54 protein-coding genes (1 of these 54 only partly in view) are annotated in these 57671 nt (G+C 57.1%); 29 read left to right on the forward strand and 25 right to left on the reverse strand.

Features of this window, described 5'->3' with window-relative positions:
- The 7 genes from VNZ60_RS21565 to VNZ60_RS21595 all read right to left on the reverse strand — a co-directional run.
- A protein-coding gene (locus tag VNZ60_RS21565) for a TonB-dependent receptor (RefSeq protein WP_325662841.1) crosses the window boundary here: on the reverse strand, positions 1-2289 show its 5' portion. It extends 216 nt beyond the left edge of the window; only the first 2289 of its 2505 coding nucleotides appear in the window; it begins with the start codon at positions 2287-2289; its stop codon lies off the left edge, out of view.
- An 81-nt stretch (positions 2290-2370) separates the two neighbouring features.
- Entirely contained in the window at positions 2371-3084 is a 714-nt protein-coding gene (locus VNZ60_RS21570) for a TonB family protein (RefSeq protein ID WP_325662843.1), read from the reverse strand.
- Positions 3085-3087: 3 nt separating this feature from the next.
- Complete coding sequence (locus tag VNZ60_RS21575) at positions 3088-3501, reverse strand: ExbD/TolR family protein (RefSeq protein WP_325662845.1); 414 nt, start codon at positions 3499-3501, stop codon at positions 3088-3090.
- Between the two features lie 26 nt (positions 3502-3527).
- The gene (locus tag VNZ60_RS21580; RefSeq protein WP_325663029.1) at positions 3528-4802 is read right to left on the reverse strand and encodes an NCS2 family permease; all 1275 of its coding nucleotides are present in this window, start codon (positions 4800-4802) and stop codon (positions 3528-3530) included.
- Between the two features lie 111 nt (positions 4803-4913).
- Entirely contained in the window at positions 4914-5570 is a 657-nt protein-coding gene (locus tag VNZ60_RS21585) for a hypothetical protein (protein ID WP_325662847.1), read from the reverse strand.
- A 91-nt stretch (positions 5571-5661) separates the two neighbouring features.
- Positions 5662-6615, reverse strand: a complete 954-nt coding sequence (locus tag VNZ60_RS21590) for a carbohydrate kinase family protein (RefSeq protein WP_325662849.1) — start codon at positions 6613-6615, stop codon at positions 5662-5664.
- Positions 6612-7739, reverse strand: a complete 1128-nt coding sequence (locus tag VNZ60_RS21595) for a nucleoside hydrolase (RefSeq protein ID WP_325662851.1) — start codon at positions 7737-7739, stop codon at positions 6612-6614. The genes VNZ60_RS21590 and VNZ60_RS21595 overlap by 4 nt, the downstream gene beginning before the upstream one ends.
- Before the next feature lie 252 nt (positions 7740-7991).
- Between VNZ60_RS21595 and VNZ60_RS21600 the strand changes: the two genes are divergently transcribed.
- From VNZ60_RS21600 to VNZ60_RS21610, 3 genes are all read left to right on the forward strand, one after another.
- Positions 7992-8222: a hypothetical protein gene (locus VNZ60_RS21600; protein WP_325662853.1), complete on the forward strand. Its 231-nt coding sequence runs from the start codon at positions 7992-7994 to the stop codon at positions 8220-8222.
- 83 nt (positions 8223-8305) lie between these two features.
- Positions 8306-9055: a GntR family transcriptional regulator gene (locus VNZ60_RS21605; RefSeq protein WP_325662855.1), complete on the forward strand. Its 750-nt coding sequence runs from the start codon at positions 8306-8308 to the stop codon at positions 9053-9055.
- A gap of 166 nt (positions 9056-9221) precedes the next feature.
- Positions 9222-10613, forward strand: coding sequence for a metallophosphoesterase family protein (locus VNZ60_RS21610; protein WP_325662857.1), 1392 nt, complete (start codon positions 9222-9224; stop codon positions 10611-10613).
- Between the two features lie 126 nt (positions 10614-10739).
- On the opposite strand, the gene VNZ60_RS21615 is transcribed toward VNZ60_RS21610, so the two are convergent.
- On the reverse strand, positions 10740-11564 hold the full coding sequence (locus VNZ60_RS21615) for a hypothetical protein (protein ID WP_325662859.1): 825 nt from the start codon (positions 11562-11564) through the stop codon (positions 10740-10742).
- A 423-nt stretch (positions 11565-11987) separates the two neighbouring features.
- Here VNZ60_RS21615 and VNZ60_RS21620 point away from each other — a divergent pair, with 423 nt between their 5' ends.
- The gene (locus VNZ60_RS21620) at positions 11988-12830 is read left to right on the forward strand and encodes a hypothetical protein (protein WP_325662860.1); all 843 of its coding nucleotides are present in this window, start codon (positions 11988-11990) and stop codon (positions 12828-12830) included.
- 390 nt (positions 12831-13220) lie between these two features.
- Here VNZ60_RS21620 and sctC read toward each other — a convergent pair whose 3' ends face one another.
- The 10 genes from sctC to VNZ60_RS21670 form a co-directional block, all read right to left on the reverse strand.
- A complete protein-coding gene (gene sctC / locus VNZ60_RS21625) occupies positions 13221-15098 on the reverse strand; it encodes a type III secretion system outer membrane ring subunit SctC (RefSeq protein ID WP_325662862.1) in 1878 nt (625 codons plus the stop codon).
- Positions 15099-15145: 47 nt separating this feature from the next.
- The gene (locus VNZ60_RS21630; protein WP_325662864.1) at positions 15146-16606 is read right to left on the reverse strand and encodes a helix-turn-helix transcriptional regulator; all 1461 of its coding nucleotides are present in this window, start codon (positions 16604-16606) and stop codon (positions 15146-15148) included.
- A 144-nt stretch (positions 16607-16750) separates the two neighbouring features.
- A complete protein-coding gene (sctT, locus tag VNZ60_RS21635) occupies positions 16751-17608 on the reverse strand; it encodes a type III secretion system export apparatus subunit SctT (protein WP_325662866.1) in 858 nt (285 codons plus the stop codon).
- Positions 17609-17708: 100 nt separating this feature from the next.
- Complete coding sequence (locus VNZ60_RS21640) at positions 17709-18194, reverse strand: hypothetical protein (protein ID WP_325662868.1); 486 nt, start codon at positions 18192-18194, stop codon at positions 17709-17711.
- 9 nt (positions 18195-18203) lie between these two features.
- Entirely contained in the window at positions 18204-19526 is a 1323-nt protein-coding gene (gene sctN, locus VNZ60_RS21645) for a type III secretion system ATPase SctN (protein ID WP_325662870.1), read from the reverse strand.
- Complete coding sequence (gene sctL / locus VNZ60_RS21650) at positions 19523-20281, reverse strand: type III secretion system stator protein SctL (RefSeq protein WP_325662871.1); 759 nt, start codon at positions 20279-20281, stop codon at positions 19523-19525. The genes sctN and sctL overlap by 4 nt, the downstream gene beginning before the upstream one ends.
- Complete coding sequence (locus VNZ60_RS21655) at positions 20266-20973, reverse strand: type III secretion protein HrpB4 (RefSeq protein ID WP_325662873.1); 708 nt, start codon at positions 20971-20973, stop codon at positions 20266-20268. The genes sctL and VNZ60_RS21655 overlap by 16 nt, the downstream gene beginning before the upstream one ends.
- Positions 20970-21749, reverse strand: a complete 780-nt coding sequence (gene sctJ / locus VNZ60_RS21660; RefSeq protein WP_325662875.1) for a type III secretion system inner membrane ring lipoprotein SctJ — start codon at positions 21747-21749, stop codon at positions 20970-20972. The genes VNZ60_RS21655 and sctJ overlap by 4 nt, the downstream gene beginning before the upstream one ends.
- A gap of 9 nt (positions 21750-21758) precedes the next feature.
- Positions 21759-22184, reverse strand: coding sequence for a hypothetical protein (locus tag VNZ60_RS21665; RefSeq protein WP_325662877.1), 426 nt, complete (start codon positions 22182-22184; stop codon positions 21759-21761).
- A gap of 10 nt (positions 22185-22194) precedes the next feature.
- On the reverse strand, positions 22195-22665 hold the full coding sequence (locus tag VNZ60_RS21670) for an HrpB1 family type III secretion system apparatus protein (RefSeq protein WP_325662879.1): 471 nt from the start codon (positions 22663-22665) through the stop codon (positions 22195-22197).
- A 295-nt stretch (positions 22666-22960) separates the two neighbouring features.
- Between VNZ60_RS21670 and sctU the strand changes: the two genes are divergently transcribed.
- The 17 genes from sctU to VNZ60_RS21755 all read left to right on the forward strand — a co-directional run bounded on the left by sctU (position 22961) and on the right by VNZ60_RS21755 (position 36011).
- Positions 22961-24028, forward strand: a complete 1068-nt coding sequence (sctU, locus tag VNZ60_RS21675) for a type III secretion system export apparatus subunit SctU (protein WP_325662881.1) — start codon at positions 22961-22963, stop codon at positions 24026-24028.
- An 11-nt stretch (positions 24029-24039) separates the two neighbouring features.
- Positions 24040-25962, forward strand: a complete 1923-nt coding sequence (locus VNZ60_RS21680; protein ID WP_414648939.1) for an FHIPEP family type III secretion protein — start codon at positions 24040-24042, stop codon at positions 25960-25962.
- 2 nt (positions 25963-25964) lie between these two features.
- Positions 25965-26585 carry a type III secretion system protein SctP gene (gene sctP, locus VNZ60_RS21685; protein WP_325662883.1) on the forward strand — a complete coding sequence of 207 codons (621 nt, stop codon included), beginning with the start codon at positions 25965-25967 and terminating at the stop codon, positions 26583-26585.
- A gap of 77 nt (positions 26586-26662) precedes the next feature.
- A complete protein-coding gene (gene sctQ, locus VNZ60_RS21690) occupies positions 26663-27742 on the forward strand; it encodes a type III secretion system cytoplasmic ring protein SctQ (RefSeq protein WP_325662885.1) in 1080 nt (359 codons plus the stop codon).
- On the forward strand, positions 27726-28373 hold the full coding sequence (gene sctR, locus VNZ60_RS21695; protein ID WP_092351181.1) for a type III secretion system export apparatus subunit SctR: 648 nt from the start codon (positions 27726-27728) through the stop codon (positions 28371-28373). Before sctQ ends, sctR begins: the two co-directional genes overlap by 17 nt.
- Before the next feature lie 4 nt (positions 28374-28377).
- Positions 28378-28638: a type III secretion system export apparatus subunit SctS gene (sctS, locus tag VNZ60_RS21700; RefSeq protein ID WP_092351180.1), complete on the forward strand. Its 261-nt coding sequence runs from the start codon at positions 28378-28380 to the stop codon at positions 28636-28638.
- Entirely contained in the window at positions 28635-29537 is a 903-nt protein-coding gene (locus VNZ60_RS21705) for a hypothetical protein (RefSeq protein ID WP_325662889.1), read from the forward strand. Before sctS ends, VNZ60_RS21705 begins: the two co-directional genes overlap by 4 nt.
- Before the next feature lie 149 nt (positions 29538-29686).
- Positions 29687-30712 (forward strand): HrpD5 family protein, encoded by a 1026-nt coding sequence (gene hrpD5 / locus VNZ60_RS21710; protein WP_325662891.1) that lies wholly within the window; start codon positions 29687-29689, stop codon positions 30710-30712.
- A gap of 10 nt (positions 30713-30722) precedes the next feature.
- Complete coding sequence (locus tag VNZ60_RS21715; protein ID WP_325662893.1) at positions 30723-30968, forward strand: hypothetical protein; 246 nt, start codon at positions 30723-30725, stop codon at positions 30966-30968.
- Positions 30969-31126: 158 nt separating this feature from the next.
- Entirely contained in the window at positions 31127-31276 is a 150-nt protein-coding gene (locus VNZ60_RS21720) for a hypothetical protein (protein ID WP_325662895.1), read from the forward strand.
- Between the two features lie 83 nt (positions 31277-31359).
- Positions 31360-31509, forward strand: coding sequence for a hypothetical protein (locus VNZ60_RS21725; RefSeq protein ID WP_176992679.1), 150 nt, complete (start codon positions 31360-31362; stop codon positions 31507-31509).
- An 84-nt stretch (positions 31510-31593) separates the two neighbouring features.
- Positions 31594-31743, forward strand: coding sequence for a hypothetical protein (locus VNZ60_RS21730; protein WP_325662895.1), 150 nt, complete (start codon positions 31594-31596; stop codon positions 31741-31743).
- An 86-nt stretch (positions 31744-31829) separates the two neighbouring features.
- Positions 31830-31976, forward strand: coding sequence for a hypothetical protein (locus VNZ60_RS21735; protein ID WP_325662899.1), 147 nt, complete (start codon positions 31830-31832; stop codon positions 31974-31976).
- Positions 31977-32062: 86 nt separating this feature from the next.
- A complete protein-coding gene (locus VNZ60_RS21740; RefSeq protein WP_325662901.1) occupies positions 32063-32209 on the forward strand; it encodes a hypothetical protein in 147 nt (48 codons plus the stop codon).
- Between the two features lie 102 nt (positions 32210-32311).
- A complete protein-coding gene (locus VNZ60_RS21745; RefSeq protein WP_325662903.1) occupies positions 32312-32767 on the forward strand; it encodes a CesT family type III secretion system chaperone in 456 nt (151 codons plus the stop codon).
- Positions 32768-32972: 205 nt separating this feature from the next.
- The gene (locus VNZ60_RS21750; RefSeq protein ID WP_325662905.1) at positions 32973-34364 is read left to right on the forward strand and encodes a hypothetical protein; all 1392 of its coding nucleotides are present in this window, start codon (positions 32973-32975) and stop codon (positions 34362-34364) included.
- Positions 34365-35099: 735 nt separating this feature from the next.
- On the forward strand, positions 35100-36011 hold the full coding sequence (locus VNZ60_RS21755) for a LysR family transcriptional regulator (RefSeq protein ID WP_325662907.1): 912 nt from the start codon (positions 35100-35102) through the stop codon (positions 36009-36011).
- On the opposite strand, the gene VNZ60_RS21760 is transcribed toward VNZ60_RS21755, so the two are convergent.
- On the reverse strand, positions 35968-36234 hold the full coding sequence (locus VNZ60_RS21760; protein WP_325662909.1) for a hypothetical protein: 267 nt from the start codon (positions 36232-36234) through the stop codon (positions 35968-35970). The two genes, VNZ60_RS21755 and VNZ60_RS21760, sit on opposite strands and share 44 nt — an antisense overlap.
- 20 nt (positions 36235-36254) lie before the next feature.
- Between VNZ60_RS21760 and VNZ60_RS21765 the strand changes: the two genes are divergently transcribed.
- The 3 genes from VNZ60_RS21765 (at position 36255) to VNZ60_RS21775 (ending at position 39859) form a co-directional block, all read left to right on the forward strand.
- The gene (locus VNZ60_RS21765; RefSeq protein WP_325662910.1) at positions 36255-37568 is read left to right on the forward strand and encodes an MFS transporter; all 1314 of its coding nucleotides are present in this window, start codon (positions 36255-36257) and stop codon (positions 37566-37568) included.
- A gap of 133 nt (positions 37569-37701) precedes the next feature.
- Positions 37702-38715 carry a M14 family metallopeptidase gene (locus VNZ60_RS21770; protein ID WP_325662911.1) on the forward strand — a complete coding sequence of 338 codons (1014 nt, stop codon included), beginning with the start codon at positions 37702-37704 and terminating at the stop codon, positions 38713-38715.
- Positions 38705-39859 carry an ABC transporter substrate-binding protein gene (locus VNZ60_RS21775; protein WP_325662912.1) on the forward strand — a complete coding sequence of 385 codons (1155 nt, stop codon included), beginning with the start codon at positions 38705-38707 and terminating at the stop codon, positions 39857-39859. Before VNZ60_RS21770 ends, VNZ60_RS21775 begins: the two co-directional genes overlap by 11 nt.
- 25 nt (positions 39860-39884) lie before the next feature.
- On the opposite strand, the gene VNZ60_RS21780 is transcribed toward VNZ60_RS21775, so the two are convergent.
- The 3 genes from VNZ60_RS21780 to VNZ60_RS21790 form a co-directional block, all read right to left on the reverse strand.
- Positions 39885-40319, reverse strand: a complete 435-nt coding sequence (locus VNZ60_RS21780; RefSeq protein ID WP_325662914.1) for a VirK family protein — start codon at positions 40317-40319, stop codon at positions 39885-39887.
- An 81-nt stretch (positions 40320-40400) separates the two neighbouring features.
- Complete coding sequence (locus tag VNZ60_RS21785; RefSeq protein WP_325662916.1) at positions 40401-41531, reverse strand: substrate-binding domain-containing protein; 1131 nt, start codon at positions 41529-41531, stop codon at positions 40401-40403.
- A 131-nt stretch (positions 41532-41662) separates the two neighbouring features.
- Complete coding sequence (locus tag VNZ60_RS21790) at positions 41663-43147, reverse strand: hypothetical protein (protein WP_325662918.1); 1485 nt, start codon at positions 43145-43147, stop codon at positions 41663-41665.
- Between the two features lie 759 nt (positions 43148-43906).
- Here VNZ60_RS21790 and VNZ60_RS21795 point away from each other — a divergent pair.
- Together VNZ60_RS21795 and VNZ60_RS21800 are read left to right on the forward strand one after the other, a co-directional pair.
- On the forward strand, positions 43907-46156 hold the full coding sequence (locus VNZ60_RS21795) for a hypothetical protein (protein WP_325662920.1): 2250 nt from the start codon (positions 43907-43909) through the stop codon (positions 46154-46156).
- A gap of 614 nt (positions 46157-46770) precedes the next feature.
- Entirely contained in the window at positions 46771-47889 is a 1119-nt protein-coding gene (locus VNZ60_RS21800; protein ID WP_325662921.1) for a type III effector, read from the forward strand.
- 295 nt (positions 47890-48184) lie between these two features.
- Here the strand turns inward: VNZ60_RS21800 and VNZ60_RS21805 are convergent, their stop codons facing one another.
- Together VNZ60_RS21805 and VNZ60_RS21810 are read right to left on the reverse strand one after the other, a co-directional pair.
- Positions 48185-51754 (reverse strand): hypothetical protein, encoded by a 3570-nt coding sequence (locus VNZ60_RS21805; RefSeq protein WP_325662923.1) that lies wholly within the window; start codon positions 51752-51754, stop codon positions 48185-48187.
- A 31-nt stretch (positions 51755-51785) separates the two neighbouring features.
- Complete coding sequence (locus VNZ60_RS21810; protein ID WP_325662925.1) at positions 51786-52136, reverse strand: hypothetical protein; 351 nt, start codon at positions 52134-52136, stop codon at positions 51786-51788.
- 288 nt (positions 52137-52424) lie between these two features.
- On the opposite strand from VNZ60_RS21810, the gene VNZ60_RS21815 reads away from it, so the two are divergent.
- A complete protein-coding gene (locus tag VNZ60_RS21815) occupies positions 52425-52760 on the forward strand; it encodes a hypothetical protein (protein WP_325662927.1) in 336 nt (111 codons plus the stop codon).
- Positions 52761-52840: 80 nt separating this feature from the next.
- Here VNZ60_RS21815 and VNZ60_RS21820 read toward each other — a convergent pair whose 3' ends face one another.
- Complete coding sequence (locus tag VNZ60_RS21820) at positions 52841-53542, reverse strand: hypothetical protein (RefSeq protein WP_325662929.1); 702 nt, start codon at positions 53540-53542, stop codon at positions 52841-52843.
- A 367-nt stretch (positions 53543-53909) separates the two neighbouring features.
- Here VNZ60_RS21820 and VNZ60_RS21825 point away from each other — a divergent pair, with 367 nt between their 5' ends.
- Complete coding sequence (locus tag VNZ60_RS21825) at positions 53910-54440, forward strand: TIGR00645 family protein (RefSeq protein WP_325662931.1); 531 nt, start codon at positions 53910-53912, stop codon at positions 54438-54440.
- 310 nt (positions 54441-54750) lie between these two features.
- A complete protein-coding gene (locus VNZ60_RS21830) occupies positions 54751-57669 on the forward strand; it encodes a sensor histidine kinase (RefSeq protein WP_325662933.1) in 2919 nt (972 codons plus the stop codon).
- Positions 57670-57671 lie beyond the last annotated feature (2 nt).

Raw genomic sequence — 57671 nt, forward strand, 5'->3', positions numbered from 1 at the left:
CGTCTTCATGAAAGCAGTTGGTGCAAAGCGATAACCGGCGCCGATATCGAATAAGGTATAGCCGCCGACCTGATCGTCATTGACCAGCGAGGTATAGCGGGCGCCGACATAGCGCCCCTGGATCGACGAATAAAACGATCCGTAGCTGTACTGCAGGGACAGCGACGCCAGCCATTTCGGCGTATCCGGCATTTGTTTTCCCGAGGTCGGCAACGCGGCCGAACCGCCGTTGGTGGTTTTGGCGAAGACCTTGTCTTCCAGCATGGTCGACTCCGTGCGCGTCAGCGAACTGTATACGTTCCAGTTGCTGTTCACCTTGTAACCTGCTTCCAGTTCAAGCCCGACGGTTCTGGATTTTCCGACGTTGAACTGGGTGCTCAGATTGGTGCTGGGATCGTATTGGCTGGAAAGACGATCTTTAAAATCGACATAGAAGGCGGAACCGGAGAACGTCAGTTGCTCCCCGGCGAAGCGGTAGCCTAGATCGAAGTTGTTGGATTTTTCAGGTTTGACGTTGACCGCCAGGATGTTGACCGGAATCAGATTGCCCGCTGCATCTTTGGCTACCATGACGCCGTTGACGATCGAGGTTGAATAATTCTTGCCGGTCAATTGAGCCAATCCCGTGTTCGCACTATTTTCAGGAGCGCGGGCGTTCTGGCCGGCGTTAAAAAACGCCGATTGCTTATCCGTGAACTGATAGCGCAGGCCGAGGTTGGCCAGGTTATCCGAGAAATCCTGATGCTCGCTGTAGTTCACGCCATTGGCATTGACGCCCGAACCGCTGGCATAGTTGTTAAAGTCACGCGCTACGGTCTGACGCTTCAAGCCTAGCAATACATTTAATTTATCGTTGAGCAGGCCGAAGCTATCCTGCAGGAACAAGGTATGTGCATCGACCTTGGTGTTCCAGTTTCTTGAGGCGTTATATGGCGTGCCGTCCTGATATTGCAAATAGGCAGAGCTGTTCCTGAGCCAGTAGTCGGCGGAATTGCCACTATTGTCAATTGCGACCACCGGGCTGTATTGCTTGGAAGTGCCTCGGTCAAACCAGATACCGCCACTCACATTGTGGATGCCGAGCTGGTAGTTGGCCTTGGCGGTAATGCCCCTGCGCTCGGTCTGGCTGACGTTGCTGCCATACATGGCAACCGTGTCGCGGGTGTCGCCGTCGCCATTGGCGTCGCGGATACCTCCATGCAGTGCGGTGCTTGCCTTGGACTCTGTCACGGTAGTCAACTGGTTGCCGCCAGTGCCGTAACCGTAAATGTAGTAAGGATTCACATCGATGCTCGCCTTGGGAGAAATCTGCCAGTGATTCTGCAGTGCTATCTGGTAATTCTCGAACGGGTTGTTGTTGAAACCGGCGTACTGCGCACCGGATGCGCCGAAGATGCCGGCATTCGGCGCATAGGTCGTATCGTTTTGGGTGGTTCCGGCCACCGCAGGCTGATGTACCGGCGCACGGGTGCCGAACTCGAGGTCGTAACCGCCGTTGGCAATATCGTTTTTGCTGACGGTGCGATAGTTCGCGTTGTTCATTTTATTGTAGAGGCCGGTAAGCTTCGAAAAGCTGCCGCCATCGAAATTAAACACTGCCTTGGCGTCAAGATGCTCGCGGTCGGCCTTGCCGTCGCCCTTGAATTTATCGGCGCCGGCTTGCGACAGTGAAACAAAGAATTTGGCGCGATCGTTCATGAAGCGTCCTGAATCGAAGCGAACAAACTCTTTGTGATAACTATTGCTGCCCACAGCGAATACGGCCTTGCCGCCAAGCTTGTCTTTCGGATCGCAGGTCGAAATGCCGATATTTCCGCCGCTGGCGCCAACATGCGGCGCGTCGATGTCGGTACTGCCTTGGGTCAGGAAAACTTCGCAGGTGTTTTCCGGATCGGCAAATTCCTGGATATTGATCGTATAGTTGAGCGAATCGTTCAACGGCACACCATCCAGCGTCAGGCCCATCTGGTTACTGTTGAATCCGCGTACCCGCAATGTGCCGCCGAACAAGCCGGTGCCATCCTGGTCGAACGTAGAAACGCCCGGCAGCGCTTCGATCATCTGGAATGCGGTCGAGCTCGGTGTCTTTTTTTCAATCCCCGCCGCTGTCACCGAACTACGCGCTTTCGGCGATTCTTCTTGCTGTATCAAACCGGTGCTGGTGCCGCCGGGAAGGCCCTGCACATTGATTTGTCCCAGATCGGTGGTGTCGGCTGCCTGCGCAGCCGGCATGTTGCTCAAGAAAAGGCCAGACACGATCAGCGCCAGCCGGTTGATTTTGAATTGCATTTAACTTCCCCTTGATTGCGTTCGATGAATTGCTTTGATATTTCGGTCATGCATTGCATTTGCGCACTTGAATTTGCATCGTCAATTAGCCGGCCTGAACTGCAAGTCCACGCTAAAACGATGCGTTTCCTGATCTGCCATGAACTGTTCCGGAAAACCGGGGAACGTCGCTCTGCTGACAGTCTTGCGTGCTGCTTCATCGAGTAATGCCGAGTTCGATGATTGTTCAATGCCGCTATCCGCCAGAGATCCGTCGCGGCGTAGCACGAACCAGATCTTCACCGTCCCTTCGGGCCGCAGCTGGCTCGCCTCGCGACCGCTGGGATAGCGTTTTATCGAATTCAGGTAGCTTCGGATCCGTGCGATGTATTCGCCGTCGAGGTTCGGCTTGGCGGCAGCAACCGGCGCCGGTTCAGACGGTTTTGAGGGTGAGACCGTCTCGGCGGGAGCCGCTGGAGCTTGCAGCACTGGCGCTGGCGTAAGTGTCGCAGCCGGGCTCGCTGGCGCTGGCGGCTGCAGGGTATGCGCTAGTTCCGGCGGGGCTTGCTTTAGCGGCTGTGGCGGCAGGGGTGGCTGCGGCCGTTGCGGCGCCGCCGCCTCCTGTTTCGTTTCCGTTCTGGGCGATACCGGTGCTGGCGCCGGTGCCGGCATCTCGACCAGTTCCAGCTTGACCGGCTCGTCGTAGTTCGGTTTAAGCGGACGCACTGTGCTGATCATCCCGAATAGCAGAAAGACCAGCAGCGAAGCCGAGGGCAAGGCTGCGATCACATTCCGGTTAACATAAAACATGGACATGGCTTACTTCCGTTTTGTCACAAATGAGATCGCTTCAAAACCCTTGCCCTTGAGGGTATCCATCAGATCTATGACATGTTGAAACTCAACCTTTTGATCAGCATTGACCAGCAGCACCAGCTTCTTTTTAGGTTCTTTCGCCTCCATCAATTTCAGGCGTGAAACCAGGTTTTCGGCAGTAACCGCCTGCCCTTCCAGCTGCATTTCGGCGGACGCTGTCAGGGTGATGCGGGCCAGATTCTGGGTCTGCAGATCCTTGGCGGTCGACGACGACGGCAACGCTGTCTTCACGCCCAAGGCTGGGATCACGTTCAAACTCAACAGCACGAAGAACACCAGCAGGAACATCATGACGTCGATCATCGGGATGATCTCGATGCGGGCCTTGCGGTTTTCCGGCTCTTCCCATTTACGCATAGCGGCAACTCTCTTTATTTATCTGATTAATTGATTGAATTTCGTAAAACCAGGTACAGCACGAACACAGCGTCCAGCGCCAGCACGGCCGCCGTCACCTTTTGCGGCCGCCGCAGCGCGGCGGCAATCAGCGTGTACGCAAAGCAGCCAAACGCCATGCCCACCATCAGGTCGGTGGTGAGAACTGTGACCAGCGTCATCAATAGCGGCGGCAGGCTGGCTTCGAGATGCGACAAGTCGATCTCGCGCAATCCTTCCATCATCAGCAATCCGACCAGCACCAGCACCGGGGCCGTGGCTTGCACCGGAACAATCGTGATCAACGGTGCTAAAAATATGCTCAGTGCAAACAGAGCCGCTACCGTTACTCCCGTCAATCCCGTGCGCCCGCCCGCCTCGACGCCGGCGACCGATTCGACATAGGCGGTAACAGTGGAGGTGCCGACCGCCGCGCCGACCACGCTAGCCAGCGCATCCGCTGCAAACGCTGCCCGCGCGTCCGGCAGATTGCCGGATGCGGTCAACAGGTTGGCGCGCCTGCTTACCCCAAACAGGGTTGCGGTGCCGGCAAAAAATTCCGACAGCAGGAAATACAGCGTGACCGGCAACAGCAAATAGAATTTCGATAGAAATTCATGGAAATCGAAAGCGCCAATCAAGTCCGTCTTGAAAGCGGGCATGGCCACCATATGCTCCGGCCACACCGTGAGAACCTTGCCGTCGGCGCCGTGTATGAAAGAGCCGGCTACCGTGATGGCGATAATCGACAACAACAGCGCGCCCGGAATCCGCCGTCCAACCAGCATCGGCGTTGCCACGATGCCACCCAACGCCAGCAAGGCAGCATGGTCGCCGAGATTCCCGAGCCCTGCGATAGAACCGGGAACCGCCACCACCAAGCCTGCGCTTTTCAGTCCCAGATACGCGACAAATGCGCCGATGGAACATTGCATGCCAAGTTTGATCGGCTCTGGAAATGCTGCGATGATGCGTTCGCGCCAGCGCGTTAGCGATAACACCAGGAAGATGATGGCGTTCAAAAACACCATGGTCAGCCCGGTCTGCCACGACACGCCCATCTGCGCCACCAGTATCTGAGCGAATACGATGTTGGTGCCCATGCCGGGCGCCAGCGCAATCGGCAGATTCGCCCACAGAGCCATGATCAGGGTGCCGACCACCGCCGAGACGACGGTGGCCAGCAGCAAACCCTGCTTATCCATGCCTGTCGCGGATAAGATCATCGGATTGACGACGACGATATAACTCATCGCGGCAAAGGTCGTCATACCGGCGACCATTTCACGGCCGGCGGTCGTACCGCGACTATGCAGATGAAAAAATCGATCAAGGAGCCGGTGAATTTTCAAAGGTTTCTCGCTCAGGTGAGGATTGATGGCTTATAGGTCTGCTTATAGGTCAAAGACTTGCCGGCAGATCGCCGCGCATTTTTCAAGATCGAACTGATCGTCGGTACGCACGCCAGATTCCATGTCGATCCAGTACGCGACGCGCGGCGCTAACGGGAAGGCGTCCAGCAGCGCTGCTATGTTGGTGGGGGAAAAGCCGCCCGAATACCCGCATAGCGGATGGTCGGCATCCAGCAGCGGCCACATTTTTGGCTGAACGCCGGTGCCGAAAGACATGTCGTACAGCCAATCCACGCGCGTATCCGAGGGGAAATCGCCCTGGCACTGCAGCGCCGCGCGCATGCCGTAGCGTGCGGCGTAGGTATGGCTGTTGCGTATTTCGATATCGCTGCTGCCGAGGAAGCCATGGTTGATCTGAATCCGCGAAAAACCCGCCAGATCGAGTTCCGGCGATTGCCCCGCCACGATCGCGCGCGCAGCCTGGCCGCATACGTGCGCCGACAGGCGCAGACCGGAACAGCGGATTGCCTGCCGCACAGCGGCAACCGGAAATCGTGGCTGACCTTCGCGCGCGTCATCAAACAAGACTCCCCATTCGACCGGATAACGTGCGGCGAGCGCTTGCATGCCAGGTATCAGGTCGACGCGATCCACTCCTGTGAAAGTAATGAAAGCTGGAGATTTTTTTGTAAACGTCATGAAAATTCCGTTAGTTGGTTAGGTTGAGTAGTTAGTTGAATAATTGAGTTGAATAATTGAGTTGAATAAGGCAGTAGGAGAGCGGGCCGTATCAATAATCGATCGATTGATCAGGGGCAGCCAGCAAGGCTGACACCGCCTCGCTATCGGGAAAGCCGGAGCGCGCCCCGATTGCCGTCACCGAGATGGATGCGGCGGCGCAGGCAAAGCGCGTTGCCTGCATCAGCGAGCGGCCTTCCAGCAGCGCCGCGATAAACGCGCCGTTGAAGCAATCGCCGGCGCCGGTGGTATCGACAACTTGCGCCCGAAAAGCGGATTGCTCGACCGTCTGCTTGCGACTGACCGCTATGGCGCCTGCGGCCCCGCGCGTCACCACGACCAGCTCCGGGCCGCGCTCAAGCAGTGCGCGAACGTTGGCGGCTGTGAGGGGATTTTTTAATATATCGCAGAAGCTCCGCTCGTTCATGAACACCAGATCGGACAAGGCTAGCAGTGCGTCGAGACGAGCTGGCCCATGCACCATCGCTGTTTCAATGTCGATCGAAACCGCCGTGCCTGTGCCATGCGCCCATTTGCTTAGTTCAAAAAATTCTTCGAGATCGTAGGGCATCGCATGCACCACACGGCTATCGACCAGGGCTTGCGATATGGTTTTCGGATCCAGTACCGGGCCCGGCATGGGTTCATACACCACCGCCTTTTCGCCGCATTTATCCAACATGATCAGTGCATTGGCTGAAGCTGTTCCGGGCATGCTGCGCAGATATGCTGTCGATACGCCGACGCGTTGAAATTCGGACCGCAAAAACTCGCCGGCCGCATCATCGCCTGTGCGGCCGTAGCTTGCCGCTGGTATGCACAAGCGGCTGGCTGCGCACGCAACATTGGCGACGGTGCCGCCGGCAAACGAATCGAGCCGTCGTCCCAGGCATTTCTGATCAGCTCTTGGCACTGCGTCGACCGCGATGACCGTATCCAGGTTGGGGTCGCCAAATGCCAGCAATCCAAAGCGGCGCGCTTCGTTGTTTCTCAAGATATCGATCATTGCGCTTGCGCTCTTTCTCTATTCACGGTTTGGGAACGAGTAAGAAGGTCGACCGTCAATTGTTCGAAACGCGGCACATCGATTTCTTGAATCACCAGCACCGGCCGTTCGCCGAGTTGCGGACCTTTGCCCAACGCCCAGCTCAGCGTGTTGCCATACCCGGCAGTAAAACTGGTATCGACGTCGACCAGCATGGTCGAGCTTCTTTTCACGATGCTGGGGTCGATCCACACCATCGCCGCCAATTCATCCCACATTGGAAGCGGCTGTCCATACTGTCTGATATAGCTTGCGAAGGGGGTCTTTCCGTTCGCAATCCGAGCCAATAACTCGGGCCGGAAAAATGTTGCCGTGGTCGGATCAACGGGAATCTGCAACACCTGTTTCCACGGTTCATGCAGCACTATCGAGGCCGCTTCGGGATCCCAGCGCAGATTGAATTCAAGCCGGGTGTTATGCCGATATTCGTCAGCGAATGCGTTAGCGGCAGGCAGCGGGCGGAAACTCCCGCCCATGAAAACGAGTTCCTTGGCGAGCGATGAAAATGAGGAATCAAGGCGAGCCGCCACGGCCAGGTCGGTTAGCGGACCGGCTGCCCAAATCGTCACCTGCCCCGGGAATTCATGCACCTTGCGAATCATGAATGCGACACCGGATTCTGCCGCCGGCTTTATCGTAGCCATTCCTTCAGGCAGTGCGGGAATCACATAAGGATCGGCGTGACGTTTTTTGTCGGTCGGCTCCGACCATGCTCCCTTATATGACAATTCCCCGTACATGCGCTCCCAGCGCTGCGTTTTTTCGGCACTGTTCAGCAACGGAAACACCGTCCCGGCATACACCGGCACCTCGCTACGGCCCGCAATCTCCAATAAACGCAATGTGTGCTGGATGTTTTCGTCGCGCCAGCCATCGCCGCTGCCGACCACGATGCCTAGCACGTCGACGTCTGGCGCCTGCAACAGCATCAATATCGATTGCATATTAGTGCCGCCAGGCCCGTACGCATCCTGGCTGATAATCAGCTTGCGCCTGCCGGTATCGGCGTTCGCAGGCAACGCCAATATCACCATCGCAAGCGACGCCATCAGCCAGAGCAATGCCCGATCCAAAGTTGTTTTCATTTCCGCACTTTCATATATTGACCATCGATGCCAGCAAAGGCCGACTTTCGACACACGGCATCAATCAGCAATATTTATGCCAACGTGGTACGAACCACTTTTTTATATAAATAGCAAATAGTCCAGCATGGCGATATATATAAACGTCATAGGCACAAACAAATCTTACAAGACAAATGTGACAATATCATGACTGGTACGAACCATTGATGACGATTTTTTTACCTGACAAAAAATATTCGTGCATGTGCGATGCATGGCCGCACCATTGCCGTGCAGTGTTATCAAAATAGGGAAAGGAGGAGTTTTCGTTATCGGGTGTTGCTTGATGCACCACCACAGCCAGCTCATGGCTTGCAAGCCATGAGCTGGCTCACATCAGGAAATCTCTGCGGCGAAGCGCTATTTGCAGCGCTCCGGCACAGTTGGCGCGACTACGCGCTTGATGATATATTTTTGAGCAACATGAATATTGCAATCTGAATCGAGGGTGAGCAGATGTCCGGCAGCTTAAAGGAGATTTCGATTGTTGACAATTGGTACGTACCAACTTACCATGAGGCGATATGATGAAAATTGACGATACAACAGCACTAACCGTGCCGCGCTACAAATGGCTTGCCAATATTATTGGCACTACGATCAGCCAGGGCCTGCTCGCTGACAACCAGGCCTTACCTTCCGAGCGCGAACTGGCGGAGCGCTATGAGGTCAGTCGCGACACCGTCCGCAAAGCGGTACGCTATATGGAGGAGCGCGGCATCATATACAGCGGACACGGCCGTGGCACTTTTGTGGCGCCGGCCATCGTGCGTGGTACCACGCGTTTTATTGACAGCTTTTCGCAAGATGCAAATAGCCGGGGCAGCGTCGCCGGCCAGCGCGTTCTGAGCGTAGAGCAGGTTGCGGCATCGATGGCGGTTGCAGGCCTGCTGAACGTGAGGCCGGGCGATCCCTTGATCCGTGTACATCGGATCCGCCTGATGGACAATGTTCCGGTTGGTTTGCACGACGCCTATTTCGTATTGCCGCCGGGAGCAAAAATGACAATCTCCCAGATCGAGCGAGCCGGCTCCTTATACAAGCTACTAACTGAAAAATTCGGCTTTACCCCAGCCGAAGCGGTCGAAAACCTCAGTGCTGGCGCCGCCGAGCAGGAAGATGCGCGTTTATTGGGCATCCAAAAAGGCGATCCTTTGCTTATCTGCGAAAGAGTCACCCTGTCGGATCGTCGCGAGCCTATTGAATATTGCTTAATGAAGTATTTATCGAGCTATCGCTATAAAACGCGCATCGCAAAACGCAGCGGCGATTGATTTTTCACTCACTCATGTTTCGATCAAAAGATGGGGGCTCCGCTTTGTCCCTTGCGTATAAAACATTCCTGACAGCCTCCTTTTACATCCAAACATGTATCCTATGCCGCACGGTAAATTGACAACGGCCGCACGTTCCATCAGACAGTGCGGGTGGCTGGCGGCGATGATCTTGCTGGGAAGCCTGAGCGCTTGCACCAGCATGACCCCGGAGCCGATGATTGCCGACGCGCAGGTCGATGCCGCCTGGGTCATAATCGGCGCCGGCAATCAGGCGATCGCCCGCGCAAACACTAAGTCAGCAGACTGTCCGCTCATCAACATCGACGACAAGCTTACACGCATGACCCTGCGTGCTGCGGCTGGAACTATCCCGTTGCGGCCGACTGCCAGTAATGCAGCCGACTCCAAGCCATCTACCTTCTCGACCAACACCTGTGAAGCCTTGCTGCCGCCAGACGCAAGGCATGTGGCTATCGGCTCCCGTGTATTACCGGCGCCCAAGGCTAATCCGCAACGCATCGTGATATTGGGTGATACCGGTTGCCGCATGAAAAAAACCGACAATCTCTATCAAGGATGCTCAGATCCCGTCGCCTGGCCGTTTCCAACGATCGCAGCAGCCGCCGCCCGCCTGAAGCCGGATCTGGTGTTGCATGTCGGCGATTATCACTATCGCGAAACCCGATGCGCTGCCGGAATTGAGGGCTGCCAGGACAGCCCCTGGGGTTACGGATCGGATACCTGGGATGCCGACTTGCTGCAGCCGGGTGCGCCGTTGCTGGCTGCCGCCCCCTGGATCGCAGTACGCGGCAACCACGAGGAATGCGCAAGAGCCGGTCAAGGATGGTTCCGCTATCTCGACCCCAATCCGTATGAGAAGAAGCGTAGTTGCGACGAACAAGCCAATGACGATGAAGCCAATTACACGGAACCGTACGCCGTAAGTCTCGGCATCGATACGCAATTGATCGTATTCGATTCCGCCAAATCCGGCCAAACCGCCTTGCCTCCTGTCGATCCGCAATATATCAAGTATCGCGCGCAGTTCGAATCGGTTGGCCGCTTCGCCGCCAAGCCAGGAGTGATGAGCATTTTCACCAGTCACCATCCCGTCCTCGGCTTTGTGCAATACAAGGGATCTGCCCCCAGCGGATTTGGGGCGGCATTCCAATCCGTACTGAAATCGCTGTATCCAGGCAGGTATTTTCCACCTGAGGTGCAGATCGCCATTCACGGACATGTGCATGGTTTCCAGGCGATCAATTTCTCCTCTGCGCATCCGGCCACCTTTGTGGCCGGCAACGGCGGCGACCATGCTGACCCCAGCTTTCCCGACCCGTTCCCGGCCAATGCCAGCCCGGCCGTCGGCGTCACGGTCGAAAGCATTATCCACAGCCGGAAATACGGTTTTATGGTGATGGAGAGAGAGGGTTCGAGCTGGGTGTACCAAGCCTATGACCGTGACAGCGTGCTGATGGCGCGCTGTTCAATGGCTGCCAGCGTGGCCGCCAGCGCCAAGATTCACTGCGAAAAGACGGCGGCCCTGGCCCCGTAACAGAACAACGCCCTTGCCCGGTTGCACTTAACAAACGCAGCTAACTGGGGTCAGAGTCAAGTTCCGCGATGAAGCGCTGCGAAAGTTGACTCCGACCCCAGATGACTCTTTCAGTGATATTTCTGCCTAACTTGCCAGCCGGGTACCACTCGACAACGCAAAAAAATCCTCTTTTGCACTATCCAGCGGCGTACCCGGGCCTTCTTCATGAAAGCCGTTGCACCACGCGAAATAGGCCAGTTTCAAGTGCGGCAACAGCGCGGCGCCGGGATTGCGCGCCAACGCTACCGCAGCGAGTATCGCTTTGGCCGGAATGGTCGCGCGGTATGCACCGGCTGCCAATGGCTCAGCAATTTCGGTGCGTTCATGCGGCGGCAGCATGCGTTGCGCGAGTTCGGTAGTTTCGCCGATATTGCGCGGCACCAGCATATCGAGCGGAGCGACTGCGATCAGATAGTTGGCGGTCCGTAGCGCTTGCTTTTCAGCCTCGCTTCGAATACTGGATGAGTTCGGCCTGGCGTCCCGGACAGGCGTCTCAAGTAGGGCTTTCAGAGCTGCCGCACCGGTGACGCTGCCTGCCAGCACACGCGCCAGGTGAAAAGCATCCCCGCTAGCGGCTAACGGCTTGCGCGCCATGATCAGACTATGGAGAGCCTCCAGCGCCGCGGCACAATTGCTGCCGAAAAGCAGATTCAACTTGCGTACGACAAGCTCCAGATGCAGGCCCGATGCGAGACCGTCGGCGACGCCTGCGCTGGACAATTTATCGAGCCGCGCATGCAACAGATCGGCCATCTCGCGCACGCTGCCAAGGCGTGCAATGGCGTCGCCCGGGTTGAACAGCCCAGCGATCGTTGCCTCGATGTCTGTTACGGGCAGGATTGCCGCGATCGGGGCAGTCGTTGCCGTGCCGGCGGAGGAACGGTAGCACGATGGGAAATGCAAGGACATAGCAAGCGCCATAAGAAGTTGAGAGTATGGCTGGCAGCTTGACAGTTGCACCTAGCCGCTCGTCCTGCCGCAGCGAAACTTCGGACCGGTTTCCGAAGTGGTGCGTCGCGCCACCCGGCGCTTCGTCATTGACGACGATTTTAAATGATGCCGTCACCGTGCAACAGCCGGAGTGAAGGCCGCTTCGGATGCACGCCTCTAACTTCGCTGTTACGGACTACTCCGCAACTCCAAATCCCCTAACCTGTGCAAGGTATCACGCAGCCGTGCGACGCCGTGGCGGCACGCATCACCGCAATTTATTCAAATTCTAGCCAAGGAGGTAAGTGCCGCTTTGAAAAAAAGACAGGAAATTATTTAACCGCATCGTTAAATGCAGGGCTACGCCTCGCATTCTGGTAATCAATCTAATGGGGAAACATCATGAGCATTTTTTCAAAAATCAAACACGCCTTTGAGAAGGTCGGGCATGACATCGAAAATGTAGCCAAGGCCGCCATCCACGACGTCGAAGGCGTCGTCAAAACGATGGAAAAAGACGTTGAACACATCTTGCAAGATACGATGAAGATGACTGAAGCGCTGATGGAGGGTCATTTCAAGGAAGCCTTGCAGGACTTCCTGAAGACTACGGATGACGTAGTCAAGGGCGCCGGCGACCTGGTCACGAAGGAAGCCACTCTGGCGATGAGCGCGCTTGGCGATTTACATATATCCAAAGGCTTGGACAAATTCGTCAGCGGCGCTGAAAAAGAGCTCAAGACAGTCACCGACGATGTCGAGAAAGGGATTGACTCGACGGTCAAGACGCTGGCCGACTCCACAGTCGGCATCGCCACCGGTTCGGTACAGATGCTGAAAGATCTTGCCCATGGAAACTTGAAGGCGGCGATGGGCGACATGATGAAGGTGGGTGAAGACCTGGCAACCGTGGCGGCCGATCTGACGCCGGAAGGACTGGCGGTAGACATGGCGAGCCAGGTAATGGTTGCCGCACATATCGGCAACGCCAAGATCGACGACCTGGTGGCCGGCGCAATGCATGGCAATGTAGGCGAGATGGTGAAAGGCGTCGAACAAACCGTCAAAAGTGAAGTGGTTTCGAAGCTTGAAGATTACGCGACGTCAAAACTGGCGTCGAATCCGAAAACTTCGGACGCGATTTCGAATGTCCTACCGTTTGTGGCATTGGCGCCTGATGTCAGCCGTAATCAGAAAAACACGGACAACAACCGCTCCTCGCATCACCAGCATTCATTCGCATGATCGACAATTGATCGATGCAGGCAACGCTGCGTCAAGACTGACTCGGATAAGCCAAAAGCATCCTTCCTGCGAAAGCAAGAAGGATGCTTTTTTTTGAAGCTGCCGGCTATTTCAAGGTCGATTTTTAGAAAATCACCAGCAAAGCCAAACCGAGCTAACTGGGGTCAGAGTGAACTTTCTGCGCGCCCTTTGCAGAAACTTCACTCTGACCCCACTTAGCGGACCACGGAGTACCAGCCTCATCGCTGAAGAGGTACAAGACCACCTGGTGCGCTGGGTCTTTCTCCGAACCCGTCATGTGGGGTCAGCGTCAAGTTTCGCGATGAAGCATTGCGAAAGTTGACGCTGACCCCAGATGACTCTTGCCTCGATAAGTTAAGACCCAGGACGCTAGCGCACCGAACTGGTCGAAACGTTCGCCGCGGACGGGCCTGACACAGCGATGATCCGCGGCGTCAACAGGAACAGCCGTTGGAAACGCTGGCCCTGGTGGTGCTTGAAACGGAACAGGCCGCCAATCAACGGGATTTTCGACAAACCTGGCACAGCAGTTTCTGCATGGTCATCCTGATCGACGGAGTAACCGGCAATCAGCAAACTCTCGCCGTTGTTGATCAGCGCCTGGGTGTCTATGGTACTGTTGTTGACAACCGGCAGCGTCCCAACCTGCTGCGTGCTCAACTGGCCATCCTCGATATGCACATTAAGGTGAATCTGCTCAGTGCTTGAAGTGGGCACGATCATCGGCAATACCCTGAGCGAAACGCCGGCCGATACGCTATACAGGTCCGCAGACTGGTAGCCGGAAACCGGTACATAGAAGGTTTGCTTGTTGTCCATGATTGCTTCGACATTATCCAGCGTCTCAACCTTGGGGCTGGCAGTGACGCGCGCCTGATCGCTTTGCTGGAGTGCGCTGACCCGCCCCAGCAAGTAACGCCCGGCGCCGCCGATCACCGCCGTCAGGACACCGCCTGCCGGCGTGGAGAGTATCGGACCGGTGCTGGTTTGATTCGCCGGATTGCCGAAACCTTGCGGATTGAGAGAGTCAGGATTTCCAGTCTGGGCCAGGGCGCCGTTGCCGGTCTGCACATCCATGTGGCCGGAATGCAGCCGCCAGTCGACACCTAGCTCTTTCAGCGCATTGTCGGTGATCTCGATGATAGTCGCATCTATTTCAAGCACGCCGGGGCGCTGGTCCAGCGATTCGATCAGCGCTTGAAAAGCCGGCATGTTTTCGGCCCGGTCGCGTACGAAAATCGCATTGCTGCGAGGATCGGCTTCAATCACCGGTCCGGCAGACGCCGCGGCTGCTTCGGCGGTGTTGCCGTCGGCGCGGCCAGTCACGGCGCCGGCGGGAAGCGGTGGAACTTCTGCCGCAGACTGGCGCGAACTATCGAGCCCGGGCAAGGTCGGCAGCGGCGGCCGCCCGTTAGCACCGGACGCAAGCGAATTGCCGCCGTTGTTACCGTTATTGCCGGTGCTGCGCAGGCTCTTCATGCGGTAGGTATCGCGCGGCGCCGGAGTGGCGTCGCCGGCTGCTCCCTGGCCGCCGCCGTTCGCCGAGTACAGGCCGCGCAGCAACGAGGCGACCCCGCGCACCGTCACGCCCTGGCCGTCGATTGTGACGGTACGGTCGGTGGCCCAGGCATAGCTCAGAGGAAAACGCTGCACAACAATCTTATCGCTCGGCGCCGAGGTTTGATCAATCAAGCGGGCCACATCGGACACCAGTTCTACGTAGCGCGGCGGCCCGGATGCGATCACCAATCCTGTTTCGCCGTCATAACGGACAGGAAACCGCCGATCCGCTATGCCAAGGCTGCCCAGCACGCGCCGCAGTTCCGCCACATTGCTGTGCTTGAGACTGATGGTTGCGTTACGGGCCTCGTTGGCGCCGGCGATACTGAGCACCGCGCCGTCGTAGTACCAGATGAAGCCGAAAGTATTGGCCATTTTGTCCAGGAACTGTTCTGGAGAACTGTCGAAACGACCTGACACGGAACCGTCGACATGCGAGGAAATCGAGGTCATGATATTTTCGCTGGCGCCAAAGTCGCGCAAGACATCCTTAAGATCCTTATGGTCAGCTACATACTGGAATCTCTGGCTTTTCCAGACCAGCGGCTGAGCGCCGGCGCTGGCCCCCGCCACACATAGAATCACCGGCAATACCCAGGAGATTTGTCGATACAGCGCGCTGCGCTGTCTGCGCAGATATGAAACCGCGCTGTGCGCTTGCCCGCACATCAGAGGAGTGTTTGTCATGAATAGGTATGAGAGAGATAGGCGGTTCGGGAGAACCGCCTCGGGATTCAGCCGTAGATGGTTTCGGATGGCGACTCGTTGAATTGCCGGCGATAGCCCTTGGCCAGCGCGGACCGGCTGCTGACGCCCCAGCGGCTGGCGGTATCGAAAATCGACGCCCCGGCCCAATCGCCGTCAAGCAAATCATTGCGCACGCCATCCAGCCGCAGACTGCGAATCACGTTGCTGGGCGAGACGCCGATCGATCGCTTGAACGCCAGCTGCAAGGCACGCTCGGTGACATCGACATGGGCGGCAACTTCGCGCGTGCTCAGATTTGCCCGGTTCAGGTTATCGACGATGTAGCGGTATGCGCGCCGGTATTTTGCCGGCAGGCGGGCCGAAACATCATCGCTCGCCGCCGTTCCGCTGTGCGTCCCGCCGTGTGCCTTGTCGAGTTGCCGCACCTCGACCGCCTCCAAGCGCAGGCATCGCAACGCTTCGCTTGCATATTTCGAATAGAACTGGAGCGCCTGGGCTGGATTGCCGCGCCGTACTGCGACTTTCGATGAGGCGTACAGAAACTCGACATTCCAACGTCGCGTTCCTGCTTCTCCTTCAGAGCGGTTGATCTTGACCAGGACGCGATCCGCAATGTCGTCGAGTCCGCCAGCCAGCGCCGCGAGTATGACGTCGAGCTTGGCAAGGAAACCCTGGCCGGCGCCGCCGAAGCGTTGCGGTTCGTCAATCGCGAAAAAAAGCCGGTCCGCCGCGCTAGCGTCGCCCTGCACCAGACGATCCAGCAAATTAAGGTATTCCCGGCGCTGCACGAATAACAAGGGCATGGGCGACATTACCGCAGTCTCCTCATGTACATGGCGCATGCGTGCAGCGCGCTCGCCGGCCGACTGCATGCTGGCGCTGCGCGCCGAAGTCCAGAACGCGTGATCGCCCAGGGTCGCGGCGCCGCGGATCTGCAGCTGCACGTCGAACTCTCTTGCCAGCAGCGCCACCAATAATCGCCAGCCAGGCTGACGATGTTCGTCGGCCAGTTCTGCAGCACGCAACAGCGCATCATCGGCCGCAGTCTGGTGGCCGATTTGGTGCTGGACCAGTGCGATCCCCAGCAAACCTTCCAGCACATCGCTGGTGCTGGCGGCCTCGTCGTTGCACATGCGCGTAAAACATTTCGCGCTGGCGCTGTAGCGATCGCGCAGCATCAGCTGCCAGCCGGTATTCCGGCAAGACATGATGCGCAGCCGGTCGCCATTGGCGCCGAGCAGTTTTTGTGCGCGACGATATGCCTCTTCGGCATCCTCGTCATGGCCAAGCAGCAGCGACGAATCGCCGAGCGCAATCAAGCGCGCAATATCGTCAGCCGTCAGATCGCGGCGGCTGCACTCAAGCACGTCGTCGACCTGGCAGTAGGCGCGATCGAAAGCGCTGTCGAGCAATGCGGTTGAATAGGCGGGAAGTTTATCTTGCAAAGAAAGCGCCGAGGTGAGCGCAAAATAGACGGTGGAAAACATGAACGTTACTCCAGTGTAGGTTGTCAAAAAAAATCAGACGATCCGTTGCCGGCTGCCGAATGAATGACACCAGCGACAAGTTCATCATAGGCGAAAGCAACACCGCGAATTTTCAACAAACAACATCTGATTCCACAACAATCTTCACTTCTTCAATGCATTTTCCGGCGCCGTTTTATCTTGTGGATTACCGACCATGCCGGCGCTTAACGCCCGACCGAAACCCAGAAATTTAATATCGTTCACAACCTGTCCCGCGAACACCGCCGCCAGCGCAATTACCATCACCAGGCCGACCGCGCCGCGCAGCGGCTGGCTCAGCGAGTTCGGCTCAAGTTTATCTGCCGCGCGAGAAATCAAGCCTATGCCGATTTCGATCAATACCAGCACCAGCATGATTGGCGTACCGAGTTTCGCGATGCCGGTCCAGATCGAGTCCGTGCGTTGAATCAGGAATGCCTCGGCGGTACTTGAGAGCGATGGCATAAGCTGCTCCACCGGCCACCATTTGAAAGATTCGAACAGAGCTCCGAGCACAAAGATCATGCCGCCGCCAACGTAAAACAAGGTGACCACAAGTTGCAGCAGCACCGCCGACACCGGCGTGCTTTGATCGCCGCGCAGCGGGTTGCTCATCTGTATGTTGTTGAACCCGGCAAGATCGTCGATCAGTGTGCCAACGCTCTGCGCGATCCAAAAGGCCGTGGCTGCGGAATAACCGAACGCCAGCCCAAGGAAAGCTTCCTTTGCCGTCAGGACCAACAGCGTCGCACTGTTTAAATTTTCAAAGGTTTCAGGATTCTGTCCCGCCGTTACAAAATAGGTGAGCAGATAGATGACGCCGTTGCGGGCTATGCCAGGTATCGCCTGATCGCTGGTGGGCGGAAACACGAGAAATACAATCATGATGCGCATGCCGGCGAGCAGCATCATGACGATCAGATTGTGATACGCCGTGTACAAGGACAGCAGCGTATTGCTCAAAGTCGTTAATTCATTCATCGTTATCTGCCTTGGGGGACTTCAAGAGTTTGATCGTTGCGGCGAAGGTCGAAATGATGCGGCAATGCATGTGCGAGGTCACCACAAATTCGCCGCGAGCTCACCTTAAGGCACGCCGCGCCAGCAGCGTTTCAATCGCTTCCTCGTCAGCGTTTTCCTCGCGGCGGCGGCGGGTTTCGTCTTCAATCTGTTTCAGCTTGTGCCGGCACTTGTCGAGCGCGGCGTCTATGCGGGAAAGCTTGGTACGCAACACTGCAACTTTGCGCTCCTGTTTTTCGAGGGCGTCGTGCGCCTGGCGCTCGCGCGCTTGCAGGGCCTGGACTTCACCGCGCAAATGACTGCGCCAGGCGTCATGGCTTAAATACAGTGCCGCGGACAAGCTTGCGGAGAGCAGCTCTCGCAAGCCATCTTCGTGAATGCGGCGGCGTTCGCAAGCTTGCGCCGTTTCCGCAACGGCTGCGGCGTGCGTGGCCTCGACCGCCAGCATGTCTTGCCGGGCAGCTTCGAGTTCATCCTTTGCGCGCTGCTGCCGCCGCATCTGCGCGGCAACAATTGCCCGCCATATTTTTGCGGCGTCAACGCTCATCGCGCGCCATCAGTTGGAAAACTGCGAAATGATCGCATGGGTATGCGCGCCCGGCGCCTCTTCGTCCGTGCCCTGGATCAGGAATTGTTCGATGGCGTCGTGATGCGAGATGGCCTCATCGGCCAGCGGATCGGCGCCCTGCTGATACTCGCCGATCTGCAGCAGCAGCTCGATCTCGTTGAACTTCGACATCAGCTTGCGCACCCGGCCGGCGCCGTTGCAATGTGCGCTGCTCGCTACCAGGGTCATTACCCGGCTCAAGCTATTGAGAACGTCGATCGCAGGATAGTGATTGCGCGCGGCGATAGCGCGCGACAGAACGATGTGGCCGTCGAGGATACCGCGTACTTCTTCGCTGACGGGATCGTTCCCTTCTTCGTCCTCGGCAAGCACCGTATAGAACGCCGTAATCGAGCCTACGCTACCCATGCCGGCACGTTCCAGCAAGCGCGGCAACTCGGCAAAAATGGAGGGAGGAAAGCCGCGCCGTGTCGGCGGTTCACCAGCCGACAAGCCGATTTCACGCTGGGCCCGGGCAAAACGGGTCAGCGAATCCATCATCAACAACACACGCATGCCCTGGTCGCGAAAATACTCGGCAATCGCAGTGCCCACGTAGGCCGCCTTGGCGCGCTCGATCGATGAGCGATCCGACGTCGCGCATACCACCACGCTCTTGGCCATGCCCTCCTTGCCAAGAATCAGTTCAATGAACTCGCGCACTTCGCGGCCGCGTTCGCCGATCAGCACCACCACATTCACGTCGCAAGCTGCGCCGCGGGCCAACATGCCGAGCAGCGTGCTCTTGCCGACGCCGGCCGGAGCGAAGATACCGACCCGCTGACCCTCTCCAATCGTCATCAAGCCGTCGATGACACGCACGCCGGTATCAAGCGGTTCTTCTATCATGCGACGGGTGAGCGGATCCGGGGCAGCCGCGATGACTGAGCGGAAATCTTTGGTCTCGATTGCACCCAGCTGGTCCAGCGGCTCACCCAGGCCGTCGAGCACGCGGCCCATGAGTGCCGGGCCTACCGGCACTGACAAGGGCCTGCCCTGCCCGACCACCCGGGTTGAACGCGATAAGCCAACTACGCTGCCGAACGGCGCCAGCAGCGCGAACTGGCGAGTGAAGCCGACCACCTCGGCGCGCTGCACCAGACGCCCGTCAGCTTCGCGCAGCTCGCATAATTCACCTAGCGTCGCGTCCAGGCCGCCCACTTTCAGCAAGGTGCCTATGACTTCGACCACCTTGCCGTGTTGCTTGAGCATAGGCGTCGCATCGAGCGTGGCGTCCAGCGTGTCGAGAAAACTATCGAAGCCGTCCATCATTCCATACTTTCATATTCGGCCAGCGCGTCGTCCTGGTCCAGCGGATTGTCGTCGTCGGGTTGCGGGAGTTGCGGCTGCGGCTCGGCAACCAGGCCGCTAACAGCGCGTCGCAGCGCATCGACATGCAATGAGAGACTGCCGTCGATCACGCCGTAATCCCACTCGCAGACGCAGCTGCCCGGCAGCAGGTCGGCGCGTCCCACGACTTGCGGGTTGACGCCCCATTGGTTGGCGCTGCAGGCCGCGCCGAAGGCGTCTCGTGCGGCGTCCAGGTCTTGAGGAGCAACCCGAACGGTCAAAAACGATGAATCTTCCAGCAGCCGGTCGACAGTTCCGGCAACCTGCGCGAACAGCGCCTTGGGATCGGCAGTACCGAGCACGCGTTCGACGCTACGCGTAACAATCTGCGCGATCCGTTCGCGGCTGGCGCTGAGCAACTGGCGCTGCGAAGCCGCCTGGCGCAGCATGGTTTCGTGCACCTCTGCCAGCCCGCGCTGGCGGCCGGCCGAGTAGCCCAGCCGCGCGCTATTGTCGAAGCGGCGCTGCGCTGCCGTTTCAAGCGTATCCGCCCGTTGCTGCGCCGCGGCTACGATGGCCTGGGCCGACGCTTCGGCGTCAGCTAGCAGTCCGGCATAACGCCGTTCGAGTGCGCCATGTGCTTGATCGAGGGCCACCATGCTGGCAAGTTCTGCGCTGCGTATCACGTCTACGTCGGGTCCGACGGACGGTTGTTCCGAGCTTAGCCAAATAGCCATTGCATCTCCGGAAAGAACGATCCTAATTTCGAAAAAAAACGCGCCGATTCAGCGTCGCTGGAAACCTGGCTGGGCGACGAGTGCTTATCCCGGGTGGCGCCTGGAACGCCTGCCACGGCAGCGCCAGCAATCTCGTCCAGCGCAAGTGTAGAAACCACCAGAGCAGCCGCAGCCGGGGCCAGGCCGGCATCCTCGGACTGGATCAGTTGCCAGCCATCGGCCGCCAGCGATGCTGCGGTAAAAGACTCCGGCAGCGGCGGCGCAGAACCACCGACAAGCGCATCCACCTGCTGCAGACCTTGCAGCGCATGCTCGCCGACCGCAGCGAGCAGCTGCTCGCGCTGGCTGCGGGCCACCAGCCGGCGCAGACCGGCCCGCGACCGGTACAGCGCACGCGCCGACAATACCTTGCGCAAAGCGGCGCCATCCAGCAAAGCAAGCCGGTTGACGCTCAGGCTCAGCTGGTCGATCGACACGGCGCCTGGCAGCCAGACATGGCGCGCGGCGAGCCATATCTGGACAGCGGCAGGAGTGCAAGCCTGGCGCCAGCGCTGGCAATGCAGTTGCGACTGGCGCGCCGCCTCCTCGCGCATCTTTGCTTCGTACCTGGCGACCCAGACATGCAGCTGGGCAAGCGTTGCTGGTCCGCTTTCCCTTGGCTCGCCGACGTGGCTGGCATCGCTGGCGTTCAAGACGGCTTGCTCCGCGAAACCAGGGCACGCAAGCCGCTTGGCGCCAGCTTGCGCAGCAGACCGTAGCGTCTGCCGGCAAACGCCAGCGCTGCGGCCAGAACTCCCGCCAACAGCAGCCCGGCGCCGATCAGCCAGGCGTCGCCGGTGTTGCGGCGCCCCGACCCCGCGGCTGGCAAGTCGGTGCCGGCCACCATCGTCACGCTGACGTTGTCGTAGGTCAGTCCTTCCACCGCATGCACCACCAGGTTCTTGATGCTAGGCACCAGCGAAGCGACGTCGGTTCCAGGCAAGTACTTGACGAATACTGCTGCCGACGACGGCTTGACCTCGGTTGCCAATGGGTCGTTATTCGGCAGGACGATCTGGACACTGGCGTAACTGACGCCGTCGATCCTTGAAAGCACCTCCGACAGCTGCTGCGATACCCCATAGATAAAACGCACCCGCTCTTCGGTAGGGGTGGAGATCAAGCCATCCTTCTTGAACATTTCACCCAGATTTTCGTGCTTCTGGTGCGGCATCCCGTGCGAGCGCAGCACGTTGATGGCGCGCGCAAAATCTTGCTCTTCTGCTTTCACCGACCAGCTTTTCCCGCTGTCGTCTTTCTGCTTGGATGCGGAAATGCCGGCGTCGAGCAGCGCCGCCAGCATGTCGTTGGCGTCGGCTTCGGATAATTGCGCAAACAGCTGCTCGCTGCAACCGCTGATGAGCACGACGCTAAACAGAGCGACCAGAACGATGCGGAGCCTGCGGACCAACGTTGGATAGTGTGGCATCTGGCCCTCCTACTGATTCTTGACCAAGGTCTGTATGGCGCCCTTGCTGCCTTGCGCAAGCGTTTGTCCCAGATAAAGCTTGGCCGTCAAGGTGGCAACGTCAAGCTGTACCTTTACCGATTGCGCAACCACCTCTTGCATGCTCATCTTGTCGGCGCCTGCTGCGAAGGCGTCGACCTTGTTGGTCAAGGTTCCCATGGCCTGGTCTTGTTGCGTAATCATTTGCGATACCGCAGAAGGTCCCTGGAAGTGCGTCACGCTTTGCGGCGAAAGGCGCGCTTGCTCGAACTTGGCGCGGAACTGTTCGACCAGATCGCTGCGCGGCGCCGGCGTCGGCGCCACTGCGGCTGCCGCGCTTTCCTTGGCAGCGCCCGCACCACCCTGCATTGCGGGTGTGCTTGAGATCGGTGGCAGTGGTGGAATTGTCATGCTCATATTGATCTCCTTAAGCCCGCAGATGCCGGTGTTGTAGCAAAAATTGCAATTGACTCTTATCGATCTGTGCCACAGCCGGCCGTTTCGCCGTCTTCTCGCCTGCCTGCCCCATCAGGGTAGTCATGAGCTCGATCGAGTCGGCATCCTCCTTGCCCGACATGACTTCATTTGCATAGTGACGCCAGGACTCATCGTTCTGATTGGCCAGGCAGATCGCCAGCAGCGAACTGACGTAAGGGCCGAACGATCCTCGCAAGGGTTGCTGCTCAAGCTCTCGCAACAGACGCACGGCGTCGGAGAAACGCTTCTGACGGATCAAAATCCAGGCGTCGTACGCGCGCAGCTCGATAAAACCCGGCCGCATCAGGTGCACCGCCGCCAGCAGGCGCTCGGTTGGCTCGATATAGTTGTGCTTGGCGCCGAACATCAATAGTTCGATCAGCCCCGTTAACAGCTCGTTACTGCAATTTCCCGTCTTCATATCCGGCTCCTCGAAGAAAAAAACCCGCACGCCGCCTTGAGAACAGCACGCACTACGCGGTAGGTAGTACCAGAAGGTAAATCAACCTCGCAGTGATTACCGCTGCAGATACGAACCGGCATCGCAACTAGCGAAACATCGCACTGAGCGACGAAGACCGGAAGGCTGGACAAGGACTTCCCGAGGACGGCAATACCCTCCTGCTTCGCCACGACGCGCATCGGTTCGCATTCGCGCTCTTGCCGCTGGCGCGCCGACTCAATAATCGCTGCACACCTTATTTCGGTATACCTCCATGTCCGACGAAAAAACCGAAGAACCCAGTGAAAAGAAACTGACCGACGCCCGGCGCGACGGCGAAACCTCGAAAAGCCAGGATTTGCCGTTTGCCGCAATTCTATTCAGCGCAGCGATCGGTTTTTCGCTGGGCGGCCCGGTCATGACAGAACAATTGCGTTTGCTGCTGCGCATGGGGCTCGACGTTGCGAATGCCCAATCGGAAAACTTTAGCTATACCGATGCGCTGGTGACTGCCGGCACACGCGGCTTGGCTATTTGCCTGCCCATAGCGCTGCTCGCCGCACTGATTTCGGCTGCCGTGATTGCGGCGCAAGTCGGCTTGCAACTCGCCTTCAAGCCGCTGGAACTGAAATTCAATTCAATCAACCCGGCGTCGGGACTGAAGCGGATCTTTTCGATGCGCTCGATGATAGAGCTGGCCAAAACCGTGGTCAAAGCTTGCATTTTGAGCACGGTACTGTGGAAAACCGTGCTGATACTGATGCCCTTGCTGATCGGGGTCGTGTACCAGCCGATCCTGGGATTGGACAGTATCGCCTGGGGCGCTTTATGCAAGATGCTCGCCATCTCTGCCGTGGTTTTCCTGGTGATAGGCACGGCCGACTTTGCTATCCAGCGCTGGTTGTTCATCAGGGATCACCGCATGAGCAAGGATGAAGTCAAACGGGAGAACAAGGAAAGCAACGGCAATCCGCAAATCAAGCAAGAGCTGCGCAAACTGTCAAAGGAACTTGCCAACGCGCCGCAGAAATCGCATGTGGGGCAGGCCAATGTGGTGGTTGTCAACCCGACCCACTACGCTGTCGCCCTGCGCTACGTGCCTGAAGAGTGCGGCTTGCCGCGCGTCATCGCCAAGGGAACCGATGACGAAGCGCGTGTCATCCGTGAACTGGCGGCTCTGCATGGCGTTCCGATTGTCGGCAACCCGCCATTGGCGCGCGCGCTGTATCTGGTTGCCCTGGAAGAAACCATCCCCGAACCCCTTTTCGACGCGGTAGCAGCAGTGCTGGCCTGGGTTGACGATATGGGCAAAGGCCACAACACAGCTGTCAATCCAGCTTGAAGGAGATTTACATGAAATCGTCGCGCCTCTTCAATATCAGCGGCGAAGTCGGCATCGTAGCGCTGGTGATCTCGGTTATCGCCTTGATGATCCTGCCTTTGCCCACTTTTCTGATCGATATGCTGCTGGGCCTGAATATCACCATCAGCATCGTGCTGCTGATGGTGACGATGTACATTCCCAGCGCCACATCGTTGTCGGCCTTTCCATCCTTGCTGTTGTTTACTACCTTGTTCCGTCTGTCGCTTAACATAGCCTCGACCAAATCGATCTTGCTGAACGCCGAAGCCGGCCACATTATCGAGAGCTTTGGCGAACTGGTTGTCGGCGGCAACCTGGTGGTCGGGCTGGTGGTGTTTCTGATCATCGCAACCGTGCAGTTCATTGTCATCGCCAAAGGCTCGGAACGGGTGGCGGAGGTGGGCGCGCGTTTCACGCTGGATGCAATGCCGGGCAAGCAGATGAGCATTGACGCCGACGTCAAGGCAGGTAATCTTTCGGTCGAAGACGCCAGGCAGCGGCGTGCACTGCTGGCCATCGAGAGCCAGCTGCATGGCGGCATGGACGGCGCGATGAAATTCGTCAAGGGCGATGCGATCGCCGGCCTGGTCATCACCATGGTTAACATCTTGGCAGGCATGGTAATCGGCGTCAGCTACCATGGCATGAGCGCCGGCGAAGCTGCCAATCGCTTTTCCGTGCTTTCCATCGGCGATGCGATGGTTTCGCAAATTCCATCGTTGCTGATCTCGGTCGCGGCCGGTATCTTGATCACCCGCGTGGCTGACGAACACAGCCGGCCGCGCTCGCTAGGCATGGATATCGCAGCGCAGCTGTCGACCAACGCGAATGCCCTGTTCAGTGCTTCGGCGATGTTATGCGGCTTCGCCATGGTGCCAGGCTTTCCGACCACCTTGTTCCTGGTATTGGCGGCTGCGATCTTCGCCGGCGGCTACAACTTGCGCCGCAAGCAGCGCCAAACCCAGCCCGATGCCGGGACCGAACTCTCCGCCCTGCTCACCGACGGCGTCAAAGGCGGCACGCCAAGCATCGCCCAGCACGCCCCCGCGTTTGCCGTGCCGCTGTCCTTGCGCCTATCGAAAAACCTGACCGGCCGGCTCGACGAGACGGCCTTGAACCTGGCCCTGAACGAGATACGGCTGCGGCTGGTAGAAGAACTTGGCCTGCCTTTCCCGCGCACTGCTGTCTGGACCGCCGACAACCTGCCCGGCCTGTCGTACCAGATCCTGCTGCAAGAGGTGCCGTTGCCGCCGGTAGAAATGCCGGAGTCAGTCAGTCAACGCGAACAGGTGCTGGCAGACGATGTCTGCAATTCGGTGCGACGTGCAGCGCATCTCTTCATCGGACTGCAAGAGACGCAGTGGATACTGGATCGAGTCGGCGCCGAGTATCCGGGCCTGGTGGCAGAGGTGCAGAAAGTTTCGACCGTGCCGAAGATAGCAGAAGTATTCAGGCGTCTTCTCGAAGAGCACGTACCGATCCGGAATATCCGGGCAATCCTGGAAAGCCTGGTGGCATGGGGCGCCAAGGAAAAGGACGTTCTGATGCTAACCGAATACGTACGCGGCGATCTGGGCCGCTTCATCGCCCACCGGGCGACGGCAGGCACCGGGAAAATGCAGGCGATCGTGCTCGACGCTGACGTCGAACAGACGATTCGCCAGGCTATCAAGCCCACCCCGGCGGGCAATTTCCTGACGCTTGAACCGCAACAGATCGACGCCCTGCTGGAGTCGGTCCAAAGCGCCGTCGGCAGCGAACCTGCGGCTGGCGTCGCGGTTGTTACAGCAATGGATATCCGACGTTACTTCCGGCGCATGATTGAGCAAGGTTTTCCGGCACTGCAGGTGTATTCATTCCAGGAACTGGGAGCGGATGTCGAGCTGCAGCCGGTCGGCGTGGTTAATCTCTAGCCATGGATAACCGCTTCCGGCAGGCCCGCGAATTGCGGGTGCTGCGACTTTCCGCAACGCATTCCGACAACGCTCCAAGCCGCCCCGCACGGCAGCGGACAGCACGTTTCAACGCAGTTCTCGGCGCCGCCCGGCAAGCGCTGACAGATAATACCTACGCTGGCTCCGAAGATCGATCGACCGACGACGACGCGGAGCAGCGGGATGACGCTCCGCCAGTCATGCCTGAGCAAGACAATCAGGCTGCGGCGGCAACTGCGGCAGTTGGCACCGACGCCGAGCGGGATGCGCTCGCCGCCTTGCGCGCGCACATGATCCGGCAATGCTCGCAGGCGGCGGAGGCCGACCTGGTAGTCGAGCATCTGGCTGAGCGCATCGCCAACTTCTGTTCGTCGCCGGCGGTTCAGGGAGGCGGCAACTGGGAAGTAGTCATCGTGCTTAATCCTGCCATCCTGCCTGAGACCCGTCTGCAATTAAAACTTTCGCCTTTCCGGCTGTCGCTTCGCTTCGATTGCAGTAATGCGCGGGCCAATGACCTAATCTGCTTGAACACGGACGCACTGCAACGGCGTCTGCGTTCCCGGCTCGGCGCCAGCCTCGAGATTGACATCGAGCTGGCCTGAAGCCTCTAGAAAAGAGATGGATTCCTATGCATAAGCAAGTTACGCAGCAAGTTACGGAGCAAGGTATGGAGGAAGTCATGGCAACCCCCATCGGCAACCGCTTGCGCTCCTATCCTGCAGCGCTGGCCAGTCTGTCGCGAGGCTTATTCGATGCGCGTAGCACGATGCGCGTGGCGGCCCGCGCCGCCGGCATCGAACTGCGTGCGCTGCCGGCGGCATCGGTCAGCTTCAAACGCGCTGCTACGCTGCGCCTGGATTCTGCCTACGGCGTCCTGACCGCGCTGGTCGATCTGGCCAGTCATCCGGCGCTTGAAATGATCGCGCTCGACACCGACCACCCAAGGCGTATCGCACTGGCCAATCTATGGCTGGCGCCGTTGCTCGACAAGCTGGCGGCGCACGGCTATCCGCAACCAACCGTTGCGGAGCTGGCGCTGGCTGACGATGCGACGCCGGCGCAGGGGCTGGCATTTGAATTCCAGCACGTATCGGCAGACACCTGTCCTGATGTTGCCGATGTTGCTGTGATTGTCGATCTGCCGCCAGCGTTGGCGACGCTGCTCGAGCGGCAATGGCTGACTGCCGCCGGCGCCACGCAAGCATTACCCGCACTATCCCTGCCCACCCATCTGCGGCTGCGCAGCCGCAATTGCAGCCAGGCCTTGCTCGCTTCCTTGCGTTGCGGTGACATCTTGCTCGGCTGGCAGCCACGCGGAAATTACGTGCGCGGCGCGCCTATCGACAATGTAGCGCTGCGCTGGGGCGTCAGCAACGGCTGGTGCGCCAGTGCGCTGGCAAGCGTCGCGGCACACACCATTACCCTGGAGAACAAACCTATGACGACCACCTACAATCTGGACAACGATCAACCTGCGGACCTGGAAGCGGAAGAAATGGGAGACGCGGCGCAGCAGATCTATGTCGGACAGCTTGAGATTCCAGTCCATCTTGAAATTGTTACGCTCAATCTACCCATAGCGCAAATCGCCGCGCTGGAACCCGGCTGCATCCTGGAACTTCCAGTGCCGGTAGACGATGCCCAGATCCGGCTGGTTTCGCATGGCCAGGTTCTGGCGTTTGGCGAACTGGTAGCAGTCGGCGGCCAGCTGGGCCTGCAAATCCACCGCATGGCAGAGCGCAATGAGCGGCACTCCTGATATCGCGTCGCTGCTGATCGCAGCGCTCGCCCTTAGCATCCTGCCGTTCGCCGCGATGGTGGTCACGTCGTACACGAAAATCGTGGTCGTGCTGGGCCTGCTGCGCAATGCTCTCGGCTTGCAGCAAGTGCCGCCGACCTCGGTGCTGAACGGCGTCGCCATCATCATTTCATGCTTCGTGATGGCGCCGGTAGGCATGGAAGCTGTCAAGCACGCGCAGCTGTCGAGCGAACAAACCGCCGGATCGCAGATCATGCCATTGTTCGACGCCGCACGCGAGCCGTTCCGCGCCTTTCTGCGCAAGCATACGTCGGAACGCGAGAAGGCGTTTTTCATGCGCTCGGCGCGCCAGATCTGGCCGCCGGAACGGGCCGCGGAGCTGAAGCCGGACGACTTGATCGTGCTGGCGCCGGCGTTCGCATTGAGTGAGCTGACTGCGGCTTTCAAGATCGGCTTCCTGCTATACCTGTGTTTCATCGTGATCGATCTGGTGATTGCCAACGTGCTGATGGCGTTGGGACTATCCCAGGTCAATCCGAGCAACGTCGCGATTCCATTCAAGCTGCTGCTGTTCATATCGCTAGACGGCTGGTCCACCTTGGTTCACGGACTCATATCCACTTATCGGTGAAGCCATGGAATACGATGCAATCACCCACCTGACGACACAGGCATTGACGCTGGCCCTGCTGGTATCCCTGCCGGTTGTCGGCGTTGCTGCAATCACCGGCCTGGTGATTGCTTTTCTGCAGGCGATTACCTCGCTGCAGGATTCCAGCATCTCGCAGGGCATTAAAATGATAGTCGTGACGGTGGTGGTGGTTATCGCCGCTCCATGGGCCGCCGCCGCCATCCAGAACTATGCGCGTTCCGTGTTCCAGGTGATATTCCCATGAGCATCTCGCGTATCGACAGCTGGAACAGTCCGCACCAGGTGGACGACGAGGAACAGCCGATCCAGCAGCCGATCCAGCTGCCGCTTCCCGGCCACCATCGCCATCGGGCCGCTGCCCTGCGCGCCAGGCGGCAGACGGCGCGGCGCGGCGCCAGCGGGGAACCGGAGCAGCTCGAATCAGGCGCCATGAGCGACGATTTGCTGATGATGCTGGAAGAGCATTCCTCCTCGCAACGTACAGCACTCAACACAATAAATCTTCGTCAATCCAGCGACGATGGCCGCCCATCCGACCGCGACCGGCGCGAGGATCTGCACCAGCGCCGCCGCGATGGTGCAGGCAATGCCGGGCGCGTGCAATTTGATGCGGCGGGTCCGGCGCGCACTATCGACATCATGCGGGCCGCCCGGCGTCCAATCCGCGAACAGGCTCTGCTACTCGGCACATGGCCATTGGCGCATGACACCAATTTGCGGCTGCACGGCCAGGCGGCTGCCGAAACAGCATTGCTCGGAGCACGCGACAGCCTGGCCTCCGGCAAGCCGCAATCAGGCACAACCTATAGGATTCTGGCGATCATGCGCGAATTTTTGCAAATGCCGGTTGCAGCCCGCGCGCAGACAACTACTTTGCATACGGTGCGCGACCGCCTGGTGGCGCTGGTCGAGCCTGGCAAGCAAGCTGTACCGGCAATCATCAGAGGTGGCGATGCGTCTTCCACCGCCCTGCTGCTCCGGTCCGGCCCGGCATCCCGGCGAACACGCACTGCCGCCGAGGAAACCATGAATCTGCTGCTGCCGTTGCTGCTGCTGAACCTGTCCCGCAAGCGTACCGACATGGAACGTGCGATCGGCGTGGCGAAGCTTTCAGCACTTATCCTGCGCGGCCGCGGATGGTAATCAAGTTCGTTCGCGAGCCAATAAATTCGGGCCTTGGCTGCGGGCCTGCAGAACACGAAGATAGACTTATATCAAAGCAGTACAGCAAGGTGAACAGCAGCGCTAGCCTGATTGATCCTGATTCAACAGCAGAACAAGGGAGTTAGTCCATGAAAAAACAGATTCGCGTATTGACTGGCCGTCACTCCGGAGCAGTGATCAATCTGGCCAATGGCGATACCACGATCGGTTGCGACGCCAGGTCTGAAATCCAAATCTCAGACTGGAACGCGCCGGCCATGCTGCTTACGCTGGATGAGCAAGGCAAGGTCGCGATAGGCGTCTTAAATGACAGCGAGCCGCAGGCCCAGTTGGAAGATTTTGAGCCGCGCAGCTTCAGCGATATTGTTCTATGCGCGGGGCCGGCAGAGGCAACATGGCCGTCCGACATCAGCTTGCTGCGCATGGTCTGTAGTCCGCAAGCCAATCAGCCAGCTACTCAGCAAGCCGCGTCGGAGAATTTACCGGACCAGGCGCAGGCATCTCTGCATCCAGTCAAGACTGTCCCCATCTGGGCGCGCCACGCAACCATCAGCTGGCTGGTTCTGGCCTCGTCGGCGCTGGCTGCCGTGACCGCCACCGCGATGATCGTGCCCGGCACGAATCCATTGCGGAGCGGCGCTCTGCCACAACCGCAGGCGTCGCTGGAAAAACTGAAACTGGCTGTGGCGCAGCTGAATCAAGACGATCTGACAATTACCGAGCAAGACGGCGTGCTCAACGTCAGCGGCATCGTCAAGCAGGAAGACGCCGCAGCCAGGATCTATCAGGCGGCGCACGCCTTCGCAGCCGGACATTTGAAGTGGAACGTAAGGGCGGCAGACGAAGTGGTACGCGATCTCAGAGAATCATTGCGCGCCCCCGACGTCAGTGTGCAATACAGGGGCGACGGCGTGTTTGCTGTCACAGGAACCGTACTGCATCCCGAGGCCATCCAGAAAGTTGTAGAACAATTCCGCGCCGACCTGGGGCCGCTGGTCAAAAAGGTCGATGTCAATGTCATGCGCGCCGACGAAATCGCTACCGCTAAGGATATCGGTTCCGCGCTGGCAGTCGACGGCCTGCAATATTTCGCGTCGAGCGACGGTACGAAAAGTTTCGTTTCGCCGCAACACGCTTCGCTCCGTTTCCAATGAGGTGATTGCAATGTACGAATATATGACAGAACCGCTGATCAATACTTTAAATGCGCTACCTAAGTTAGCCGGCGATCCAGCCCATTCCGCCGAGTTGAAGGCGGTGGCACAGGCACTGGAACAGATGGCGCTCAGCGCCGCCGAAGCCAACCGGGCCAGCACAGACCCGAGCGAGCGCCAAAGCGGCGGTGTGATAGTCGATGGATTGAGAGCGGCAGCCGAGTTATGCCGCTCTGCAGTGGAACAGCGTGCGTAATGTTTTTCAGTTTTCAATGCCGTGCGGCTGTTTTTCACGGCATCGACTCAGTTTTGTGTGATGCCCATGCGGGAATTGCACATTTTAACCGGACTCCTCACGGAGCCCATCTAGCCCGCTTCGAAATCGGAGCATGTTTTTCATCAAGGAGAATCAAAATGGCAGGAGCAATTACCGGTCTGGATACAGGTGCACAAATCGCTGAAATTGAAGCAGCAGCGGAAGCAGAAAACGCCATCAACTTGGCTAACACTCTGGCCAAGGTCCACACGATGGGTCTGAAGGCAGCCAAAGATATCGTCGGCTAATCATCGTAAACAACCGGCCGGCGCCTTTCAAGGTGTGGACCAGTCTTTTTTAATTTACATCACTTTCATCAAGGAGAATCAAAATGGCAGGAGCAATCAAAGGTCTGGATACAGGTGCACAAATCGCTGAAATTGAAGCGGCAGCGGCAGCAGAAAACGCCATCAACCTGGCTAACACCCTGGCCAAGGTCCACACGATGGGTCTGAAGGCAGCCAAAGATATCGTCGGCTAATCATCGTAAGCAACCGGCCGGCGCCTTCCGAGGTGTCGACCAATCTGTTTTTAACCTATACCACTTTCATCAAGGAGAATCAAAATGGCAGGAGCAATTACCGGTCTGGACACAGGTGCACAAATCGCTGAAATTGAAGCAGCAGCGGAAGCAGAAAACGCCATCAACCTGGCCAACACTCTGGCTAAGGTCCACACGATGGGTCTGAAGGCCGCCAAAGATATCGTCGGCTAATCATCAGACAGCGGCAGGCCGACACTCGTCCGGGTGTCGACCAGCCTCTTTTTTAAAATACAGCGCTTTAACCTGGGAGCGTCAACATGTCTGCAATCACCGGTCTGAATACAGATGAGCAAATGGACATAATCGAAGCAGCGGCCGCAGCAGAAAACGAAATCAACCTGGCCAACACCCTGGCCAAGGTCCACACGATGGGTCTGAAGGCCGCCAAAGATATCGTCGGCTAATCGTCAGACAGCGGCAGGCCGACACTCGGCCGTGTGTCGACCAGCCTCTTTTTTAAAATACAGCGCTTTAACCTGGGAGCGTCAACATGTCTGCAATCACCGGTCTGAATACAGATAAGCAAATGGACATAATCGAAGCTGCTGCCAAGGCAGAGAACGCCATTGACTTGGCCAATGCTCTGGCCAAAGTCCATACGATGGGTTTCAAGGCCAGCAAGGATATCGTTGGCTAACGGCCTGGCGCCGTTGTTCCGGATATTGCCAGTTTCTTTTGACGATATGCCGTTTATTCTTTTGTCGATCCCTCGATCTCCAATCCCTCTTCCTGTAAATTTATGAGCATAGAACGCCGCGACGAATTGATTCGCGAACTGTGTGCGATCCGGCAAATTGCCGACGTGGACGGTGTGGTGAATTCAGGCTTGCTCGAAATTGACAGTTTCGAGGTGGCGATTGATTATTTCGACGACGACCCAAAAGCCGTCTACGTCAATTTTCAATTGGGCATAGTCACGGCCGGCCGTACGCTGCGCATCTTCAGATTGCTGCTGGAAGCCAACCTTGCCGTCTATGCGCAAGACCAGGCGCAACTTGGGCTGGACGTAGATACCGGCGGCATCGTGCTGATAAGCCGCATCGCCCTGGACGATGAAATCGATGGAAAATGGCTGGTCGACCTCGTCGATCACTATCTCGAGCACGGCCGTTACTGGCGCGACAATATGTTCCAGGCGCGGGACGACATGTTCGAAAATATCGCCTATGGAGAATACGTCTGGATTCGCGCCTGACGGTTCCGCTTTCCACTCTCAGCTCCCCTCATCGCGCTTTTACCCGTTATTCGATACCGAATACTTCCTTTGCCGCCATCCCGGGAAATATTGTCATCCCGTTGTCATCTGTTTCGCTATTTTCCGGCTAATTTCGCCGTCCGCTTTTCAACGGCCAGCATCCAGCCGCGAAAATGTAAGGTCATCACATCATGGAGTAAATAAAATGGAAATCACCAGAAACGCCCCCGCAACATCCCAACATATCGATACCGAAGCTGCTTCGGAACAGCAAGGCAATAGCGCTGCACGCCGCAGCGGCAGCAGATCGCCAACCCGGGAATCGCTGCCCGGATTAGAGTCGCTTTCAGGCAGCGGAAAGAATGCAGCGAGCAGCAATGTTTTCAGCAGCAAAGGAAGCAGCGCACTAGCGGCCCTGACAGTTGAACAAGCTCCCCGCAAGAGCGTCGGCTATAAAGGCGAAGCTAGCAATGCCGCTCTTGCAGCGCATCTGAAGAACTCATTCACCCACGCATCGCAGCTTGACGCCAAGATGGATGAAATGGTGGTCAAGGGTAAATTTACAGTCAAGGACGCAGATACAGTCAAAGTGAAAGATACGCTCGACCTGGTGAAATACGTTAAAGGCCAGGTCCAGACATGGTTGAAAAAACCGGGGACCGAAGCTGCGCTCCATACCCAGGCAACCCAGGCTTTCACCCATAAAATCGGCAAGGAAGATTTATTTCCCGGATGCATCCTGGTGCGTAAGGAAAGCATTCCGGAATCGAAGGCGCATGCGTTTTCCCTGGGCTTGCAAATGGTGCCCAATCTGAATGGCATCGAGGACAACAAAGGCGACGATAATTGTTTTCACATCATGATGTGGGCGCACGACAAGCAAAATCCGGTCAAGACAGAGCTGGATGGAAAAGGCGAAGCAGAACAACTGGAAGCGCGCGGCGGACTCGGCACGTCGAACACCATGCGGGTGCAGGCGTCTTCGATACAGGACGGCCAATACTGGGTCTACAAACCCACCGACAAGAATGTCGGCGATTGGGCGGCGCAGGCGGGTCAAATGTGGCAGGACGTCCCCTACAGCAAAACCATCCTGGGTACTTCGATGAAACCGGGCGACAAATTTACAAAATTTACCGAGGCAGCCAAGAAGGATATCCTGCAGGTGGCGTCGGATCCCTTCACCCATACTCCGCCGCAGGCGCAACCGTCGGACGGCGCCCATTTCTTATCCATGACCCCGAAAGAACGTACTCCAGGGGAAATCTGCTCCAGCGTTGCCGTGCGCTTGTATCAAGCGGCGCACGCCCAGATTGCGCTGGCCAAGCAGGTGGAAAAGAACCAGGAATTGCCGACCGACGACGAAGCAGAGGCGATGCTGGAAAAAATCGTTTCCGAATTTACGGGATTGATGGCCAACAACGCAGAAGGTGTTTCCCCCAAGAGCGTCGAGCATTTCTGCAAAGTCGGAAAGACGGCGGAAGGCGAACCGCAATTTAATTTCCTTGGCGTGTTGACGGTAGACGCAAAGGACGTCCTCTACCCTGAGGCCAGGTACGACTCCAACAACAACAGAATTCCCCCAGCGTCGCACTGATTGCAGTCACCACGATCTGGTCCTTCCCCGCTTAAAACCTGCGTGCGAGTAGTCTCTATGGTGATATCTGCTCATGTATCATTTCAATGCGCTTAACAAACGCAGCTAAGTGGGATCAGCAGCTAAGTGGGATCAGCAGCTAACTGGGGTCAGAGTGAACTTTCTGCGTGCTTTTTGCAGAAACTTCACTCTGACCCCACTTAGCGGGCCACGGAGTACTGCCTCATCGTTAAAAAAAACAAAACCGCGTTGTGCGCCCTGCCTTTCTCCGAATCCGTCATGTGGGGTCAGAGTCAAGTTTCGCGATGAAGCACTGCGAAAGTTGACTCTGACCCCAGATGACTCTTGCCGTGGCGATGTCATGAATCCTGCCCCGCATTTTGTTCCCCGCTTAAAACCTGCGTGATATCTGCTCATGTATCATTTCAATGCGCTTAACAAACGCAGCTAAGTGGGGGTCAGCAGCTAACTGGGGTCAGAGTGAACTTTCTGCGCGCTTTTTGCAGAAACTTCACTCTGACCCCACTTAGCGGGCCACGGAGTACTGACTCATCGTTAAAAAAGAACAAAACGGCGTAATGCGTCCTGTCTTTCTCCGAATCCGTCATGTGGGGTCAGAGTCAAGTTGGCGATGAAGCACTGCAGAAATTGACTAACCCCGTTGACTCTGACCCCAGATGACTCTGCCGTGGCGATGTCTTGAATGATGAAACTCTCAATAGTAAGAGGATAAGAATGCAACTAGCATGGCTGGAGGATTTTGTCGAATTGGCTCGGACACGCAATTTTTCGCGGGCGGCGGAAAATCGTTTTGTCACGTCTCCAGCCTTCGGCCGCCGCATTCGCGCACTGGAAGAATGGGTCGGTGCACCGCTGGCGGAACGCAAACAGCCGGTTTCCCTGACGCCGGCCGGCATGCTGTTTCTGGACGCGGCGACCCATTCGCTGGATGTCTTGCATGCAGCGCGCGCCCAGTTGCAAAACACCGCGCCGCATTCGGAGCAGACCCTGAGAATTGCAACCGGCCGGACGCTGGCGAAAACCTTTTTCCCGGACTGGTGTGAATCCATCAACCAGCGTTTCGGTCCATTCCTGGTGTCGCTCAGCACCGGCGGCGCACAGGAGGGGATCATGCGCCTGGCGTCCGGCGACGTCGATTTGCTGTTGAGTTACGGCAGTCCGTCTACCCGGCTGCTGATCGATCCCAATCTCTACGAATCCATCTTACTGGATCACGAAGTGCTGCTGCCCGTCAGTGCGCCAGATGCAAAAGGACGTCCTCAATTCCGCATTTCTCCAACCGGTGATACACCGATTCCCTGGCTAGCTTACGCTCCGTCATTGACTCTGCGCAGCGTGCTGTCCCAGCATCTGGCGGCTCTGCCGCACAAATTACCGCTGCACATGGTCTGCCAGGCCGATTCTTACGAAGCAATCCTGGAAATGGCCAAGCGTGGCGCTGGCTTGACCTGGTTGCCGCAGAGGCTGGTGCAGGATGAATTGAAGCAGGGCCACCTGACGGTCGCCGGCGGCGCCAGCATGCGGGTCAGTTTCGATATTTCGCTGTACCGCTCGCGCCGCAGCAGCAATGCGCGGGTGGAGGCTATCTGGCAGGGCCTGTCAGCAGCTGCAAAAATAAATAAGTAAGTAAATAAGTAAGTAAATAAATAAGATGATCTTCATGATGCATTGCACCACGCATTGCACTACACATCGCACTAGTTACGCGCACCGCAGCACCAAATAAGCCCTTTTTCAATGGTGCGCAGCACCAGTTGCGTGCACCGCAAATCGGCTGGGCCGAATGAGCAGCGATCGCTGCCGAAATAGCAATGAGCGTAAAAAACATCGCCCTACACTTCTCGCTCATTACAATTCCGGAGATATCTCATGTCAGCACAGTTTCATTCAACCGACATAGGCGCAATGCCAGTCGCAAGGCGCAATCCCTGGAAAGAAATTTGCGCCGCCAGCATCGGCAACGCGCTGGAATTTTACGATTTGCTGATCTACGGATATTTCGCGATTGTGATCGGCAAATTGTTTTTCCCCGCCGCGGACGAGACCACCTCTTTGCTGCTTAGCGTCGGCACGTTCGGCATTTCCTTCGTCATGCGCCCGCTCGGCGCCGTTATCCTGGGCTCGTATGCCGACCGGGCCGGGCGCAAGGCGTCGCTGACGCTGTCGATTCTTTTCATGATGGCAGGCACGGCGATGATTGCTTTCGCACCGACCTATTCCCAGATTGGCATCCTGTCGCCGTTGATCGTCATCGCTGCCCGGATGCTGCAGGGTTTTTCAACCGGCGGCGAATTCGGTGCGGCGACCGCTTTCATGGTTGAGCATGCGGACGCCAAACGGCGCGGCTTCTTCGCCAGCTGGCAATTATCGACACAAGGCCTGGCCACTGTACTTGCAGCCGGCGTCAGTGCGCTTCTCAGTTATGCGTTGACGGAGAATCAGTTGAATGACTGGGGTTGGCGGCTCGCCTTTTGCGTTGGCTTGCTGATAGGACCGGTTGGCCTGTACATCCGCAGCCAGATCGACGAGACACCGGAGTTCAAGAAACTTGCCGCCGTCAAGCCAGAGAAATCGCCATTGAGGGTAGTACTGGTTAACGATCGTTTGAATCTGTTGCTGGGCATCGGCGTGGTTGCTGGCGCGACTGCGTTCAACTACGTCCACAAAGTGTACATGCCGACTTACGCGTTGAAGCAATTGCATATTCCCGCGACGTCTTCATTTCTCGGCGCGATGGTGACAGGTTTCGTCCTGATGGTGACGGCGCCGATGTTCGGCACACTGTCTGACCGCTATGGACGATTCCGGGTACTGTCAATTGCGATGATGATGATCGGCGCCACTTCCTACCCGCTGTTCCTGATGTTGACCACCTGGCCGACGGTGACGACCCTGATCATGGTCCAGGCGGTAGTCGGCGTGTTGCTGGCCGCATGCCTTGGACCGATACCGGCAATGCTGTCGGACATTTTCCCGACCAGCACCCGCGGCACCGGATTAGCGCTTAGCTACAACTTTTCAGTGACCATATTCGGCGGCTTTTCGCCTCTGATCGTTACCTGGATGATTGCCTTCAGCAACAACAAGATGGCGCCCAGTTTTTATGTAATGGCAACCGGCTTGATCAGCATTGTCGCGGTGCTTGCACTGGGCCGCCGGATGGCGCGCCGCAAGTCATTTTAAGATCCCGGCGTCTGTCAGCATTTTTTTGTCAGTACTTTTTGTCACTACGCATTCACATTATTTCTGCCGGATCGCCAAGAGCGTCCGGCATTTTTTCGCATTTTTTGCATTTTTTTTTGCTGGAGTGGAATCTATGAATACCTTGGAACAAATTCGCGCCAAGTTGCAAGTCTATCCAATGGAGGTGACGTTTCCCGACATCCGCAGATGGCAGCACGGAAATACCGGCGTCGATTACGTCCATGCATTTGACAGTGGCGTCGCCGGTCCGCACGTGATGATCATGGCGCTAACCCACGGCAACGAAGTCAGCGGCGCGATCGCGGTCGACAAACTGCTGCGCGGCGGATTGCACCTGCTTAAAGGCCGCGTCACACTCGGTTTTGCGAATGTCGAGGCCTATCATCGTTTCGATAGCAAGAATCCGGACGCAAGCCGTTTTATCGATGAAGACTTGAATCGCGTCTGGTCGGCAGCCCGCCTCGACAGCCACGACGACACCTTGGAATTGCGCCGCGCGCGGGAATTGCGTCCAATCATCGATAGTGTCGATTTTTTGCTGGATCTGCATTCGATGCACGAAGAAGCGCCGCCGTTATTGCTAAGCGGGCCGTTGCAAAAAGGCATCCGCTTTGCCGCGGAAATCGGCATACCGGAACATGTGATCGTCGATGCCGGTCATCCAAACGGAAAACGGATGCGCGATTATGGCGGCTTTGGCGACGCAGCCAGCCCGAAGAATGCGCTGCTGATCGAGAGCGGACAGCATTTTTCACTCCAGAGCCAAGGCGTTGCACTAGATGCCGCGTTGCGCTTCCTGATCAAGACCGGAGTCGTCGCGGCAACCAAGCTGGATAATTTTTTGATGCAAGGCGAACTCTTGACCCAGCACTTTTTCCAGGTAACCCAGCCGGTCGTCGCGGACACGACAGATTTTGAATTTACTCAAGATTTCCGCGGGCTGGAGTTGATCAAGCACGCCGGCAGCGTCATCGCGCGCGACGGCGAACGGGAAATTTCCACGCCTTACGACAACTGCGTCATCATCATGCCGTCGCTGCGCCATGTGGCGCCTGGCGTGACGGTGATGCGCCTGGCCAAGGTGCTTGACGATCATTTAATAGTAAGAACTCAAAATGCGACGTAGACAGCTTATTATCAGATTGGCCGTATTCGCGGCAGCGGCGCATCTATTCTTTTCGGCACATGCCGCCGAGCAGACCGACATCGTTCTTGGTCAATCCGCGCCGTTAAGCGGCAGTTTCAGTGAAATGGGCGAAGCCTATCGAGACGGCGCGCAAATCTACTTTGAAAAAATCAACAAGGAAGGCGGCGTAAACGGCCGCCGCATTCGTTTAATCACTTTGGATGATGGCTATGACGCAAAACGCGCTCAAGCCAACACCACAGAATTAATCGAACGGCATCAGGCACTAGCGTTGTTCGGCCACATGTTCACCAATACGGTCTTCGCTTCGCTGCCGATAGCCACTGCTGCCGGCGTACCGTATGTAGCACCGTATGCTGGCAATGAGTCGCTATATGCACGGCCGGTAAATCACATCCTGTTCATGACGCGAGCCAGCTACTCCACTGAACTGGACGCTCTGTTGCGCCATGTACAGACAATGGGATTATCGCGGGTGGCGCTGGCGCGCTACGATACCGCCGGCGGTTTCGCCTTGCAAAAAGACCTGGAAGAAAAATTGAAGGCAATCAAGCTGGCGCCGGTCGGCGTCGCGACGATGCAGCTCAACTCTTTGCAAGCGGCCGATGCGGTACTCAAGATAGTAAAGATGCATCCGCAAGCGATCATACTCGGCGTCTCCGGCGATGACGCCGTGGCCTTCGTGCAGCAATTCAATCAGGCTGCCGATAAGGCGCCGGTTCAATTTCTGGCGCGCAGTCTTATCGGCGGACATCAGCTGGCTGTAAAACTAGGTAAAGAAAGCAGAGGCATCGTGATATCGCAAGTGGCGCCGTCGCCGTTCAATGGCGAGACCCATATCTCCCGTGAATATCAGGCTGCATTGAAAACCGCGAATGCAGCTGGACGTAAATTGACGGCGAGCTATATAAGTTTTGACGGCTACATCGCAGCGAAGGTATTAGTCGAAGGGCTAAGGCGCGCAGGACCGAATCCCAGCAGGCCGGCTCTGGCCAAGGCGTTGGAAACGATGCATCACTGGGATGCTGGCGATTTCATCGTGAATTACGATGAAACCGACCATGCAGGTTCGAAATTCGTCACGGTTACGGTGATCGGCGCGGGCGGTCATTTCATCGAATGACCGGGAGCGTGATTCAATTAGTGATTCAATTCATGAAGAACGCGACGCCTTTGTTTACCGCACACGCATAGCTGATTTGCTCAGCCTTGCGGGTATACGACGGCAACGAAAACACATCCATCGTAAACGTCACGGCTTGATCCGGCTTGACCTGATAGCGCAGGAACTGCCAGATAGGCTGGCCGCTGCGGTCAACCGTGGCATGGCCGTCGGCGAAGCTGAGCGTGCCGTCCGCAAGAATCCGGTATGCCTCAATCTTGAGGCCGCCGCGGACTGTGCCGGGGGATGTGGCGCCGGCGCCAGGAACGCATTTGGCAAGATCCAGCACCACCGAGATCGGCACACCTTGACCGAGAGCATCTTCCACGTCGGCGAGACTTGATAATTGAGCTGTCGGATTGGCATGGACGGAAAGCGCAAACGCCATGCCTGAAATTGCGATAAATAGACTGCGATGCATGCAAGTGTCCTCTTCTGAAAGTTATAAAAACGGATGAATCCTGGGAACTGTTTCCCCAGGGTCTGTTATCAGGGTGCGGCGCTATTGCCCAGCCTTTATGCGTCGCGCGCTGCTGATATAGCTTGATGCGGCCAGCGGCACGAATCCGGAAAAGCGCGCGTAGCGGTCACCGTTCTCGAACAGATAGCTGGCGAACGCCGTGACTTCAGGTTTGGCTAATGCCGACTGGGCGATATACACGTACAGCAGCCGGGTCAACGGCTCATAGGCTCCCGACAGCACCGAACTTGCATCCGGTATTACAGCCCCTTTTCCGAAATTGACTGGCATCGGACGGACATTGCCCTTGTGTTCGACCAGCGCACCAAGAGAGACGAAGCCAATGGCGTTGATATCTTCCGATACCGCATCGATAATCTTGTCATGGTCGCTGAATATCGTGGAGTCGCCACGCAGGAAGCCGCGCATGGCGTTCACGCGCTCCGTGAAGAACATGGTCGTCCCGGACTTGGTGTCGGGTGATACGATCTTCAGCGGCGCATCGTTGTAGGCGATTCTCACCTGGTTCCAGCGTGTTATTTTGCTGAAAGATTCGGGATGAAAAATTGATTTCAACTCTGCCATCGTCAAGTCATTGGCCCAATTGTTCGACTTGTTGACGATTACCGCGACAGCGTCGTAAGCGATTGGCAGCTCAAGATAGGAAATCTTTTTATCCGCACACGCTTTGGCTTGATCGGCCTGTATCTTGTTCGATGCCGGCACGATATCAGCCGCGCCTTTGCAAAGGTCCTTGAGTCCGACACTGGTTCCCCTGAACTCGGCCTTGATATCGCTTTTACTGCCGCGCTGATATTGCGCAATGGCAGTGGTGATCAGATTTTCTTCCGTATCGGAACCGGAAATACGAACGTCGGCATGCGCCAGTGTCGAAATCAATCCAAAAACAAAAAACAGCGTAGCGCTGGCCGAGCGGAGATACGTGCCACAAATTTTCATCTTGCCTGCTTCCCTATTATTGATATTTTTCACAAACCATAGACAAGTCAGTATGCCGTGGCAGATGTGGAAAGCTATCGGGAAAGGTAGGTTTTTGGGTAGGGCTTTTCCTACGATATCTGCGACCTGTTTGCAGCTGCGCCAATCACGTTCACGCGCGGCGACAACTATTCGCTTTCGTACGTGTCTATGGCCGTTTGCGCTGGATAACATAGTTGTACGAACATTCCGACGTAGCGAAGACTAAGGAGGCGCCGATCGGAACGCCATGTCTCGACCTCTGATCTGCACTGAGGTCGTAGGCATGGCCCTTGGTATATTCTTTCACCGCATAGCAGCATGGACTACGCTGCCGGTCCCCGATTGTCCTCCGGCATGTCAATCACGTGATACTCCGCTGCCGCGGCCATAGGCGGATTGGATTGATGAATCATGTTGCCAACCCTATTTGCTGCCTCGCCCGCTTTATCAATTGCGGTATCGGCGAGAACATCGGTCATTGTCCATGCCGCAAATACCGGCGCGCTGGTGATCGTCCCGACCGTTTCCTGGATGGCAGAGATGCTGGCTGGATCCATGCCCGCCTTTTTCGCTGCGATTCCGGCCGCGGCTTTTGCTGTGGAGACCCCGGCAAAACCGCCGGCCAATACACCGTTTGTCAAGATACGTTTGGCAGTCAATAGTTCGCGCGCCCCGCTGAGCGTGTCCGTCGCGATATCCACTGGCAATCTGGCGGCACGCTTCAATCCATTGATGCCGGCATCGGTCCATGTGGTTTTTTTCAGGCTATCGAAATGCGCTTCCCAATCAGGACGGCCGAGCAGATATTCAGGGCCAACACGATGATTCTTCTCATTGAACGCATTCATGGCGACATATGCGGCCGCGCCGGCGACGGGACCTCCGGCAGCCGCCATCCAGGAGTCAACCTCAGTTGCCACAGCCGCGCCCGCTTTCTTGACAACTGCCGGAACGACAGCATTTCGCAGGATGTTGCGTCCGGTATAGGTCTGAAACGAAGCCGAGATTTCGAGAGCTTGCTTCATTAGATTGCCTGTTGCCCCTTTTGCTTCAGCCATCACCGGCTCCAGCTGTTCCGCGTCTGCCTTCATCCATTGGGTATTGCCGGTCGATTTCTCCAGCATTTTTGCGCCCGCGGTATCTGCAGCGCCAGAAAACGCGCCGGCAATTGCGCCGCCTTGTGCCGGGTTTTTTGCGGCCGCGGTCAATACCTGCCTGGCGTCCAGCAATCTTGATGCAATCGCAAACGGGACTGATCTCACGTAGCCAACGGTAGCTTGCGCGACGCGATCCATGTTAGTTCCTTTTGACAGGATCTGATGGATACTTTCAGGTGTTTCGCGCTTTTCATCGAGTCTGTTCGCTCTCTCGTTGATCAACAATTCGAAAGCTTGATGGTTGCCTTCATTAATATGCGGCGCAAATATTTCATGCAGTTGCGCTGAGATTGCATCCCTGTTCGGAATCTGAATTACTTCCTCTCGCAGCTGAATGTTTTCAGCATTCAAGGGTGCAGTTGGTTCAGCCTCGTCTGCAAGCATGCCTCCCATTTCGATTGCAATATGGGAGGCCCCGGCCATTGCCGAACTTTCCGCAGTGGGAGAAAGAGGCGCTTTCGCAGTTGAGGACGAACCGAAAAAATGTTTTCCAGAGAAAATGGTGGAGAGCTTTTTTCGGCTGGCGACAGTTTTCGGAATCAGCGGCTGCGGAGAACCTTCCGCAATTGGCGAGCCGCCGATTCGAGAAAGCGCCAACTGCTCATCGAAAGCTGTTTTCTTCCCCTTGTCTGAGAGGACGTCGAGATTCAATTCCCCGCTGTGATGCCGCAGTGACGAGCCAACGGTGGCCCGTCCGCTCCTGCTTCCACTTCCGCTTCCACTCCTGCTTCCGCTCCTGCTTGACGATGCTGAAATTCGTCTGCCGCTGTCTGTGCGTCCTTCAAATCCGATACTGGAAGACACTGATATCCTGGCGCTTTCCACTCTTCCTTCATGGCCTATGCTGGAGGACACTGAATGTCGGTTACTACCAGTATTTAGCTGTGCAAGCCGCGTTAATTCGCCTGAGCGCGCAATCGGGCTGCGCGATCTCGACCTTTGGCTGGAACCGCTGGTACTCGTTTCGACGTTCTGCGTAGTCTCGGCGTTCTCGGACGCAATCGTGGACTGGGGTAGGTTTTGTATATGCATTTCTGATACTCCATAAAAGACCTTCAAGGGTCTGGGTCATAATTTCCTGTCAAATAGTCTCGTCTATCAATCGATATCTGCCATCCGATATTCAATCGCTCGATATTTCCAATTGGAAATTTTTATGTCGTTCTCATGCTGCTACATATGACCAGCCAAGCTCTTCAAGATGCGAAACAAAGTGGCCCTGAACGAATAGATACTTGAGATGCCATTAGGGCGTAGCAAAGCATCGGAAGCTGGGCGATTTTGAGTACTTGTCAATAGTCTTCGGAGCAGGCGTTCCCGTTTCGCGGCGGCAAGTCTGGTTGGACACTTATTCCGGAATAATTCGCCAAAGCGCCATCGCGCGAGCACACAGATTTCGGGAAAAATGCAATGCAGAGCGGAAAAATCAGTGATCATCACGTCCCCATATCTGCGGAACCGGCTATCGCCGCACAAGAAGAAACCGGCGCCAATGCCGGCGAGCGTTCTGGCGCACGAGGTCGGGAAGGCGCAGGGCTGTCGGCGGCGGCATTGGCAGGGTTACCACCGCCGTCGGCGCACCAGGCGCAGACGCGGCCGGCATCCTCCGGACGGTCGAGGCGCACCGCGTCGCTTCCGCAGGCTCCGGCGAATAACGCACCGACCGTCGCGGAACACGAAAAAGCGGTGAAGACTGCGCTGAAATATGGCGAAACCTGGCAGGTGCTGGTCAACGGATCGATGACGCATATGGCGCAGCGATTGAAGCTCGCTGAAGCGGGCGTGAAATCCGCCGAATCCGGCCTGGCAGGGCTGGGGGGACTGAAAGGGAAAATCGCTAATGACCAATACGAAGAAATAAAAGGCGTCTTGCACGTGCGTAGCGCTCAGTCGGCAGAGTACGGCGTCAATGCAAGCTCGGATCAGGTTGCTCAGTGGTCTTGGCAAGGAACGCAAGGCGCCCAAGGGCCTTCATCTCATGGCGGCGAGGAACTAATCGGAACGCAGGAAGAGTTGGCCGCCATGGGCCGGGCGCTGGGCGAACTGCGGGGCTTTCACGAAGTGGTTACGAAGCATGGCGGCATCCTGCACGAATTCGTTTGTCAGTGTGAACAGGCCGAGGTCCATGAGAATATGTTGCAGCAATTGCCTGTCGTCAAATCCGGCGCGGCCGCGGCCAGGAAAGCGCTGCTGGCAATCGCCGGTCACGCGGTTACGGTCAACGTCGATCGCCTGGTCATGCTTTGCCTGCGCTTCGGCGGCATGGAATTCTTGCATCTCATGCAGCGCGTGATGGGACTCTTGGACGCCATATCCAATCGGAGCAGCGATACCGAGCAGGCGATAAGAACCCTTGAGCGGGGTGATGAACTCAGTCCAGAGAAGCGCAGTGAGTACCAGGCACTCGCCGCCGCATATGCCGACCAGCTTAACGCGGCAGGAGAGCTTTTTTGCCTGGACGCCGCCAGCATGCCGGAAATGAGCGACAACTCTGATATCTGGCAATATTCGCTGGAGATGGCCCATGCCATTTCCGCGTATCAAGCGTGCTTGCGCGAGGTGTGCGAGCCGCACCGCGGTGACACTCCTTCCACAGCGTTGCCAGAAGCGCCGCCCGAGAGTTCGGCGAGTTTGCCGGCTGATACACCAGCATGGCCGACTTCGGTGAATGCTCCCACCCGATCGAATAAGCCGGCATCCGGCAAGGTCAAGAAGTCGCACGGACGCGGCAAGCAAGTGCTGAAACAAGCCGCTGCACGTCCGCCAGCCGTCGCGCCATCGACGTCTCTTGTCCAAACCTCTCATGTCCAAACCTCTCATGCCCAAGCCGATACTGCCGTATCGGCCCCGCGTGTTGAAATTCCGGCTGAAATTCCTGCGCAGTCTCCAGCACCGAAGGCGCACGATGGTCTCCAAGGGATGATCGAGCGAACCTTGAAAAAGTGTCCGATCGACCTCGATGTTGCGCAGAGCTTGAGCGGTGATGTCGTCGCCCTTGCACAATCGATAAAGAAGAACACGGGAGGCATTGAGGCCCTGTACGGTCCGCGCAACGATCCAATGGATGCAGCTGATTTCGTCCGTTCGTCAGCGCAAAACTGGTTCGGCGACATCGCCCGTCTGCGCGCAACGAGCGACGAGGCACGCAAGTCTCCGGTTATAGATAAAGCCACTATCGCATTGCTCGGGAGCCGCCTGCAGGCGTTGGAAATAATTCACCAAAGCATGGACACTCGGGAAGGGGACGCACTCAAGCGCCACAAATTCCCCAAGGGAAAACACGTGAGCCGCTTGCTGCAATTGGGTGAGATTGAAAGCGTACGCCCCCCGCTTCAATTGCCGTCGGATAAAGATACGCTCTACGAAATACGCATCCAGCCCAAACCGTTGTCGAACCGCGAACGGGCGGCGCCGGTGTTCCTGCACTTGCATAGCGACAAATACATCAGTGGCAAGGAGGTGTTGAAGCAGCCACTCCGTGCGTTCGCGGCAGCGCATCTGAAGACGGATGAACAAAAGAACCTGGGGTCGAAATACGACGCAATGTCGCGCGCATTGCATAAATACGATGACAGGAACCATAAATCCGACGAAAAGATCCATCGAGGTTATGTCACTTCGGCGTTGCTTGACCAGCTGCGGAGCTGGGTTCATGCCTAGAAGCCAGCGCAGCTCGGTACAGCAACAGGCATGCGCGAAAGCGGGACTGAGACGCTCGCTTCGCCAAACGAAACGTCGGTTCGCAATGCCGCGTCGACGCCGGGGAGCGTCGACGTAGGCTGTCCTTGCTCCATCAGGAGACGAACCGGGAACCAGCCTTGCCGGTTTCCGGGTGGAACGCGATGCACACCGGGAGTTCAACCTGGCGTGTATTCGACATTCCGTGAGGAATGTCCTAGCACCATTGTCCTAGCACCATGTAACACCGCAACGTAAGCCGGATGTTCAGCAACAGGCGATGATATCTTTTCAGCCCCAATCCCAACGAGGAGACCAGAATGCATAAAAACGTAACAGACTCAGCTCGATCATATTCGATGCCCCACATGTCTCAGGAGGAAGCCACCTCCAGTCGAGAGCAGCCGCCCCGGCCTGCCCGGCAGAAGTCTCGGCCGACTACCGATTTCCTGCGCAGCAACCTGCCACCTGCCCCACGCCCCAAGGAGCGAAGCGATGAAGGTGAGACCAGCCGACTCTTTGGCGGCACGTCGTCGGCTCCTGTCTCGGCTCGATTCGATTCGGCACGCCTTGGTAGCGTGCTTGGCCACTCGCCCGTGGATCAGCATCACTCGAACTCGAGGCCAGCGACAGGCAACCCGGAATCTTCCCATACCCGCACCGGCAGCACGGCCGACCTGGAGTCTGGCATCGTCGAACATCCCGCAGTCGAACATCAGACGAGGACGGGGGCAGGCCCAGCAACGGCTGCGGCCGCGGACGGCTCGGACCTTTCCGCGTCCGAAAAACTCAATGCCGGTCTGTCGTCGGTCATGCAGCAATTCCTCGTCAGCGGCGTGAGTTGGGGCGTTTCCCGCAAGTTGTTCGAGGAATTCGTTCCGGCAGTCGGACAACTGATCGGCAGCAAGACCAGCGCCACCGCAGGCGCCGCTTACGGGCAGATTGCCGGTGCGGCACTGGGCAACCTGCTTGGCGGCGTAGCACTGGGCGCCACACACTACATGACTGAGCATGGCGTGAAAAAGATCAGGCTTGCCATCGGCAAAGGCAGCGAATATGCGCCCAAGGTCTCCGGCGAAGCGATGAAACAAGCCATCTTCATTGCCACGTTCACTACCTTCATGGCCTGCAAAAGCATGGCAAGATCATCCCTTCCCAAGCAAAAAAACGGCGAACAGGACGCCGCGCTTGCCTATGCATTGGACATCGCGTTTTCCGCGTTCGGCGGCGCCGCTGCTGAGGGCATCACGCAGTCGCTAGCCAAGGGCTTCGGCAAGATCTCGGCGAATTGGTCGTGGGACGAGTTGAAATCACGCGTGATCGGAGGAACTGCAGCCGGAGCGGCCAGCGCCTTGGGAGACATCAGCACAGACCTCAACAAGGCAAGGAGCGATCTTCCCGGCAGCTCACTCGCCGCAGCCGGCGTGGGCGGCGCGATAAACAGCGTCATGGCGCTGGGATCCTGGTTCCTGGTCCGAAAAGTGATGAACGATCATTACGCGGCTCAAGCCTCGCCAAGCGCTGCGGCATCCGGCGCCACCCAGCCGGGGCCGATTCGGAGCGCAGAAGCAGTGGCAGTCCCGCACGATCCACATGCATTCTCGCCGGAAGAAATAGTGCAATTGGAACAGTTCGTCAGTAGCAGCGTTCCTCTCACAACGGTCAGCGATTCGATGGCGGCCGTCCAGATGGCGGAACAGCTCGCCCGGGAATAATACAAGCGTCAGCGCAAGCGTTCAATTACCCGCATCTTTCGGATGCGAAATTGAAACCTAGGGAAGTGCTTTTATGGACGTCCCTAGGATTGCAAGCATTAGCATGACATGTCAACGGCGGTTTGCAGTCTGATATACACCTGTTTGGCCAGTTCCGCGATGGTCTACTCGCCCTTGAGCACCGCCAACACCACCTTGGCTTTGAACGCCGATGTGTGGTTCTTTCTGGTCATTTTGCTCATGCTCGCTCCTTCAATTGGGCCTTTCGGCCCCGATCATGAAGCAAGGTTTTCACTTAACCTATTGTCCGAATTTCCGGGGCTGGCTCTGCCGACGCCGCTCCCTCGTCTACCGAACCGGCGGGCGACGATTGCCTGGTGAGATCGGTGAGGCGGTCGCGCACGTCATGGCTCATTTCTTGGCCGCGATTGGCCGCGTGCCGGGTCATGGATAGCGGAACCTGCGCCACGAGCTGGCTGATCGGGGACGTGATCGACACATGCATGTTATTGGCGATCATGCCGGTGCGCCGCATCTGGAACTTGGCCTTGGTGCCGACTGACGCCTGCTCGTAGCGCCAATTGAAATAGTTCGATGTGCCGCTCAACTTGCCGGTTGCAATGCTGGTCCCGCCAATCGAAAGCTTGATGTCGTCTGGCAAATCGGCAAGCCTTTCGAGATCGTCCACCAGCTTGTCGAGCGCGACATCGATCCGCGGATCGCTCATATCCATCGCCCCCGGATCTTCCCCTGCGACGTCCAGTTTGAGAGAAACCGGATCGCCATCCCGCGCCAGCGTTCCCAACAACTTCGCCATGCTGGTCTTCTGGAATCGGGCGCGTTCGGCCGAGATGTATGGCGCCGTGACCGGAGCCGTTCCCTGCACAAACACGCGCGCGTCGTTCTGATTGTTGTACATCTTAGGAGCGTGGATGCCGTGGCTTAGCTCGATTTCTTTCTTGATATTGAGGCCCAGGCTTGCCGCAGCGCCGACCATATTGGCGGCACCCGCCAAAGTGGCAGAACCGGCATTGGTTATGGTGTAGCGCTCAACCTCGCCGGCAGTCAATCTCTTCGCCAATTCGGTCGCTTCTACCTGACCGCGGCCATCGCCGGTGAACAGCGCCTGAGCATCGACATCCTTGATCGCTGCGAGAGCCCGGGCAGCCGATTGCAAACCGGCTTGCGCAGCGGGGCCGTCCTCCTGGGAAAGGGCGCTCTTGATGTTGGATTGCGCCAGCTCGAATGAAATCCAATCGCGCAGGCTGGCTTTGACGTCGGCGCGCAAGCCAGCATGAATCTGCGCCTGCGCAAATGTGCGGCGTTCGGGCCGGTCGGACGATGCCTGTCCGGTGCGGGCGGCGGATTTCAGCAATGCCGTCAGTGTCTTGCTGCTCTTGCCCAGCAAGATACGGCCCATGCTGTCCAGGCGCATGCGATACGGCGTTTTCCAGGAGTCAGCGAGGGTCGAAGCCTTGAACTCGGCTTGGTGCGCCTGCGTAAAAGCGGCTTCCAGCGCCTGCATGGCATGCGGATCGCCGGCGGCGGCTTCCATCTGCTGCCGGTAATCGGCATGAGCTGCCCAGTTCGCCAGCGGCTTGACGTCATGCTCTGTCGTGTCGCGGCGCGCGATACCGTCTAGCGTGGCGAGCAGCTTGGCTTTTGCCTGTGCGCGCACTTCCGGGCGGCGCCAGAGGCGTTTTTCCTTGATGTAGGTTTGATAGGCTTGCGCTCTTTCCTTTTGCTGTTTGGCCGCATTGCCGCCGAGCAGATCGAGCGACTTTCCAAGCGCCACGATGGCGCGCTTTGCCTTGGCCTCGCCATCTTTGCTCGGCCCGGAACTGAGCTGATAAACCACGTACATCAACGCCACCGCCGTCACGGCTGCGGCACTGACGCCGCCCGTCACGACGGCCGCAGCAGCATGGGGCAAGATACCCAGAACGGTCGCCGTAACGGAAAATGCGGCGCTTGCGCCACTAACGCCCAGGTAGCGCTTGTTGCCCTCATATTCGATTTTGGCGCTTTCAGAAGCGGTTTTGTAGTCCGTCTTCAGCTCGTTGCGCAAGCAGAACCGCGCGTACTCGATGCCGAGTTTCTCTCCAGCGGCACGGACATCGTTTTCAGCTTGCAGACGCTCTGCGGGAGAGACGTTCGCAGCGGCAAGCCTTGATTTCGCAGCATCGAGCTGCACCTGCGCTTTTTCCATCCGCTGCACGCATTGCCGGATCTTCGGCAAACGCCATACGAGCGTTGCCGCCGCACCCAATACGTTGGGGCCGGTTTTCGCGCTCGGAGAGGCATCGGCTTTCCCCAATGGCATGATTTCCTCGGTGCCGGCGTTACGCAAGCGCAAATCGGCGGAGTCAAACGAAAGCTTGGTGGTCACGGCCGTGAGAATCAATTGAACCGCCGACAGTGCGGTTTTTGCTGCCGGATGGGAGGAAGCGGCAATCTGCGCGATGCTGCTTACCGCACCGCCCACCGTAGACGAAGACATGACCGGCTGCCGGTGCAAAGCACCGGTTCCGGTCGTCTTGAAACTATTGAGCACTTCGTCGGCATTCTCGATCCCGGCGGCCCTGAGGAAGGTCGCGATCATTTCCCGGTAGTAGTCGTCGTCTCCCGCCCCTTTGGGAAGAAGCCTCTGCCCTTGCCTTTCCTCGGGAATCGCGCCGGCATGGGCACGTTCGAAATTAAGCGCCATGAGCCGGGACAATTCCGGTATTGCCGGCGAGCCAGCCTGGCTGTTGCGCCACCCCTGGCAAATCTCCAGCGTGCTGTCCAGATTCCACTGTTCGACCCGGATGGGAGGCGTGAATGGGACTTTTTTGATATTGACCAATTGTGCAAATCGGTCTTTGACCGTGCCGCGAGAGAATTGCGGAGCGGCGGCGGCCAGCCTGCTCGACTGGCGTTCCAGCACCTCCGGCCGCGGCTTCGCGCTGCCATTGCGGCGCGCGCCGGAACTCGTGGAGGGCTCGGTGCGTTGTTGATCCCGCAGGTCGTCCTGCTGCTCGGCAATGCTGGGCAAGGAGGCGACACTGCGTCGGGAAGAGCCCATCGGCGGTGCGCGCAATATACTCGACGAAGGCTCTGCCACACCGCGCCTTCGCGGGTTGTTCAATTCAGCCTTTGACAGCCATGAGGCGACGATTTCCTCGCTCGTAAGCGGCGCAACCGACGAGTGCAAGTCTGGCAAAGCGTGAAGATTGTTCACGCCGGACCACTCCTCAAGCTTGGCCTTGCCTTTCGAAGCAATCGACTGCTCCATTGCTTCCTCATTCCATACCCCATCGTCGCTACGCACCGCACTATCGAGCAACGCCGCCGAAGCGGAGGTCGGCGGTTCACGAAAACTACGCGATGACGGAAGATCTGGCATGGCATGGCGCGAAAGTCCGATATCAGACCGCGAGCGCCGCGCGGTTTGATCGACTCGCGCGGATCCTTCAGCCATATGCGAAGGGACAAACGGCATCATGCGGATATTTGCGTCCGCATTCGTCCCTTTTTGCGAAGGAATATCGTCCGCGCCGACGCTTGCGTCCAGGATGCTCTCCCAATCCTCGTCCTTTGCATCGCCGGTTTCGGCCTCTTGACCGGGAGGCACGAGTGGTTCTCGAAAACTGCGCGACAAGGAAACGGCTGGCTCCGCCTTGCGCGGCAGGTTGAGCTCGGATCTGGAACGCCTTACTCTAGACATATCGGAAAGCGTGGATAGTTGCACCGACATTCCAGCCGCCCGTTCGCGCCCCGCTGGCCGGTTCTCTTGTTCGGCCGCTGATGCGGTGGATGGCGGTTCCTGCGCGGAAGTTTGCGCTGTGACCGGAATTCCCCGGCCAACGTTGGGATTTATAGGCATGGCATGCTCCAGGTAGTTTGCAATATTAGTGTCATGCCAGGCATGAAAATGAAATTATTGTCCCGACTCCAATTTGACGCGTGGCTGGCTTCAAACTCCGCGCAGCACACCTGCGATGGAATTCGTCGGCCACGTGCTTGAGAAAGAGTGTGGCGAGTAGCGCACCGGTACCGGAACGGAACGCAGCTATAGACAAGTCGGGATGCATGTCGATGCGGTTATGCAATTCGGTTTGTGACGCAGCTTGTACCTCATCCCATTTTTCGCGCTCCAATTCCACGATCACGGGCAAGTCGAACCTGGTGAGGAAGCGGGTATGTACAGGCGCGCTGGTTGGCGGGAACACGGCGCCCGGGGTCGATAAATGTTGTGCGCAATCCATGGTGTTTCCGAGAACAATCGTCTTGATGGGGTGGTCAATAAGACGCGACATCTCACCACGGTCATATGACACGATCATGACAAGACGGGAGTTTTACCGCCCCAATAGCGCGCACGACTCATGAAGTTCGCATATCGAAAAAATCTTTCGCAGGCGCGTCACGCGGCAACCGCGGTTGGGAGCGAAATAGCAGTTATCTGATCGCCATCAGGGAGAATTGCATGTTCCAAAATTCACCAGCCGTAGATACCCATCTTCTGTTTCCCACCGGCTGTTTGGCATAACGCAATGTTGCGCGCCAATGCCTCGGCAATGATCGTCGCGGATTGGGGATTCGCCCTGGACGAAGGCGACACCGCCTGTCTGCTGATGAATCTTCCGTCGACCATGCATGAACCGGAACTACTTCGCGCCGCATTGGAAAGCATGCACGATCAATCCGTCGCTCGCACGGCGGCCATCAACAGCAATATTGCGGCCAGCAACGCGCTATCCGTCATCGGGAAACAGATGGGGCTCCCCGAGGCGGCGACAACGCTGCTCTCCAACGCAGGCGCCATAGCCGGCCTAAGTTACAAGGTGATTGGCGGAACATGGCAGGCCGAAGGCGCGCATTGCCGTTGAAGGGTAGCACGGAGAGAATGAAGTACCGAAATGCCAACTCCTCGACGACAGAGGTAAGTTGCAACAGGGAGACTACCAGTCTAATGAGTTGCTTTGGCACTGTCCAATAGCTGCTGTATCGCCATTATTCCAATCCCATTCATGAGATCGAGTGTTTTTACGATTTCATGGACTTCATCGATCCAGGCGATCGAGCTGAGTTGCAGCAGGCCCTCCGCGGAAACTCCCAGATACCAGCCGAATTCGATGAGAAGCATGCGCTGAATTTCCAGCAATTGCCCGACCTCCGGCCCCATCAGCTCGTTGACAGAGAGCGGCAATACGATTTCCGGGAAGACGGAGCAATGACCGTCAAGCAGATGCAGCCGGCAATCAAGGCCTGATGGCCCGGTGATTGCCATCGGCGCAACCAATTCTGCATGACTCGACGCCGGGATGCCGAGAAGCATGGCAATCTGGATCAGAAAACTTTTTTGTTCTGCCGTAATCGATTGCTCCTTGATTGAAAAATCCCGCGATGTATCGGCAGAAGAGAAATGTGGCAATTGATTCATAGCGGGCGGATCCCGATTGAAAATGAGACGCTGCATGTTAGGAGCCCTGCGCAACATCAAGCTAAAAAAAAACGAAACCAACTGCCTGGGTGCGAAGCTGGCCACGATCCGCGCCATCCGTTTTCGCTCCCGAGCAAGTTCGACTGCGGCCTTGAGAATCACGTTCTCTATCGTCTTCTTGCCCAGCATCCGCTGCGGTTGAGCGATCTGCGCACGCGCGTTCGCCAATTTGGTGCGGCATCTGCAGTTTGGTCGCGCCTATTTGGTGCGTTGTCCGATTTGCGAAAAAACATGCGTTGATGCGAAGTGCCGAAGAGTCCGGTTTCATCAGCCATTTTGGATGCAACGGAAAATCCGAAGATACGTCAAGACGACGATCAGTCGGCGACGTGCGTGGTTCTCCCGCCACTGCCGTGACCGAAAGATTGAAAAAGAGGATTTCAAAAACGCGCGATTTGATACACTTCCCGGCAGGTGCTCATTAAAAAAATAGCTAGCGAATCTGGGCAATATTCAGTCGGCGCGAACGATGTGGACACAGTTGGCGCGATTGAAATCCCTTTTAAATAAAACTAAAGAAATAGAGGAAATGGTAATGAGCGACGGAAAAAATGTTCAACTTGTCGAGCATGTCTTAGAGCAGGGAATTTTTGCGAGCAGATGGATTCTTGCCCCAGTTTATGCGGGACTTGTAGTCAGCTTATTTTTAATCATGTTTAAGTTTGCCCAGAAAAGCTGGGCAATGGCGACACATGTGATATCCATTAGCCTGGACGACACAATTCTAGGAATTTTATCGCTTATAGATCTGTCTTTAATGGGCAATTTATTGTTAATGATAATGTTTGGCGGATATCAGAATTTTGTTTCCAAATTAGAACTGCGCGGACATGAAGATACGCCTGAATGGATTAGCCACGTTGGATTCGGCGACTTAAAGTTAAAGCTCATGGGATCCATCGTAGCGATTTCAGCCATCGAGTTGCTCAAGGGGTTTATGTCCATTGAATCAGCAAGTGATCGTACACTCGGATGGGGAGTCGGAATTCATATGACATTTGTCATATCCGCGTTATTTTTAGCAATCATGGATGCATTGATGGCAAAGGTGCGTCACGTTAAATAGAACTGCTTTTTATGTAGCAGCAATCTCTAAGCGCCAAGCCGTCAAGCTCGATGGAGGGCCGGGTAAAGATGATCGAAAAGAATTGGCTTTTGACCGTCCTCCTTGAATGGCATGGACTTTGCGTGCTGCGGTTCACCACACCTGCCAGAAAAAATCAAACGAGCGCCAACAAGATGCCATACAGCGACGATGTTTCTTAAGAATGTCAGAACAATTTGAAATAACAAAGGCTCTGCGCTATTGGCTGAAAGTTATCGTATTTCTGTGCCAGCTCTCTCTCCCGACACTTGGAATTTGCCAGCAACTGCCATTGCACTACTACAGCCAAGAGGACGGATTACGCAATCTCGGGGTTACCGCTCTCGCGCGGCAGGCGAACGGCTATATCTGGGTCGGCACGGAAAACGGCTTGTTCCGCTATGACGGCGCGCACTTTCAGCGCTTTGACATAAGCGACGAGACTGGCGCCCTTTATATCGCCGCGCTGCATGTCGATGCAAGCGACCGCTTGTGGATCGGGACATTGAAAGGCTTGTATCAGTTGCAGGGTCAACGGCTGGTGCCCATGCGGTTTAAAAATACGGAACTTGCTTTTCATTGGGGCCAGGTTTTTGCCCAGCTTGGCCCCGACCGTCTGCTGGCGTTAAGCCACGACAACATATGGCAGATCACCTCTGCGGACGGCGGAGCGACCTGGCAGGCACAACAGTTTTTCAGCGCGGAGCAGTTGCTGCAGCATCCGGAGATGCAAGCCCTTCACAGTCTCCATGTCGGGCCGAAGGGGGATTTGTGGATGGGATGCGACCATTCGCTATGCCATTACGACCAAGGCAAGCTAGTTGTCCTCGGCAAAAAAGACGGCTTGCCCGCCAAGCAATGGGGCGCCTTGCTGCACGACCGCCAAGGGACGTTGTGGCTACGCGGCGAAAAACAGGTATTTGCATTGCCAGCCGACGCCCGACTGTTCCTGAATCGCTCGCCACCGCAGGACGAACAAAAGAAACAGGAACGCGTTCCTATTCTCGCCGAAGACCACAACGGCATGATCTTGAGCCAGCAAGATAGCGGCCTGATTCGCTGGGATGGCCGCAACTGGCAATCCTTCGCCGACGGCAATGGACTGACCGTGAGCGACGGCATCAGCGCCATCCTGGAGGGGGGCAACAATGGCCTCTGGCTAGGGTCAGCCGGACGCGGCCTGATTCATTGGCTTGGCTACCCCGACTGGGAAAACTGGACCTCGCGGCAAGGATTGCCTCACAACATCGTATGGTCTTTTTTGCGCGATCAGGCTGGCCGGTTTCATGTCGGCACCCGCTCCGGATCGGCTGTACTGCAGAAAACCGGCGGTTTCTCCATTTTGCAAGGCCGTTACGGCGGCAGCTCGCACGAGTGGATCAGCATGATCGAAGATGGCAAAGGGCGCGCCTGGGCTACCACACTTTCAGGAACGCTGGTGCGTCGAGAGCCTGGCGCTACGCAAGACACGCTGATTGCCAAGCTGCCCGTGAGTAATGGCATGTTCTTCGACAGATCCGGTCAGCTCTGGCTGAACACTCAGCGCGGGCTATACGTCATCAGGCAACCTGATGTAAGCAGCTTGCCGTTGCAGGTGAAGGAAATATCGTCGGTGACCGGAGCCAAAGACGTCAATGTTTTCCACGGCTGCCAAAGCACTTCCGGCGCGCTATGGTTCGTCTCCGACAAAGGCCTGCTGCGGTTCGATGGTAAGGAATGGAGCAATCCCCGCTTTGCCGGCTACGGCACTCCTCGGGGAGAGCTGAATACCATTGCCTGTTCGAGCAAGGGCAATTTGTGGCTGGCTAGCCTGGACGCAGGACTTTGGCGTGCCACGGAACAGGATGGCACCTTGGCGATCAGTGACATTACCCCGCCGCAGTTGCAAAGGCAAAGCGTTCTGGCGCTGCTTGAAGATAGTCGCGGCTGGCTGTGGGTCACCAGCGACGCCGGAGTCGCTGTATGGAATCGCAATCAATGGCGGTTTTTTAACCAGCAAAGCGGCATGGTCTGGAACGACAGCAACACCGACGCCCTGTATGAAGATCACGATGCTTCGATGTGGGTAGGAACCAGCAATGGCGCATCACATATTCTGCGGCCGGAATCCCTGTTTTTACCGCTTTCCCTGAAGGTAATGGTGGAAAGCATCACCGGCGACGGCCGACAACTCCCCTCGGACCAACCGGTTCGTTTGCCGTGGACATCCGGGGCGCTGAATTTCCGATTCGCAGCGCTTTCGTTTCAGAATCATGAGGCAATCGAGTTTCATTATCGAATGAAAGGTTTGGAGCAGGCGTGGTCGCAGACCGCCACGCCTGAAGTACGCTACTCAGCTTTGCCGCCCGGCCGTTATCGTTTTCAAGTTACGGCAGAGAACGTTGCCATGCAGACGTCTTCACCGGCAGCGGAAATTGAAATCGTGATTCTTGCGCCTTGGTGGCAGACCACGCTTTTCTATTATGTCTGCGCTGTACTTTTGCTGCTGGTGCCATTCTTGTTGCAGCGTGCTCGTATCCGCCGATTGCTCGCTCGGCAGCGCCTGAAGGAACAATTGGCGCGTGAGCGCGCTTATGAACTCGAACAATCGCGAGAAGAGGAACGCAAGCATCTGACGCGCGAAATTCACGATGAACTCGGCCAATATCTGTCGGCAATGCGCATGGGAGTTTCGGTGATCGGTATCGAGTTCGGGGAGAACGATCCGGCACTGCAAGGAAAGGTCCAACGGCAAGTGTCGCTGGTCGACAGCACCATTAAGATAGTACGCAACATTGTTTCTGCGTTACGTCCGGGTGCACTGGATATGGGAATGGTGCCAGCGTTGGAATGGCTTGCGAATGAATTTTCGGAAAACACCGGTGTTCAATGCACTTTGCAAGTCGATGAAAAAACGATCGTCCTGGACGAGAAACGAGCGACAACTTTTTTCCGCATTGTGCAGGAATCCCTGACCAATATCGGTCGTCATGCACAAGCCAGCCTGGTGGAAATCCGGTTGCATAGAAAAGATGCGCAATATTTGCTGGAAGTGCGCGACAACGGCAGAGGTTTTGATCCTCTCCTGCGCAAGAAAAATTCATTCGGCCTGACCGGCATCCGGGAGCGGGCTTTTATGCTCGGCGGCAGTGTCGACATCGTTAGTGTACCGGGTGCCGGCACCACCATCCGGGTTCAGATTCCGGTCGAAGATGCCGGGAAGGCCAAATGAAC

The organism is Collimonas sp. (assembly GCF_035566375.1).
GTDB lineage: Bacteria > Pseudomonadota > Gammaproteobacteria > Burkholderiales > Burkholderiaceae_D > Collimonas.

What these genes read in the sequence shown, in the direction of transcription:
- VNZ60_RS21760 (WP_325662909.1), bottom strand. Translation starts at nt 36,234, where the DNA reads ATGAGCGAGAAGTGTAGGGCGATGTTTTTTACGCTCATTGCTATTTCG.
- sctN (WP_325662870.1), bottom strand. Translation starts at nt 19,526, where the DNA reads ATGATGGACGGCTTCGATAGTTTTCTCGACACGCTGGACGCCACGCTC.
- VNZ60_RS21750 (WP_325662905.1), top strand. Translation starts at nt 32,973, where the DNA reads ATGGAAATCACCAGAAACGCCCCCGCAACATCCCAACATATCGATACC.
- VNZ60_RS21615 (WP_325662859.1), bottom strand. Translation starts at nt 11,564, where the DNA reads ATGTCCTTGCATTTCCCATCGTGCTACCGTTCCTCCGCCGGCACGGCA.
- sctC (WP_325662862.1), bottom strand. Translation starts at nt 15,098, where the DNA reads ATGACAAACACTCCTCTGATGTGCGGGCAAGCGCACAGCGCGGTTTCA.
- VNZ60_RS21745 (WP_325662903.1), top strand. Translation starts at nt 32,312, where the DNA reads ATGAGCATAGAACGCCGCGACGAATTGATTCGCGAACTGTGTGCGATC.
- VNZ60_RS21705 (WP_325662889.1), top strand. Translation starts at nt 28,635, where the DNA reads ATGAGCATCTCGCGTATCGACAGCTGGAACAGTCCGCACCAGGTGGAC.
- VNZ60_RS21785 (WP_325662916.1), bottom strand. Translation starts at nt 41,531, where the DNA reads ATGTTATCCAGCGCAAACGGCCATAGACACGTACGAAAGCGAATAGTT.
- VNZ60_RS21720 (WP_325662895.1), top strand. Translation starts at nt 31,127, where the DNA reads ATGGCAGGAGCAATTACCGGTCTGGATACAGGTGCACAAATCGCTGAA.
- VNZ60_RS21755 (WP_325662907.1), top strand. Translation starts at nt 35,100, where the DNA reads ATGCAACTAGCATGGCTGGAGGATTTTGTCGAATTGGCTCGGACACGC.
- sctR (WP_092351181.1), top strand. Translation starts at nt 27,726, where the DNA reads ATGAGCGGCACTCCTGATATCGCGTCGCTGCTGATCGCAGCGCTCGCC.
- VNZ60_RS21670 (WP_325662879.1), bottom strand. Translation starts at nt 22,665, where the DNA reads ATGAAGACGGGAAATTGCAGTAACGAGCTGTTAACGGGGCTGATCGAA.
- VNZ60_RS21570 (WP_325662843.1), bottom strand. Translation starts at nt 3,084, where the DNA reads ATGTCCATGTTTTATGTTAACCGGAATGTGATCGCAGCCTTGCCCTCG.
- VNZ60_RS21595 (WP_325662851.1), bottom strand. Translation starts at nt 7,739, where the DNA reads ATGAAAACAACTTTGGATCGGGCATTGCTCTGGCTGATGGCGTCGCTT.
- VNZ60_RS21795 (WP_325662920.1), top strand. Translation starts at nt 43,907, where the DNA reads ATGCAGAGCGGAAAAATCAGTGATCATCACGTCCCCATATCTGCGGAA.
- VNZ60_RS21815 (WP_325662927.1), top strand. Translation starts at nt 52,425, where the DNA reads ATGTTGCGCGCCAATGCCTCGGCAATGATCGTCGCGGATTGGGGATTC.
- VNZ60_RS21640 (WP_325662868.1), bottom strand. Translation starts at nt 18,194, where the DNA reads ATGAGCGTTGACGCCGCAAAAATATGGCGGGCAATTGTTGCCGCGCAG.
- sctT (WP_325662866.1), bottom strand. Translation starts at nt 17,608, where the DNA reads ATGAATGAATTAACGACTTTGAGCAATACGCTGCTGTCCTTGTACACG.
- VNZ60_RS21715 (WP_325662893.1), top strand. Translation starts at nt 30,723, where the DNA reads ATGTACGAATATATGACAGAACCGCTGATCAATACTTTAAATGCGCTA.
- VNZ60_RS21585 (WP_325662847.1), bottom strand. Translation starts at nt 5,570, where the DNA reads ATGACGTTTACAAAAAAATCTCCAGCTTTCATTACTTTCACAGGAGTG.
- VNZ60_RS21590 (WP_325662849.1), bottom strand. Translation starts at nt 6,615, where the DNA reads ATGATCGATATCTTGAGAAACAACGAAGCGCGCCGCTTTGGATTGCTG.
- VNZ60_RS21620 (WP_325662860.1), top strand. Translation starts at nt 11,988, where the DNA reads ATGAGCATTTTTTCAAAAATCAAACACGCCTTTGAGAAGGTCGGGCAT.
- VNZ60_RS21775 (WP_325662912.1), top strand. Translation starts at nt 38,705, where the DNA reads ATGCGACGTAGACAGCTTATTATCAGATTGGCCGTATTCGCGGCAGCG.
- sctP (WP_325662883.1), top strand. Translation starts at nt 25,965, where the DNA reads ATGGATAACCGCTTCCGGCAGGCCCGCGAATTGCGGGTGCTGCGACTT.
- VNZ60_RS21680 (WP_414648939.1), top strand. Translation starts at nt 24,040, where the DNA reads ATGAAATCGTCGCGCCTCTTCAATATCAGCGGCGAAGTCGGCATCGTA.
- VNZ60_RS21610 (WP_325662857.1), top strand. Translation starts at nt 9,222, where the DNA reads ATGATCTTGCTGGGAAGCCTGAGCGCTTGCACCAGCATGACCCCGGAG.
- sctS (WP_092351180.1), top strand. Translation starts at nt 28,378, where the DNA reads ATGGAATACGATGCAATCACCCACCTGACGACACAGGCATTGACGCTG.
- sctQ (WP_325662885.1), top strand. Translation starts at nt 26,663, where the DNA reads ATGGCAACCCCCATCGGCAACCGCTTGCGCTCCTATCCTGCAGCGCTG.
- sctL (WP_325662871.1), bottom strand. Translation starts at nt 20,281, where the DNA reads ATGGCTATTTGGCTAAGCTCGGAACAACCGTCCGTCGGACCCGACGTA.
- VNZ60_RS21600 (WP_325662853.1), top strand. Translation starts at nt 7,992, where the DNA reads ATGCATGGCCGCACCATTGCCGTGCAGTGTTATCAAAATAGGGAAAGG.
- VNZ60_RS21575 (WP_325662845.1), bottom strand. Translation starts at nt 3,501, where the DNA reads ATGCGTAAATGGGAAGAGCCGGAAAACCGCAAGGCCCGCATCGAGATC.
- VNZ60_RS21665 (WP_325662877.1), bottom strand. Translation starts at nt 22,184, where the DNA reads ATGAGCATGACAATTCCACCACTGCCACCGATCTCAAGCACACCCGCA.
- VNZ60_RS21580 (WP_325663029.1), bottom strand. Translation starts at nt 4,802, where the DNA reads ATGGTCGCCGGTATGACGACCTTTGCCGCGATGAGTTATATCGTCGTC.
- VNZ60_RS21765 (WP_325662910.1), top strand. Translation starts at nt 36,255, where the DNA reads ATGTCAGCACAGTTTCATTCAACCGACATAGGCGCAATGCCAGTCGCA.
- VNZ60_RS21770 (WP_325662911.1), top strand. Translation starts at nt 37,702, where the DNA reads ATGAATACCTTGGAACAAATTCGCGCCAAGTTGCAAGTCTATCCAATG.
- hrpD5 (WP_325662891.1), top strand. Translation starts at nt 29,687, where the DNA reads ATGAAAAAACAGATTCGCGTATTGACTGGCCGTCACTCCGGAGCAGTG.
- VNZ60_RS21825 (WP_325662931.1), top strand. Translation starts at nt 53,910, where the DNA reads ATGAGCGACGGAAAAAATGTTCAACTTGTCGAGCATGTCTTAGAGCAG.
- VNZ60_RS21740 (WP_325662901.1), top strand. Translation starts at nt 32,063, where the DNA reads ATGTCTGCAATCACCGGTCTGAATACAGATAAGCAAATGGACATAATC.
- VNZ60_RS21725 (WP_176992679.1), top strand. Translation starts at nt 31,360, where the DNA reads ATGGCAGGAGCAATCAAAGGTCTGGATACAGGTGCACAAATCGCTGAA.
- VNZ60_RS21605 (WP_325662855.1), top strand. Translation starts at nt 8,306, where the DNA reads ATGATGAAAATTGACGATACAACAGCACTAACCGTGCCGCGCTACAAA.
- VNZ60_RS21780 (WP_325662914.1), bottom strand. Translation starts at nt 40,319, where the DNA reads ATGCATCGCAGTCTATTTATCGCAATTTCAGGCATGGCGTTTGCGCTT.
- VNZ60_RS21810 (WP_325662925.1), bottom strand. Translation starts at nt 52,136, where the DNA reads ATGGATTGCGCACAACATTTATCGACCCCGGGCGCCGTGTTCCCGCCA.
- VNZ60_RS21730 (WP_325662895.1), top strand. Translation starts at nt 31,594, where the DNA reads ATGGCAGGAGCAATTACCGGTCTGGACACAGGTGCACAAATCGCTGAA.
- sctU (WP_325662881.1), top strand. Translation starts at nt 22,961, where the DNA reads ATGTCCGACGAAAAAACCGAAGAACCCAGTGAAAAGAAACTGACCGAC.
- sctJ (WP_325662875.1), bottom strand. Translation starts at nt 21,749, where the DNA reads ATGCCACACTATCCAACGTTGGTCCGCAGGCTCCGCATCGTTCTGGTC.
- VNZ60_RS21630 (WP_325662864.1), bottom strand. Translation starts at nt 16,606, where the DNA reads ATGTTTTCCACCGTCTATTTTGCGCTCACCTCGGCGCTTTCTTTGCAA.
- VNZ60_RS21805 (WP_325662923.1), bottom strand. Translation starts at nt 51,754, where the DNA reads ATGCCTATAAATCCCAACGTTGGCCGGGGAATTCCGGTCACAGCGCAA.
- VNZ60_RS21735 (WP_325662899.1), top strand. Translation starts at nt 31,830, where the DNA reads ATGTCTGCAATCACCGGTCTGAATACAGATGAGCAAATGGACATAATC.